Annotated in this window: 56 protein-coding genes (2 of these 56 cut by a window edge); 28 read left to right on the forward strand and 28 right to left on the reverse strand. The window is 49.2% G+C overall.

Features of this window, described 5'->3' with window-relative positions:
• Positions 1-53: the 3' end of a glycosyl transferase family protein gene (locus ACSF8X_RS22400; RefSeq protein WP_500851521.1), read on the forward strand. The gene continues 919 nt to the left of window position 1, outside the view; the window shows 53 of its 972 coding nt (coding positions 920-972); the start codon falls outside the window, past its left edge; it ends in the stop codon at positions 51-53.
• Positions 54-199: 146 nt separating this feature from the next.
• Here the strand turns inward: ACSF8X_RS22400 and ACSF8X_RS22405 are convergent, their stop codons facing one another.
• From ACSF8X_RS22405 to ACSF8X_RS22420, 4 genes are all read right to left on the reverse strand, one after another.
• Positions 200-448, reverse strand: coding sequence for a hypothetical protein (locus ACSF8X_RS22405; protein WP_500851522.1), 249 nt, complete (start codon positions 446-448; stop codon positions 200-202).
• Entirely contained in the window at positions 402-590 is a 189-nt protein-coding gene (locus ACSF8X_RS22410; RefSeq protein ID WP_500851523.1) for a hypothetical protein, read from the reverse strand. Before ACSF8X_RS22410 ends, ACSF8X_RS22405 begins: the two co-directional genes overlap by 47 nt.
• A gap of 355 nt (positions 591-945) precedes the next feature.
• Positions 946-1,647, reverse strand: coding sequence for a hypothetical protein (locus ACSF8X_RS22415; RefSeq protein ID WP_500851524.1), 702 nt, complete (start codon positions 1,645-1,647; stop codon positions 946-948).
• A 116-nt stretch (positions 1,648-1,763) separates the two neighbouring features.
• Positions 1,764-2,723 carry a toll/interleukin-1 receptor domain-containing protein gene (locus ACSF8X_RS22420; RefSeq protein ID WP_500851525.1) on the reverse strand — a complete coding sequence of 320 codons (960 nt, stop codon included), beginning with the start codon at positions 2,721-2,723 and terminating at the stop codon, positions 1,764-1,766.
• Between the two features lie 537 nt (positions 2,724-3,260).
• Between ACSF8X_RS22420 and ACSF8X_RS22425 the strand changes: the two genes are divergently transcribed.
• Positions 3,261-4,136, forward strand: a complete 876-nt coding sequence (locus ACSF8X_RS22425) for a hypothetical protein (RefSeq protein ID WP_500851526.1) — start codon at positions 3,261-3,263, stop codon at positions 4,134-4,136.
• A gap of 85 nt (positions 4,137-4,221) precedes the next feature.
• Here the strand turns inward: ACSF8X_RS22425 and ACSF8X_RS22430 are convergent, their stop codons facing one another.
• The 5 genes from ACSF8X_RS22430 to ACSF8X_RS22450 all read right to left on the reverse strand — a co-directional run bounded on the left by ACSF8X_RS22430 (position 4,222) and on the right by ACSF8X_RS22450 (position 6,567).
• Entirely contained in the window at positions 4,222-4,356 is a 135-nt protein-coding gene (locus ACSF8X_RS22430) for a hypothetical protein (RefSeq protein WP_500852150.1), read from the reverse strand.
• 45 nt (positions 4,357-4,401) lie between these two features.
• Positions 4,402-4,779, reverse strand: a complete 378-nt coding sequence (locus ACSF8X_RS22435) for a DUF5675 family protein (RefSeq protein ID WP_500851527.1) — start codon at positions 4,777-4,779, stop codon at positions 4,402-4,404.
• A gap of 117 nt (positions 4,780-4,896) precedes the next feature.
• A complete protein-coding gene (locus ACSF8X_RS22440) occupies positions 4,897-5,502 on the reverse strand; it encodes a hypothetical protein (protein WP_500851528.1) in 606 nt (201 codons plus the stop codon).
• A 114-nt stretch (positions 5,503-5,616) separates the two neighbouring features.
• Positions 5,617-6,015: a Mor transcription activator family protein gene (locus ACSF8X_RS22445; RefSeq protein ID WP_500851529.1), complete on the reverse strand. Its 399-nt coding sequence runs from the start codon at positions 6,013-6,015 to the stop codon at positions 5,617-5,619.
• A gap of 183 nt (positions 6,016-6,198) precedes the next feature.
• Positions 6,199-6,567, reverse strand: coding sequence for a hypothetical protein (locus ACSF8X_RS22450; protein WP_500851530.1), 369 nt, complete (start codon positions 6,565-6,567; stop codon positions 6,199-6,201).
• 548 nt (positions 6,568-7,115) lie between these two features.
• Between ACSF8X_RS22450 and ACSF8X_RS22455 the strand changes: the two genes are divergently transcribed.
• Positions 7,116-7,502, forward strand: a complete 387-nt coding sequence (locus ACSF8X_RS22455; protein ID WP_500851532.1) for a hypothetical protein — start codon at positions 7,116-7,118, stop codon at positions 7,500-7,502.
• A gap of 1,276 nt (positions 7,503-8,778) precedes the next feature.
• Here the strand turns inward: ACSF8X_RS22455 and ACSF8X_RS22460 are convergent.
• The gene (locus tag ACSF8X_RS22460; RefSeq protein ID WP_500851533.1) at positions 8,779-9,114 is read right to left on the reverse strand and encodes a YgiW/YdeI family stress tolerance OB fold protein; all 336 of its coding nucleotides are present in this window, start codon (positions 9,112-9,114) and stop codon (positions 8,779-8,781) included.
• Between the two features lie 16 nt (positions 9,115-9,130).
• Positions 9,131-9,778 carry an AcfA family outer membrane beta-barrel protein gene (locus ACSF8X_RS22465; protein ID WP_500851534.1) on the reverse strand — a complete coding sequence of 216 codons (648 nt, stop codon included), beginning with the start codon at positions 9,776-9,778 and terminating at the stop codon, positions 9,131-9,133.
• A gap of 991 nt (positions 9,779-10,769) precedes the next feature.
• Between ACSF8X_RS22465 and ACSF8X_RS22470 the strand changes: the two genes are divergently transcribed.
• From ACSF8X_RS22470 to def, 3 genes are all read left to right on the forward strand, one after another.
• On the forward strand, positions 10,770-11,741 hold the full coding sequence (locus tag ACSF8X_RS22470; protein ID WP_500851535.1) for a TDT family transporter: 972 nt from the start codon (positions 10,770-10,772) through the stop codon (positions 11,739-11,741).
• A gap of 143 nt (positions 11,742-11,884) precedes the next feature.
• Positions 11,885-12,271 (forward strand): DUF2799 domain-containing protein, encoded by a 387-nt coding sequence (locus tag ACSF8X_RS22475; RefSeq protein WP_500851536.1) that lies wholly within the window; start codon positions 11,885-11,887, stop codon positions 12,269-12,271.
• 602 nt (positions 12,272-12,873) lie between these two features.
• Complete coding sequence (gene def / locus ACSF8X_RS22480; RefSeq protein WP_500851537.1) at positions 12,874-13,389, forward strand: peptide deformylase; 516 nt, start codon at positions 12,874-12,876, stop codon at positions 13,387-13,389.
• A gap of 174 nt (positions 13,390-13,563) precedes the next feature.
• On the opposite strand, the gene ACSF8X_RS22485 is transcribed toward def, so the two are convergent.
• The gene (locus tag ACSF8X_RS22485; RefSeq protein ID WP_500851538.1) at positions 13,564-14,799 is read right to left on the reverse strand and encodes a tetratricopeptide repeat protein; all 1,236 of its coding nucleotides are present in this window, start codon (positions 14,797-14,799) and stop codon (positions 13,564-13,566) included.
• Between the two features lie 367 nt (positions 14,800-15,166).
• Between ACSF8X_RS22485 and ACSF8X_RS22490 the strand changes: the two genes are divergently transcribed.
• The 8 genes from ACSF8X_RS22490 (at position 15,167) to ACSF8X_RS22525 (ending at position 22,227) form a co-directional block, all read left to right on the forward strand.
• Positions 15,167-15,550: a DUF3302 domain-containing protein gene (locus tag ACSF8X_RS22490; protein ID WP_500851539.1), complete on the forward strand. Its 384-nt coding sequence runs from the start codon at positions 15,167-15,169 to the stop codon at positions 15,548-15,550.
• Positions 15,550-16,680, forward strand: coding sequence for an HlyD family secretion protein (locus tag ACSF8X_RS22495; protein WP_500851540.1), 1,131 nt, complete (start codon positions 15,550-15,552; stop codon positions 16,678-16,680). The genes ACSF8X_RS22490 and ACSF8X_RS22495 overlap by 1 nt, the downstream gene beginning before the upstream one ends.
• 202 nt (positions 16,681-16,882) lie before the next feature.
• Positions 16,883-18,253 carry an L-serine ammonia-lyase gene (locus ACSF8X_RS22500; protein WP_500851541.1) on the forward strand — a complete coding sequence of 457 codons (1,371 nt, stop codon included), beginning with the start codon at positions 16,883-16,885 and terminating at the stop codon, positions 18,251-18,253.
• A 176-nt stretch (positions 18,254-18,429) separates the two neighbouring features.
• Positions 18,430-19,479 (forward strand): HlyD family secretion protein, encoded by a 1,050-nt coding sequence (locus ACSF8X_RS22505; protein ID WP_500851542.1) that lies wholly within the window; start codon positions 18,430-18,432, stop codon positions 19,477-19,479.
• Positions 19,480-19,523: 44 nt separating this feature from the next.
• Positions 19,524-20,513, forward strand: coding sequence for a DUF2955 domain-containing protein (locus ACSF8X_RS22510; RefSeq protein WP_500851543.1), 990 nt, complete (start codon positions 19,524-19,526; stop codon positions 20,511-20,513).
• Positions 20,510-20,971: a MarR family winged helix-turn-helix transcriptional regulator gene (locus tag ACSF8X_RS22515; RefSeq protein WP_500851544.1), complete on the forward strand. Its 462-nt coding sequence runs from the start codon at positions 20,510-20,512 to the stop codon at positions 20,969-20,971. The genes ACSF8X_RS22510 and ACSF8X_RS22515 overlap by 4 nt, the downstream gene beginning before the upstream one ends.
• Before the next feature lie 121 nt (positions 20,972-21,092).
• Positions 21,093-21,401 carry a PTS fructose transporter subunit IIB gene (locus ACSF8X_RS22520; RefSeq protein WP_500851545.1) on the forward strand — a complete coding sequence of 103 codons (309 nt, stop codon included), beginning with the start codon at positions 21,093-21,095 and terminating at the stop codon, positions 21,399-21,401.
• Positions 21,394-22,227, forward strand: a complete 834-nt coding sequence (locus tag ACSF8X_RS22525; RefSeq protein ID WP_500851546.1) for a PTS sugar transporter subunit IIA — start codon at positions 21,394-21,396, stop codon at positions 22,225-22,227. Before ACSF8X_RS22520 ends, ACSF8X_RS22525 begins: the two co-directional genes overlap by 8 nt.
• Positions 22,228-22,230: 3 nt before the next feature.
• Here the strand turns inward: ACSF8X_RS22525 and ACSF8X_RS22530 are convergent, their stop codons facing one another.
• Positions 22,231-23,076 carry an AraC family transcriptional regulator gene (locus ACSF8X_RS22530; RefSeq protein WP_047876900.1) on the reverse strand — a complete coding sequence of 282 codons (846 nt, stop codon included), beginning with the start codon at positions 23,074-23,076 and terminating at the stop codon, positions 22,231-22,233.
• A gap of 413 nt (positions 23,077-23,489) precedes the next feature.
• Between ACSF8X_RS22530 and ACSF8X_RS22535 the strand changes: the two genes are divergently transcribed.
• The 4 genes from ACSF8X_RS22535 to ACSF8X_RS22550 all read left to right on the forward strand — a co-directional run bounded on the left by ACSF8X_RS22535 (position 23,490) and on the right by ACSF8X_RS22550 (position 30,313).
• On the forward strand, positions 23,490-25,391 hold the full coding sequence (locus tag ACSF8X_RS22535; RefSeq protein WP_500851547.1) for a PTS fructose transporter subunit IIABC: 1,902 nt from the start codon (positions 23,490-23,492) through the stop codon (positions 25,389-25,391).
• Between the two features lie 249 nt (positions 25,392-25,640).
• Positions 25,641-26,843: a mannose-6-phosphate isomerase, class I gene (gene manA, locus ACSF8X_RS22540; RefSeq protein WP_500851548.1), complete on the forward strand. Its 1,203-nt coding sequence runs from the start codon at positions 25,641-25,643 to the stop codon at positions 26,841-26,843.
• A 1,471-nt stretch (positions 26,844-28,314) separates the two neighbouring features.
• Positions 28,315-30,060 carry a methyl-accepting chemotaxis protein gene (locus ACSF8X_RS22545; protein WP_500851549.1) on the forward strand — a complete coding sequence of 582 codons (1,746 nt, stop codon included), beginning with the start codon at positions 28,315-28,317 and terminating at the stop codon, positions 30,058-30,060.
• A gap of 103 nt (positions 30,061-30,163) precedes the next feature.
• Positions 30,164-30,313 (forward strand): hypothetical protein, encoded by a 150-nt coding sequence (locus ACSF8X_RS22550; RefSeq protein WP_500851550.1) that lies wholly within the window; start codon positions 30,164-30,166, stop codon positions 30,311-30,313.
• A 54-nt stretch (positions 30,314-30,367) separates the two neighbouring features.
• Here ACSF8X_RS22550 and ACSF8X_RS22555 read toward each other — a convergent pair whose 3' ends face one another.
• The gene (locus tag ACSF8X_RS22555; protein ID WP_500851551.1) at positions 30,368-32,566 is read right to left on the reverse strand and encodes a DUF6035 family protein; all 2,199 of its coding nucleotides are present in this window, start codon (positions 32,564-32,566) and stop codon (positions 30,368-30,370) included.
• Positions 32,567-32,818: 252 nt separating this feature from the next.
• Here ACSF8X_RS22555 and ACSF8X_RS22560 point away from each other — a divergent pair, with 252 nt between their 5' ends.
• The 5 genes from ACSF8X_RS22560 to ACSF8X_RS22580 all read left to right on the forward strand — a co-directional run bounded on the left by ACSF8X_RS22560 (position 32,819) and on the right by ACSF8X_RS22580 (position 38,017).
• Entirely contained in the window at positions 32,819-33,580 is a 762-nt protein-coding gene (locus tag ACSF8X_RS22560; protein ID WP_500851552.1) for a uracil-DNA glycosylase family protein, read from the forward strand.
• Between the two features lie 339 nt (positions 33,581-33,919).
• Entirely contained in the window at positions 33,920-34,726 is an 807-nt protein-coding gene (locus ACSF8X_RS22565) for an AraC family transcriptional regulator (protein WP_500851553.1), read from the forward strand.
• A 67-nt stretch (positions 34,727-34,793) separates the two neighbouring features.
• Positions 34,794-35,558, forward strand: a complete 765-nt coding sequence (locus ACSF8X_RS22570; RefSeq protein WP_500851554.1) for a transglutaminase-like domain-containing protein — start codon at positions 34,794-34,796, stop codon at positions 35,556-35,558.
• A gap of 439 nt (positions 35,559-35,997) precedes the next feature.
• Positions 35,998-36,651: a potassium channel family protein gene (locus ACSF8X_RS22575; protein ID WP_047876911.1), complete on the forward strand. Its 654-nt coding sequence runs from the start codon at positions 35,998-36,000 to the stop codon at positions 36,649-36,651.
• A gap of 1 nt (position 36,652) precedes the next feature.
• The gene (locus tag ACSF8X_RS22580; protein WP_047876912.1) at positions 36,653-38,017 is read left to right on the forward strand and encodes a TrkH family potassium uptake protein; all 1,365 of its coding nucleotides are present in this window, start codon (positions 36,653-36,655) and stop codon (positions 38,015-38,017) included.
• A gap of 76 nt (positions 38,018-38,093) precedes the next feature.
• Here the strand turns inward: ACSF8X_RS22580 and ACSF8X_RS22585 are convergent, their stop codons facing one another.
• From ACSF8X_RS22585 to ACSF8X_RS22600, 4 genes are all read right to left on the reverse strand, one after another.
• On the reverse strand, positions 38,094-38,702 hold the full coding sequence (locus ACSF8X_RS22585; protein ID WP_500851555.1) for a hypothetical protein: 609 nt from the start codon (positions 38,700-38,702) through the stop codon (positions 38,094-38,096).
• Between the two features lie 217 nt (positions 38,703-38,919).
• The gene (locus ACSF8X_RS22590) at positions 38,920-40,023 is read right to left on the reverse strand and encodes a methyl-accepting chemotaxis protein (RefSeq protein ID WP_500851556.1); all 1,104 of its coding nucleotides are present in this window, start codon (positions 40,021-40,023) and stop codon (positions 38,920-38,922) included.
• 257 nt (positions 40,024-40,280) lie between these two features.
• On the reverse strand, positions 40,281-41,474 hold the full coding sequence (locus ACSF8X_RS22595) for an acetate/propionate family kinase (protein ID WP_047876915.1): 1,194 nt from the start codon (positions 41,472-41,474) through the stop codon (positions 40,281-40,283).
• 328 nt (positions 41,475-41,802) lie between these two features.
• The gene (locus ACSF8X_RS22600; RefSeq protein ID WP_500851557.1) at positions 41,803-42,687 is read right to left on the reverse strand and encodes a LysR family transcriptional regulator; all 885 of its coding nucleotides are present in this window, start codon (positions 42,685-42,687) and stop codon (positions 41,803-41,805) included.
• A gap of 100 nt (positions 42,688-42,787) precedes the next feature.
• Here ACSF8X_RS22600 and ACSF8X_RS22605 point away from each other — a divergent pair, with 100 nt between their 5' ends.
• Positions 42,788-43,711: a Rossmann-fold NAD(P)-binding domain-containing protein gene (locus ACSF8X_RS22605; RefSeq protein WP_053062338.1), complete on the forward strand. Its 924-nt coding sequence runs from the start codon at positions 42,788-42,790 to the stop codon at positions 43,709-43,711.
• Positions 43,712-43,727: 16 nt separating this feature from the next.
• Here ACSF8X_RS22605 and ACSF8X_RS22610 read toward each other — a convergent pair whose 3' ends face one another.
• From ACSF8X_RS22610 to ACSF8X_RS22645, 8 genes are all read right to left on the reverse strand, one after another.
• On the reverse strand, positions 43,728-44,519 hold the full coding sequence (locus tag ACSF8X_RS22610; protein WP_500851558.1) for a LytR/AlgR family response regulator transcription factor: 792 nt from the start codon (positions 44,517-44,519) through the stop codon (positions 43,728-43,730).
• A complete protein-coding gene (locus ACSF8X_RS22615) occupies positions 44,485-45,576 on the reverse strand; it encodes a sensor histidine kinase (RefSeq protein WP_500851559.1) in 1,092 nt (363 codons plus the stop codon). Before ACSF8X_RS22615 ends, ACSF8X_RS22610 begins: the two co-directional genes overlap by 35 nt.
• Positions 45,576-46,862, reverse strand: a complete 1,287-nt coding sequence (locus ACSF8X_RS22620; protein ID WP_500851560.1) for a hypothetical protein — start codon at positions 46,860-46,862, stop codon at positions 45,576-45,578. The genes ACSF8X_RS22615 and ACSF8X_RS22620 overlap by 1 nt, the downstream gene beginning before the upstream one ends.
• Before the next feature lies 1 nt (position 46,863).
• Entirely contained in the window at positions 46,864-47,601 is a 738-nt protein-coding gene (locus tag ACSF8X_RS22625; RefSeq protein WP_500852151.1) for an outer membrane lipoprotein-sorting protein, read from the reverse strand.
• 109 nt (positions 47,602-47,710) lie between these two features.
• Entirely contained in the window at positions 47,711-48,985 is a 1,275-nt protein-coding gene (locus ACSF8X_RS22630; RefSeq protein ID WP_500851561.1) for an ABC transporter permease, read from the reverse strand.
• The gene (locus ACSF8X_RS22635; protein WP_047876920.1) at positions 48,973-49,671 is read right to left on the reverse strand and encodes an ABC transporter ATP-binding protein; all 699 of its coding nucleotides are present in this window, start codon (positions 49,669-49,671) and stop codon (positions 48,973-48,975) included. Before ACSF8X_RS22635 ends, ACSF8X_RS22630 begins: the two co-directional genes overlap by 13 nt.
• Positions 49,672-49,681: 10 nt before the next feature.
• On the reverse strand, positions 49,682-50,332 hold the full coding sequence (locus ACSF8X_RS22640; RefSeq protein ID WP_500851562.1) for a hypothetical protein: 651 nt from the start codon (positions 50,330-50,332) through the stop codon (positions 49,682-49,684).
• A gap of 266 nt (positions 50,333-50,598) precedes the next feature.
• A complete protein-coding gene (locus ACSF8X_RS22645) occupies positions 50,599-51,261 on the reverse strand; it encodes a CatB-related O-acetyltransferase (protein WP_500851563.1) in 663 nt (220 codons plus the stop codon).
• Positions 51,262-51,338: 77 nt separating this feature from the next.
• On the opposite strand from ACSF8X_RS22645, the gene ACSF8X_RS22650 reads away from it, so the two are divergent.
• Positions 51,339-51,857, forward strand: coding sequence for a hypothetical protein (locus ACSF8X_RS22650; RefSeq protein ID WP_500851564.1), 519 nt, complete (start codon positions 51,339-51,341; stop codon positions 51,855-51,857).
• Positions 51,858-51,959: 102 nt separating this feature from the next.
• A complete protein-coding gene (yieH, locus tag ACSF8X_RS22655) occupies positions 51,960-52,625 on the forward strand; it encodes a 6-phosphogluconate phosphatase (RefSeq protein WP_047876924.1) in 666 nt (221 codons plus the stop codon).
• 29 nt (positions 52,626-52,654) lie between these two features.
• Here yieH and ACSF8X_RS22660 read toward each other — a convergent pair whose 3' ends face one another.
• Positions 52,655-53,371 (reverse strand): MOSC domain-containing protein, encoded by a 717-nt coding sequence (locus tag ACSF8X_RS22660; RefSeq protein ID WP_500851565.1) that lies wholly within the window; start codon positions 53,369-53,371, stop codon positions 52,655-52,657.
• 377 nt (positions 53,372-53,748) lie between these two features.
• On the opposite strand from ACSF8X_RS22660, the gene ACSF8X_RS22665 reads away from it, so the two are divergent.
• Together ACSF8X_RS22665 and ACSF8X_RS22670 are read left to right on the forward strand one after the other, a co-directional pair.
• Positions 53,749-54,390: a bifunctional 4-hydroxy-2-oxoglutarate aldolase/2-dehydro-3-deoxy-phosphogluconate aldolase gene (locus tag ACSF8X_RS22665; RefSeq protein ID WP_500851566.1), complete on the forward strand. Its 642-nt coding sequence runs from the start codon at positions 53,749-53,751 to the stop codon at positions 54,388-54,390.
• A 295-nt stretch (positions 54,391-54,685) separates the two neighbouring features.
• Positions 54,686-55,960, forward strand: a complete 1,275-nt coding sequence (locus ACSF8X_RS22670) for an erythromycin esterase family protein (RefSeq protein ID WP_500851567.1) — start codon at positions 54,686-54,688, stop codon at positions 55,958-55,960.
• 403 nt (positions 55,961-56,363) lie between these two features.
• On the opposite strand, the gene ACSF8X_RS22675 is transcribed toward ACSF8X_RS22670, so the two are convergent.
• Positions 56,364-57,671: the 3' portion of a patatin-like phospholipase family protein gene (locus ACSF8X_RS22675; protein ID WP_500851568.1), read on the reverse strand. Its footprint extends 966 nt past the window's final position; the window shows 1,308 of its 2,274 coding nt (coding positions 967-2,274); its start codon lies off the right edge, out of view — the gene reads right to left on this strand; its stop codon occupies positions 56,364-56,366.

Genomic DNA, 57,671 nt, shown 5'->3' on the forward strand with positions numbered 1-57,671 from the left:
AGCAAGCCGCACTCACACTTGCTCAGCAATGGTGGGAAGAGAGACAGGCTTGAGCCTTCTTTCCGTGAATGAAGATAAGTTATTCTTTACTGTACAAAAAAGCACCACAACCCATGACTTTTCCATAAAGTTACCCACCGTTTTTGTGGATAAAGTCAAAATTAACTTAAAATTCATTAATTTATAAAACGCAACAAATTCAGCAGCGATTCAGGTAATTTTCCTGACATGTAGTTGTAGACGGGCGGTTACACCCGCCAAAATCTTTGCTCAGGGTGTCGCCGCTGAGTTCAATGCCCAGCTTGGCAAGCAACTGCTTGAGTAGTTCGTCCTCGTCACGATCCTCCATTTGACCGTATAGGTTGATTTCAGTACCGACACCGGCACTGTGAGAATTGAATCTAAGGGAGAAGTCCGCCGACTTTTCGGCATACAGGGCGGCCGTCACGGGCTTTGAACTTACCCGCAGGTAGCAACTGAACCCAGCCGTTGTCGTGGTGGTTGAGGTCGGCGACCAGAACCGCGACGTTACCGGTTAGGTTGGCAGATAAGACTGCCTGGGCGATGTGAGTGAGATTTGATGTTTTCATAGCGCCAGTGTGGCGCTATGAAGGAGTTAGGTGGGGAGGAAGGGATTCGGGATTAGCAGGGGGAAACTGGGCTGAACTCAGTGTCCAGTATTGATGGAGACGATCATTATTGCTTACCGACAACTGCCCTAGTTAAAAAAGCCAGTAAAAATCCCAAACTCTAGCGCAATGACAGCTAACAGAATACTTAAAATTAAACAAAGCTTTGGTATAGACAATTCAGCCAACACCTTTACCAATCCCAATGTCATAAATCCTCTCAATATAAGTCAATTAACATGACGTAAATTTACCTAACTTGAGATAGCGATTCAGGGAAAGCTATACAGAAAAAAACTCTACTTTTTCCCTAGTATCACATCGTTTTCATGTATCCTTTTTCAAATGCAGACTTTCGATTTTTATACCAAGTAGCATTACTTACATTTTTCTTAGCGGTTTCAAAATTCCATGATGTCACTACAGCTACAACCTCAAGAAAGGCATTCCCCTCACTAAGCTTCACGGCCATGTCTTTTCCATTAGGTAAACTACCGGATATCGCAAAACACCAAGCTGTATGTAAACATTCAGTTACCCTTGCCGACGTAGCCGAGACACTGGGCTCATAGTGTTCCAACATCCCTTCTAAATCGTTATTCAATTCTGATAAGTAATCTACAGCATTAATGTCATCATAAACGAAATATCCATCATGTTCAGAATCATTAGACTCTTTGACACCAAGCTTATCCGAACTGACATTTAAGGGCCTATAGGCAATGCTGTTTAAACTCTGTATCTTTATTTTTAACTTCTCAATATCCTTGCAAATATCTTTAATTTTGTCCTTGCAATCTCTATAGTTGTTAGCACTTCTGTCTTTTAACTTAAAGTCTAAGTTTCCATAATCGTCAGTTGGTAAAACTCCTTCATCATTAAGCTGGAATTCTATATTGGTAACAAAATGTTCAAGGTTTTTTCCTTCTAATCCAGTAATTTTCGATATCTCAGCTACTTGATACTCACTCAGTTTATTTTTGAATTTAGGCTGATTGTTATCTTCTCTGCTCGTCATCTATTTATCTTCCCTAGACGCATTTACACCACACTACAATCTAGCACCATAAAACCCATCACATAAGGTAGCTCACTTTAGAGCGGTTTCGAGTAAAGTTGTCCCATCGGTATACTTCAACCATCAACAGATTGCGTTAGTTTCTTATCCAACTCTCCAATAATTGCAGTTGTCATTGCCTGAATTGAATGAATAGCAGAATTGAAAGCAAACTTGTCGGCCAAATGAAGGTTAAATTCAATTACCTCATCAACAGTAATTCGGTGCCAGATCGGAAGTATCGTTTTACCTTTATGGACTTCTTTGGCATACAGGCTTTGCAGTTCTATTTCCGGCCAGCGCTTTTTAATAAAGTTTGGAGAAAGGATCACTATGCCAAATGTACACTCACTCAATCCCTTATTGATGGAAGCGCTTAAGCTGTCACCAATAGATAATGAATATTCGTCGTACCAAACTTTAACTCCCTCGGATATCAGTGAGTCAGCTAAATCTCGCACGATTGAATCTTTATCCTCTGAAGCGTGACTGATAAATACGTCCACCCTTTCTCTTTGCATATCTTTTCTCCCTAGTTCCAGTCCAACGAGTTGCTTGAATGATTCATCCATTTTTCTTAATTCGCTAACATACGTTCTATCAGCTTTAGCCTTCTGTTCTGCCAGCTTAAATTTTTTTAAATCTCTTTGACTTACCTCTCTCTCCCTTCGGGCCTGAGCCTGAATAGCATTCCATTCTTTAAGCTTCCGATTCTGATTGCTATCTTTTAACTTTTGCTGGATAGATTTGCCTTTTTTGCCAGCCTTATTGTTTTGGGAAGACAAATCCACTAAAAAATGTTGTGCCTGATGACTTTTAACTTCTTTTAATTCAGCCTTTTTACGCTTGTATGATTGTTCTAGCTGATTAAGCGTATTAGTCAGTTCTTTGTGCTCCTGAGAACAAAATTTAGCTTCTGACATGCGCTTTAATGTGTTCTTGATTTTTTCATCCATTGCATCAAGTTTATTCTGAATACTAATTGATTTTATATATCTATCAGTCGAACACCGATAGCCAACTGGAATCTTAGTCATAACAAGTCCATTCTTTCTTTTAAAGATTGACACCCACTCTTTTAAATCCATGGAAAGAGAAGAGTATTCGTCTACCAAACACATATTGTTATATCGGAAAAAAGAGGTCAAATAACCAGCTTTAAAAATGTGGAGGGTAACTACTCTGAATGAAATGTGACAAAGGCACTTTAGCCCACCACACATCTCCCACACCTCATTTAAATCCTTCCAGCCGTGTTTAACTCCTTTTCACCTAAGCCGTTGCACCTTATTGGCCGTTATCGCCTTAGAACGGATTACAGGCCGCTCACTCTCCCATCTGGAAATCACCGAGGATGTCATAGATCTCGCTGATATCATCTTGTGAGACACCAAACCAGGGACGGGCCGGAATCGCGATATTTTGCAGGAAAAATGTCGAACCACTGCTAATTTTCCACAAAAAACCGTAGCGACTCACACTTTCGCTGGCCTAGCAGCTCTATCATTGCTGGTATGTCTACACCTTGCTAATTTGGGCGTTAACCCAATGATATAGAGGTACTTTTTAGCGCGATGATAAATACCTTGTTTACTGTCGATGATTCGATTTGCAGCACGATTAATTATGAGAAGGAACCTGAGAAGTATCGGGGACAAATCATTTGCTTAGAGTGCAAAGAGAAGGCTTGGTTTATTCGCAGTTTTACTCGTGGCGAGACCGAAAGAAGCGCCTGCTTTGCCGCCCACCACCTAGAGGGGTGTACCGCTTCAACAATTATCGTTAGCAACGAGGAAGATAGCGATAATGACGATAACGCCAGCAATTCCGATTTTGTCGTCGATCTAGACCGAGCCAAACAACACTCGATACTAACCTCGGAACAGGGCAACAAACACAATAATGAAGACGCTAACTGGATCAACAGGAAACCCGTTAACGAATACAGCCAACAAGGCCATTACGCCGTTAACAAATCACTGCGGCAGATTTTAACTTACCTGCAAAAAAATCCACATTATGCCGATGACGGCCAAACCATTGAAATCAGAACCGACTCTGACCGCGTTATTCTTGATGGCGCATTGCGCGATTTCCTCGTTTCTTTTTCTGACATAAACGATACCCATTCCGAGCAGCTTATGATCTTCTGGGGTTGTATTAACAACGTGAACACCGACAAAGACGGTGCGCTATGGCTCAACCACGGCAACAGCTATTCCGAACCCAGCATTTACTTGGACAAGGAACTCAAGCAACAGTTAAAACGTAATTTCAAACTCAACGACTTTGACGAACTGCAAGGCGCGTATGCCATTGTGGTGGGTAACGTTGCCCTATCCCCCAAGGGCAAAGCTATTATTCGATTTAGCTTCACCAAATACATATCATTCAGGAAAGCGCGTGTTCTGTTAAAGGATGAGCCACACGTTATTTCGACACCCGTTTAAATCCCTTCTACGGCGTTTAACTCGTTTTCACCAAAGCCGTTGTACCTTGTCAGGCGCTAGCAGCTTAGCGTTGATTATAAGGCGTTTATTTATCCTGCAAGAAATCTTCTAGGATGTGGTAGATATCGTTGATGTTTTCTTGCGAGAGATCCAACCATGGGCGGGCAGGAATGGCGACAAGGTGTGGGGGCATGTCTTGTTGCCCGCCGTAGTGATGGATTGCGCCGTATTCGAGCGGAGTGCCAAAGGCGAGGCCTTGTTCCTTTTAGCTCTCGCACGGCACGCACCGCACCGCTAGTGGTGCTTTTGCCAGCCGCGAAGCTGAGCAAGAACCCGGCGATGACCATATTCGGCTTGGAGGTGGTGATGACGTAATAACTGGCCGAGCTGGCTCATCAATGCGAGCTGCCTGCAGGCTTCGCGCTAGGCCCACGGATGACACCAATGATTGGCGCTTCAAGGGTAACTTCGGGCTTTGGTGTGGGAGAAGTTTGTAAGTGCCCGGTGGCACGCACGAGATATTGGGCTGGTTGTTCAGCCAAGGCCGCTCGGCGATGCAGCAGATCTGCGTGCCGTTTTGGGTATGTAAGGTGGAAAAGGTGCCGTGTTCGAAATGGCGGCGCTTGAGGGTGAGTATGTCCATGCTCCATCCCTGTAAATTGTTTGATTACAGGGATGGTATGGGGTGTGGGGCGGTTGGTGATATGGAGGTAGATCCTGAAAGATGTCGTTGGACTAAATGCCGTACAATTTTGGAGGATTATCTGCCAACTTTGCTGCGTAATTCATCATCTAGCATAACTAGCGTATGATGCGTAAAATTAGGCTTCAGCACCAACTCCTGTTCGCTTTTCTTACCTTCAAATAACACCTGAGAATCATCAATTGTAATAACAAATATGGGTTTGGATTCAAGTATAGATTTGGATAAGTTTGATGCATCACAATACGCTCTCAAACCATCAATGCTTTTTGCCCACGAACATCCCAGATTCCCCTCACATTCTCCATCTCTACCTATCCGGTATAAGGTCATGACTTGATTGTTTGGAGTATAGGTTTGTGGAAATTCAGACAAATTGAAACGAAAACAATCATAACTGCCTGAAATTGTGCTTGAGGTATATAGCTCGATAATAATTTCCTTTCTACCTTTACCCTGCATTAATTTGATAATATCGTTCTTATGAGAATGAAGAAACAATAGTAAACATTCTAAATTTTCCCCATGATCGCTAGTATAAAAATTTTGCTTTAGATCTTGCTCTGATTGCAATACATTATTGAGATACCTGAGTTCATTCGCACTCAAATATTCATCCATTAAGTGATTAATATCTATACCAATAGCATTAAAAATTGACATTAAATATTGGTTAAAATTTATATTCCTTACAAAAACCTACCAATTTTGTATTTTAATCAAATTTTTAAAATAGTGATATTGATAAATGTGAATGGAAAAAATTATCCCCAAAAATTAAAACAATTCCCGCTGCCTGCGCTTCACTTCAGCTTGGCGTTGTTCGCGGATGATTTCGGTGATTTGCCGTTCAGTTAGTTTATGGTGATTGGCCAGCTGCTCGATATTGCGACCGTTGTATTCGCGCCAGATTGAGATGTTACGCAGGGCGGATTTTAATTTGGTGCCAGTGGGGATATAGATGTCACGGCCACCGAAGTAATGGCCAAAAGCGATGGTGAGTTTATCGGCTAGGTGAAGTGATTCTATGTTAGCGCGTTTGAGTTCACTGTTTAGCACTTCGCTCAATGATTGCAGCGTCGATGGCCAACGCTGGCGCACGTTATCATCGGCAATTTCAGACACGCTGTTAATCAGCAGTTCTAGGGTTTTGAAGATCTCCTGCTGCTGTTCCATGCCCCACCTCCTGCATTTGGCCAATCCGATTATTGAACAAGGCGGGGATCGCTGAGTCAATCCAACATTTCCGCTAGGGGGAAAACAAAAACCGCCGGAGGGCGGTTTTAAGTATCATAAGCTTAGTGAGGAATAACCATTATATTTATATAGCATATACTACAAAGCCATCAATTAAAATAATCAAGATTCGACTTTATTATTTTTAGCATTATGAAAATACAGCCAAATAAAACCAATTGGAGCTATAAAAACAGCAAAAAACCAACAAACAAGCATTGTCATTAGTTTAGCCACAAGCATCAGAAAAGCATTGACAATAAATACATTTTCACCAACAAAAAAACCAACTATTGATTCATATAAAAACCTCGAATAAGGATATAGGAAACCACTAACAACAAACCAAATAATATTCAAAATTTTATCCGGATTAGAGCTACCCAACGTACCCCAAGAAAACAATACCGTTATACACAAGCCAAAAAAAAGATGCCTGAAAAAATATTGTCGATTTAAACCACCTAAGTATTTTTGAAAAAAATCACTCATCGTTGACTCTCCATATCAAACAACAACTATTATTCATAAAGGGGAAATAATTTATAACAAAACAAATGCCACATTACGTGACAATCATAAAACCAATAAACTATCTATAAAAATATCGTTATAACGCCCTTGAGCTTATGTTGCAATTTTCTCTAAAAAAATCACATGATTACATTATAAATACGTGTTTAGTCACATCTATCATCATAACAAATAGCAACAAAATCCTCCGTGATGCAATATGACTTACTAACTATCAAAGACAAAGCTTCGCTATTTATTGACCTTAACATTAACCCTTTTCAAAAAGCATTGATTGTTCACTGCGCTTAATCAGTGACAACAAAGACTATTCACAAATAGAAGTACCACGCCACAAGCCCTTTAATAGCAAGGCCTCAACCACGAGATCCTACTTAATCCCATTTATTCCCATATTTGCCATTCTTAATGGCCGGTTGCTTTAACCTCACTCACTATTAGACAATAATGATCTATAGAACAGCGTCAACAGCACGCATACACCTTGAAGAATAAGAGTTATCCCAATGCCCAATGTCGTTCAGTTTTCTCAGTTCAGTGGTAGCAAGAAAGCCAGCACTGCCGCATCTAAACCAGCATCAAACCCAAAAGCCCTAAGGGAAGAAGCAGCCTTGCGGCAGGATAATCGCTGTTATTTCTGTGGTGAACGTAAAGAGCCCAAAACCCTTAACTGGCTGGATAAGACAGGTTTTAAAACAAAAACGCACGTGGTCTGCAGTACGTGCAGTTCTGCGGCTAAGTCTCGCCCAATGGATGAGCTACGGATAATTCTGGCACTAAAGGCGATGGATTTCAGAACGATTAAGCTCCAGCAGTACCTTGAACTAAGAGAGAAAGGCGTACAGATAGATGGCGTGAGTGATTACAAGTTCTATTTTGAAACTTTTGAATAATTGAGGCAATGAAGAAAGCCAATAGGTACTCAAATGCTATGTCTGGCCGGTAAATGATGGGAATACATCCGGCCAGCCCATGCATCAACGGAAAAATCGATGTAAAACAACAACCTATAATTATTACATCAACAACGGTAAACGTGACATCGTAACAAAGGCAGCAAAAGCCAAATGAAAACCAATAAATTAACACTTTGATATACATTTGTCATACATCACAGGTCTTGCCATTTCATATTATAATGAGGAAGCAACGTAATAGTTTATAGGCTTTAAGGTTTTCCAAGGTAATGGGCTTAGAAAATAACGCCGGCAAATACTCTTACTCAATCTGTTTGAAATGATAATAAATAGTATTTATAAGAAATAACATACTGATAAATAAACTTTATTATTTAAAATAAACAGTTTAAATTTTGAAAAAGCCAAAATTTCATACTCAGTCCTACCTTTGATATTTTGGCTTTATCCCTAATTTATTCTTCCTTTTTTTTCATACCTTGAGATCTAACAATTAGATCTGTTAGATCTTTGGCTTTCATTATTCTTTTTTGGGTTTGTTCAAATCGAGGGCGGTGCTGTACTTTCTTCATATTATATTATTATGTGTCTTATGTTGGCTTTGGTTTAGTTGTTTAAATATAATTACGTGAAAAAAATGCCAGATATCCTAAGATATCTGGCGAAACACTGTGTACAACAAACACAGTCAATCTTCACGCAGGTAACATTCCTTGTCATGGAAATCATAAGCAGAATTTCAGGCTATCTCACCATCTATAGATGATGAAAAAAATGTGAACGCTGTCCTTGCGTCCACGAAAGGTAAGGCTATATACCAATGTACTTTATTTAAATTTTTAATATCGTGCAAAGTTTAACAATACACTATAGTCATGTAGTTATACGAACTTCTATTTCTTCGTAAAAAACAACACGAGAGTTTTTTACGACAAGTTTCTCAAGTATTCCATCAGACCATAATGCATAAGTTAAGTGCCCATTATGAAAAGAATAAGTTTCAATATGAAGCAATTGTCTAATCATAGTTTAACTTCAGGTGATTATTATTCTTATGTTTAACCTGAATACGAAACACCTATATTGTTAAAGTGGAATGGGTAATGATATTTAAGAACACCATCAATTAACAATACCCCACCCCACCTGATGAGCGATAACAATATATAATATCGAGTGTGAAACATGTGTGAATTTTCATTACTTCACAGTGTTTTTTTCCGATAGTCCGCTGTTATGTTCGCATTCTCAATTAGATCTTTTGGACTGAATCAACATCAATTTGTGTGGTCGTCCACTCATTGTCTACTTCACCGCGAATAATCACTTGCTCAACGGGGCTGACATCCACTCCCCGCCAGTCTTCATGGTCAATTTCCACGTTGATTTCGCCAGTGCTATCTTTGAACAAGTAGGTTTCATGACCCAATGCCTTAATAATATAGCCCGTTAATTCAACCACGGTATCGTCCTGTGCCGATTGTGCAGCAGCAACAGTATCAATAACTAGGCTGTGAGGGCCGTTAAATGCAGCAAAAACAGGGCTTGAAGCCAATAGAACAAGCGATGCCACCAATTGTTTTTTCATGATTTTATACCCTAATTTAGAAATAATACGTTGTACCGATATTAAATGATGCCGTGCTAGCAAAGCTGTCCGTCTGGTATTTTGCATTTGCGCCAATAGCCAATCGCGATAGGATTCTGTATTCGACCCCGGCCGACACCAACGCACCTACACTATCTGTTGTTGACGATGTATGTGACAAAGTTTTGCCATGCTCAATGTCATCGTTGGCAACCAGTTCGAACTCTTCATATTTACCCGCACTGGCCTTGTACTGGGTGTAAGTCAGGCCAGCTTTTAGTTTGGCCGACCACTTTTCATTCAGTTCATAGGTATATACAGGTAGCAATGAAATTTGCTTGGCATCGACGGATGAATCCCAATCCAATTCGTGGGTATAAACCTGTCCGTTCACCGTGGTCATTCCAAGGTATTTGCTATGGCTGTCACTGAGCTCAAATTGGCTATAGCCAAGCTCAAGGGCCCAAGTATCATTGAAGGCATAACCGACAAAGCCGCTGGCGATACCGTCTTCCTGCTTGGGATCAAGCTGAATATTATCGGTGTTGAAGGCTGGCTGGAAATCATGGGTTGTCGTACCCATGCCATACTCTACGCCGACGTAAGGTGCAGCGGCGGCAGAGAAAGAGCATGTCACTAACAAGGGCAGCAGTATTTTTTTCATTTTATTATTCGTGTTGATGAGCTGGTATCAATTGTGCCCCAACCCAAGTGAAGAATTCGTGAAGAAATGTCTTCATTTCAGTACACAAAAACGAATGAATGAGCTCCCCCCTCAATCAATTGTATAAAAAAGTTTACATTAAGTTGTCATTAATGGTCTTTCTCCCGCATTTATCACAAATTCTATGACGAGAGAAATCATCCATTGCCGATTCGAACGGCCCTTGATAAAAAGCCGGAAAGTCATCCCAAACTACCATTATCTCAATACCAGTAATCGCACAAGGGGCGGCGCTATTCTGTCGGCTATGCAGCATTTTCTGGTATGTTCATGCTTTATGGCGGTAATACTGCGGCCTAATACTAGGGAGGGGAGGATGAAAGTACTTTGCAGGAAAAGAAAAGCCGCACCATTGCAGTGCGGCTTGGTTTATATCTCTAAGTTTTTGCCTTCGTGTACCTACACAGCACACAGCGGCGTTGGTAATGAATATAAACATGTTGCGGCTTCGCCACTCATTACGTTGAGTATGCCGTGCCCGATACAGTCATTAATTTAAATCGGACATCATTGGTATTGGCGAAGAAGTATCAATTTTTTGTGTTGCTAACCAAATTGTATCTAGGCCACTGACCTAGTGGGTGTTGATTCACATCAACCTGCTTCCTGTACCCTTGAGCCTTGCTGAATACAGCTCATTTCTCCTTTGGCTTTGGTTGAACCAGCTCGTTTACAGGTCACAATGTAAATATGGTACTGTTTTCGGCTTTTCGCAACCCGATTTTCCCGTAATTCTGCTGAAGTGTGATCCTTCCTGCAATCTCCATTTTTCTATCCTATTTCCACTCAAAAACTACCCAGATGAGCAACTTCCGGCACGCTATTTTCATGCACGGAACAGCGATAACTTGATGCCGCCCCATGCCTCCTTCTGCAACTTGGTATAACATATTGAGGCTTAAAGATAACGATTGCGGAACCCGGTTTATCTATGACGACGTTTGCCAAAGCCTTGCTGCATGTCCCCTCGGCCCAAGCGGCACTCGCGCTCGCCACAACGGGAACCGGGCTGGCATGGTCCCTTTTTATTCCATCCGAAGCCGATTGGATCCGCGGCAGCTTTGCGACCCTCGGCGCCCTGCTGCTCATTCCTGTATTGCTCAAGTACATCGCTAACCGCCGCCAGTTTTTACAAGATTTACGTCACCCACTCCACGGCAGCCTGATGCCCCCCATCTCGATGACAATGTTGATTCTGGCCGACTATCTGACATTACTTCATGTGGAAAGCGCCCGCTTACTCTGGTATCCCGCCTTGCTACTGCATTTTTTCATGATGGGCTATTTCTTCTTCCATCAGTTCCGGCGATTTCGGCTCACCAATATCTACCCGAGTTGGTTTTTATACCCCGTCGGGGCCATCAGCGGAACACTGGCCGGCCCACAGCTCGGCCACCATGACTTTGCCTTAGTCATGACCGATATCTGTATTGCTATCTATTTCCTGATGCTGCCGGTAATGCTCTATCGCCTCTGTTTTGCCGGTCGCCTTCCCCGTCAGGCTCGCCCCACACTGGCGATCATGGCTGCACCTGTTAACCTTGCCCTTACCGCTTATCTCACTAACGTCAGCGATCCGGATCCCATCCTTACCGGCGCTCTGGCTGGCGTAGGGATCACCATGACTATTCTGGTCTACCTGTGCTATATCAACTTGCTTAAGCAACGGTTCCAACCTTCGCTAGCCGCACTCACCTTCCCATCGGTGATCAGTGCCGTCGCCCTCGACAGGCTAACCGAATGGCTGAGCAGAGACTATCCCCAATGGGCTTGGCTGGAACGATTGGGAATTGTTGAGATAGCTGTGGCAACAGCTCTTGTGGGCTGGGTGGGATGGAATTTTATCTGCTACTACTGGCATTCGTTCTCCGCTCGACACATAGTAAGTGCACACCAACCATAAAGATGAACGAAGAGAATTTGACAAGTTTGTTATGAGAAGCAAAAGGCTTAGACAGATTACTGATAAATCCCATCTTATACGGCACAACACCCACCGCGTCATATACTTATAGTGAAATTTAGTATTGATGACCGGAGGCTATCATGAAATATCTGGTGTTATCCCTCACAATACTTGGCCTCGCTGCTTGTACCGGACAAAACTACGATACCGAACTTGCCCAGGAAAACCAGTGGGAGCAACTAGGGCTCAAAGATGGCGAAACCGGACGGCTGATACGTAGCGAAAAAGACCTCGCCCGCCTGCACACTCTCAACGAAAACGCCGTGGCCGAATATAACGTAGGCTACAAAATGGGCATCGAGCAGTACTGCCTACCATTCAATACATATAAGCAAGGCAAAAAAGGGACGCAATATACCGGACAATGTCTCAATACCTCCCATGAGCGACTTGCTGTTCAAGGGTGGGAAACCGGCTATAAAGAGTATATTGCCGAGCACGATATGCTGTGGCTGAACAATGAGTAGCCACTACTCGTTGGCTCAGGAAGTTGACTCAGGAAACAGTTACCGCAAACACAGTATTCAATAACGCGTTAAGACATTGCGATGAAAAGATAATGTGCATGGAAGCAAATGTGCAGATAGAAAAACGGCCCTGAGCGTAAGCTCAGGGCCGCATTCCCGTTCCATAATTACCCTGGGTTCCAAGCAGGATAAGCTGGGTGCCCCCAGCAATGTCTAACAAGGCCGTAATCCCCGTTAGACATTCCAGCCCCCCCTTACGGGGAAACTTCATATTTGTTGATTTGTGTCTCTCAAATCTGTGTGTAGATTATCACAATATTTTAGTAATGCAAAAATTTTTTGAATGGTTACTACTTTTTTTGATTCTAATCATCATTAGTGGCGCTTTCTAAATTTTAGTTGATATATGCCTTTAAAAAATTTTAATTGTGATATAGGAAAACATAAGCCATTTTCCTAACTTAGCGCATCATATATCCTCGCGAGCACTAAAATCTTGATGTAAGTTAAGTATCAAGATTACCCCGTGAAATTTAACCGCAGTTGAATGAACGACCGTATTTATACCACTCACGGTCATTGGTATTACGAGGATAACAAGGATGGATACGTTGCAGATTGCCGAGTTAGGCCACCCAGTCCTCCGCAAGCAGGCCCGCCCCCTGCCCCGGGAGACCTTCAGCCAGTATGGTGCTTTCTTTACAGCCCTTGAGAAAAAGATGCTGTACCACAACGGTGTCGGTATTGCCGCCCCACAAGTCGGCGAATCAATCAGGGCCTTTATCGTGGCTTCTCGGCCCAACCCGCGCTACCCCAATGCACCGGTAATGGAGCCCACCCTCATGATCAACCCCGAAATTCTCTGGGCCAGTGCCGATATGGAAAAGGACTGGGAGGGTTGCCTAAGCATTCCAGGGATAAGGGCATTGGTAAGCCGCCACAAGCACATCGAGGTACGCTACTTCACACCGGAAGGAGAAGAGATCACGACTCGGCTTGACGGTTTCATCGCCCGCATTTTCCAGCACGAACTGGATCACCTCAACGGGCTCGTTTTTCTGGACCGGGCAGATAAAACCGATTACTACAGCGAAAGTGAATACCTGAAACGGGTCTAACACCCTTCGCTGCATGGCCATCACTTCCCCTTTCTCGGCATAGCTCTTTTGATGTCTTGGTATATTCGTATGTTGAAGACACCGATAACCAACCAAACAGGCCCTTTTGGCTAGATATAAAAAAACGCTGACATGAAATCATGCCAGCGTTTTTCTTCGCTCTTCAGTATATGACTACGACTTCGACGTATCTGGAGAAACCGGCTCCCATCCCGCCTGCCAATCCGTTGTTTGGAAAGAAGAAGACGCACTGCTTTCACTACCACTTGAATCAGAGGCAGATTGACTCTCAGACGACTCGCCAGAAAGGCCACTTGCCTCATCCGACGAATGAGATGATGCTTTTTGAGAACTCATCGCCTGATTGGAAAAGTCACCCAGTGCCAACGTCTCCAGCTCATCATGTGTAGGACGATAGCCCTTTCGCTCGTACAGCTTGTCTAGGAAACGAATTACCGACTGAGGTTCGAACGCCGCGCGGTTAATCATCATCTCAACGGTATTGGCAACATTCTGTACTCCCAATATCGATTCAATGCCAATATGCTGAACCACTTTATCCCGCTCAACTTTCGCCGAAGGGTGACCACTGACATGGGCCTGTGAGAGCCAAATATAAGCAATGGCATTATCATAGGCATCGCCTGCGCCATGCATCTTGGCGACGAGGATCTGTGCTTCCATATCCCTCAGCTCTGCGGCACGCTCCAGCCAATAAACCGTGCGGGAGCGGCTTTTCTCAACCGCGATACCAGCCTGATAGCAATAAGCCAGTTTCTTGAACGCCCTAACATCCTCGTGCAAGGCAGCTCGGAGACGCCACAAAAATGCCTCTTTCTGATCCTTGTCGGCAGCCTGATCGGATAAATACCAATCGCCCAAAAACAGCTGAGCAACCACCAGCTCGGCGTCCGCCGCCTGATGGATCAACGCCAAGCCACCCTCGACATCAATATCTGTTCCGTGTCCCTTGATCTTATAGCGGCCAAGCTCAAAGCACGCTTCTGGCACATTACTTTTAGCTTTTAGCCTCTGCGTCCAATATTCCGATTTTTCCTCGCCATGCGGATCATCAATATCGTGTTTGCACAATCTGGCCATCGCATTCATAGCAATTTCATGATCCTGCTCGGCAGCTTTACCATACCAATACAGTGCCTCGCGAATATTGGTAGCCTCATATTCTTTGGCAAGCGACAGCTGGCTTTGCACATGGCCCGTCTGGGCCTTGAAAATCTTCTCTTCTCTTTCCGCCATCTTGGCTTTTTCCAACACCAAGCGGTACTTTTCGTCCTTGACGCGTTGCTCCTTGGCTTTCTCGGCCTCGATATCCTGCGCTACGCTATAGCGGTAGATAATCCATCCCAGCAAACCAACAACAATCGCCAACCCGATCAAAAGACTAGTCATAGTTCCCCTGAAAAATACACATACATTATTCGACGCCCCCAGTTCAGCCAGAGCGCCAAAACATCAATACCTCCGAACAAGGCAAACCACTTTACACATCGGATCAGATAGCCTTCCCCATATCATCGGCCGCATTTGCTCTGACTGGAGGCAAAAACAAAAAAATATCCCCTCAGCGCCTTACCCACGCAATTGAGTGCTAGGTTTTAATAAGAACGGCAAAAGTATCATTGGCCTCATAACCCACCGCGGCACCCCAAAACAGCATTTTATGAGGGTGAACCACGACGTGAATCGCCGCAGGGTGCTAACCGTATGATTCTTGGCTTATATATCAATAAGTAAGGTCTCTTCGCAAGGAGCAAGGATGTTTCTCGACTATTTTGCCCTCGGTTTACTGTGCTTTGTAGCACTTGTCTTGTTTTACGGCATTATCGCCATCCACGATATTCCCTATGAGATATCCAAAACCCGCAACCATCCCCACCAGGATGCCATCCACTATGCCGGATGGGTCAGCTTGTTTACCCTGCATGCGCTCTGGCCGTTTCTGTGGATCTGGGCCACCTTGTGGCGCGAAGACCGAGGGTGGGGATTTACCAAAATCCAAAACGAACAAAACGAACTCCACCATGAAGTACTCAACCTCGCCAAACAGGTTGAGCACCTAACAGAAAAAGTCGCGGAGCTTGAAGTAAAGCAAAGCACCAACGGGCACAGCCAAAAACCATTTAGGGGAGATGAACGCTAATGGATCTACTGCTCATCCTTACCTATGCGGCGCTCTGCATCGCAATATTTAAAATTTTCAAGATCCCCCTCAACAAATGGACGGTACCGACTGCGGTACTGGGCGGAATCATCCTCATCGGCACCTTGATCTTGCTGATGAACTACAACCACCCCCACAGCAACCTCGGCGGACAGTTCTTTGTCACAACCCCTATTGTGCCGGGCGTACGCGGCAAGGTCATCGAAGTACCAGTTACGCCCAACAGCCAGATCAAAAAAGGGGATATACTCTTCAAAATCGACCCGACCCCTTATCAGGCCGAAGTCCAGCTACAACGCGCGGCACTGGCCGAAGCCAAGCAATACGTACTGGGACTGGAATCAGCCTACCACGCGGCCAGGGCGACAACCTCCCGCGCCCTTGCCGAACGCGATCGCACCCTTACTCAATACCGCCGCTATGAGAAAGGCTTCAAACGGGGTGCCTTCACAAAATCCGATGTTGATAACCGCCGCCAGTTCTACCGTAGCGCCGAAGCAGCCCTAACAGCAGCCCGCGCCGAAGAACAACGCGCCAAACTGGCCTATGAGTCTGAGATTCTTGGGGAGAACACCACAACAGCCAAGGTCAGAGCACAACTGGTTCAAGCTAAGTTTAACCTTCAGGAAACCATTGCCTACGCACCAACGGACGGCATCGTCACTCAAGTCACCCTCCGTCCGGGCATGATGGCCGTCCCGGTTCCGCTTCGCCCCGTCATGACCTTCATCCACAAAGAGGAGCAGTTCTTCATCGGCGCATTTCGGCAAAATTCTTTGCTCAGACTGAAGCCCGGATTCAAAGCCGATTTCATCTTCAGGGCCCTGCCGGGACAGACTTTTCAGGGCGAAGTAGTGGAAGTACTCCCCGCTATTGGTGAAAGCCAAGTACAGGCCGCGGGCATGCTCTACGGTAGCGACTTACTGTTAAGGCAGGGGCGACCGCTGGTCAAGCTCAAAATCACAGACGATCTCAGCCAGTATCACCTGCCGCAAGGGGCCAACGTTGAGATTGCCGTTTATTCGGATCGCTTCGAGCATGTCTCGGTAATGAGGAAAGTCTTGATCCGGATGAAAAGCTGGCAGAACTACCTGTTCCTCGATCATTGATAGATCCTTGATCATTAATAGTGCCTTGATCATCGTTCTGCGATCATCCTCATGCTTCCGGCGTATATTGGGCCCTGCCGCTCGATCTCACAGACAACGAGGGGAGAAGATCAAAACCGGATGATCCGCAACCCTCGGCAGAAATATCGTCTAGGATGATGATAAGCTTTACTGTCCGTGATCTATCCGTCAGGAGCTGGCTATGCTGTCGATTTTTGATATTTACAAAGTGGGTGTCGGCCCTTCCAGCTCGCATACCAACGGGCCGATGCTTGCCGGTTATGCGTTCTGCCAGAAAATACTCCCCGAGCTACCTCGGATTGAGCGAGTAAGGGTTGACCTGTACGGCTCGCTATCACTCACGGGCAAAGGCCACCACACCGACAGGGCCACCCTGCTCGGTCTGATGAACAACCAACCCGATACCATCGACATTACGATTGCGAACCAGGCCTTGGCCGAAGGTTCTGCCGGTAACACCCTGCACCTTGCCGGAAAGAAAACCATCGGCTTTAATGCCGACAAGGATATGCTATTTCACAACACCAACCTGCCCCTGCACGAAAACGGTATGATCCTCACCGCCTTCGACAAAGACGGCAAGCCCGTGCTCGCCGACACCTATTACTCCATCGGCGGCGGGTTTATCGCCACAGCCGACGAGCTACAGCACGGCAAGCCCAGCCAGAGTATTGAGGTTCCCTACCCCTTCCATTCCGCCGATGAGATCCTCGCCACCTCTGAGCGCGAGGGGATCAGCCTTGGCACCTTGATCCTGCGCAACGAGCTGGCCTTTCGCAGCCAACACGAGATCGACCGCAAAACCGACCTGATCTGGTCAGTCATGTCCCAATGCATGCAGCGCGGTTTTGCCACCGAAGGGATACTGGAAGGAGGGCTCCATGTGGTTCGCCGCGCCCCCGCCTTGCTAAAGGCACTGGAATCAAACAGGGCTCTTGATAACGATCCGATGGCGGTTCTTGACTGGGTCAACTTGTTTGCCTTTGCCGTCAGCGAGGAAAATGCCGCCGGCGGGCAGGTGGTCACCTCACCGACCAACGGCGCGGCTGGCGTGATCCCGGCCGTATTGATGTACTACCATAAATTTGTGTGCGAACTGGATAGCAAGCCGCTCAAAGACTTCCTTGCTGTTTCGGCCGCCATCGGCATGCTCTATAAAATGAACGCGTCCATCTCTGGTGCCGAAGTCGGCTGTCAGGGAGAAATCGGCGTATCGTCATCAATGGCAGCAGCTGGCCTGACGGCGATCCGCGGCGGCAGCAACGAGCAAATCTGCATGGCGGCCGAAATCGCCATGGAACACTCGCTGGGCATGACCTGCGATCCCATCGCCGGGCTGGTTCAAATCCCCTGCATAGAGCGCAACGCCATGGGGGCGATAAAGGCCATTAATGCTTCGCGCATGGCCCTGAAACGCAATAGCAAATCGCGTATCTCTCTCGACAAGGTCATCGAGACCATGTACCAGACCGGCAAGGACATGAACAAGAAATACCGCGAAACCTCCCTTGGCGGTCTGGCCATGATCCACTTGGCGCCACCATGCGAATAAGCGCCCAGCAGCACCGCGCGTCAACGTTCCATCGATGCACCGCTATCATCTTACCGCTCATCCCCACACCACAAAAAAATTAGCATTCCTTGAGTGAATAACTATTTTTGTTGCCAATACAACAAAAATAGTTATACTGCGCTTCATTGATATTATTGTTGTATGGGTAACAATAAATGACTAAGAAAATTTACCAATATACGCTTTATGCCGTGCTCGCTATCACGCTAGGCTTTTCCGCCTTTTTGATCAGCGCCGATAACCTGTCGCCATTTACCACCCAGGCCACCATGCACAAAACCGTTGCCAATATCGCCCCGGAAGTGTCGGGGGTTGTCGCTACGGTAGATGTCACCAACGGCGAGTTTGTCCACGCCGGTGATACCTTGTTTACCTTGGATAACCACCGCTATGCGCTGGCCGTCAAACAGGCCGAGGCAGAGCTGCATCAGGCCGAGCAGTCACATTCGGCCAAATGGCAACAGCTTCATGCGGCCGAGCAGGCACTCGCCCAACGGATGGTCGAAGCCAACAATGCCCACAACCAGCTGCTCCGCCAGCAAGCACTGCAAGCCAAGGGGCTGATCACCGTTCAGGCTTTCGACGATGCAAAAACAGCCGCTGACGTTGCAACCAGTGCCGTAAAAGCCGCCAAGGCCGACATCGCCCGCCTTAATGCCGAACTGGCCACCGGTAACAAAAATGCGGCAATTGAGCTGGCCGAGGCCAAGCTGGCCAGTGCCAAACTTGATTTGGCCCGATCCCACGTTGTTGCCAAAACTGATGGCACCGTCAGCAACCTCCAGTTACAGGCCGGCACCTATGTCAACCAAGGCGCCGTGGTGATGTTTGTCGTGAACGAAACCAACACATGGCTAAGTGCCGACTTCAATGAAAAAGGCGTTGCCCATCTGCAGGCCGGTACGCCTGTTTGGATCAGCTTCGATGCCCTACCGGGCAAGGTCTACCAAGGCACTATTGCCAATCAGGACCGCGCGGTGTTCGACGCAAATAATCCGGCCAACCAGCTTTCTACGGTTGGCAACGATAGCCGCTGGATCCGCGAGCAGCAGAAAATCCGAACCCGAATTACGGTTGATGAGGCCAACCCAGCATTAATCGCGGGCTCCCGAGCCAGCGTCATGGTCGAAAATGGCAACAGCCTGATCGACGGCATCGGTTATTGCTGGATCTCACTGGTCTCCTGGTTCCGCTATATCTACTGATCGCCTTTTCTGACTGATAACGCTTTAACGAGGTGATGCGAATCATGACCCCACAACGCCAAGATGCACTGCGCATCACCCTGACCATCACAATCTGCATGCTGGCCGGTAAGCTGCTGCACCTTGACTCTCCGGTCTACCTTGCCCTGTACCCAACCATCCTGATGACCAAAGGGAAGGACTACTCTTGGGCTGGCATGCTGCGGACCTTCCTTCCGACGTTCGCCGCAGCCTCGCTGGCATTGCTGATCTGTGAAATCTTAGCCAACCATCCGTTTGTGATCTGGACGCTCAGCCTGCTGTTCTTCGATACCCTGCGCCGCCGGGCCGATACCCCGGCCAAAGCGGGGGCGATGCTGATGCCGACCTTCAACTGGATCCTGATCATTGTCTTCTCGCAGCACACCAGCATGGATATGCCGATGCGGATCCATGAAATTGGCCTTTCCATGCTAATCACCGCCTGCGTGGCCAAAGCAATGCTGCTCATCCTGCCGCAAGCCAAAGGCGGCAAACCACCGGCTTTTTCACCCAAGCCGGTCAGTTTCCAGCAGCGGGTGGTCTCACTGGGCCTGATCGGCGGCGGACTGGCATGCCTGATGATTGTTGATATTGTCTCGGCTACCTTCTGCATGGTCCCGGTTGTCGCCGCCGCGACCCAACCCGGCAGAGACAAATTCCTAGAAGTCGTCGAGCGCCGATTTATAACCCAAGTTGGAGGGTGTGCCATTGCCGTCATCTTCACGCTGCTGATGGCGGGCCACCAATCCATCCTCAGCTACTATGCGCTGGGGCTCGGCACGCTTATATTCCTGATCACCAACTGGATGACCCATACCGACGGGCCAGCGCGAGATCTCCATGCCGACGCACTGCTGGCAACACTGCTCCCGATCCAGCTTTACATGGGTAACCAAACCCTCGGCTTGGAAAGTACTTACCTGCGGGCATGGGAACTGACGGTAACATTGGGTATATTGTTCACCCTGCACCAATTAACCCGTCGATCCGACAATACGAGACAAGCACGATGAGCATAACCATCAACGACATTCCGGAACTCGAAAACAATATGTCTTTCATGATGGGACTGGCCTACAAGCAATTTAGAACCCTCGCCAATCAGGTACTGGCCGCCGAATGGGACATCACCCTCGAAATGCTCGGCGCACTGCGGGTACTGGCGCACCGGGGCGAGATCCCGCAACAGGCGCTGGCCGAAGCGCTGCACCGAGAACGCTCGGTCACCAAGCGGCTGGTCGACAACTGCATCAAACGCGGACTGGTCGTGGCCAGAAAAAGCGATACAAACAAGAAAGCACGCTATCTCGCCCTCACCGAACAGGGGCAGGAAACCAAAACCCAAGCCCACCAGCGCCTGCAAGCGATTGTTGCCGATTACTACGCCCCGCTCTCGGCCGACGAACAGCGATTGCTGCTGAGCCTGTGCAAAAAACTGATCAAAGATGACGTGATCATCGGGGCTGATTAACACCCCGGGAAAAATGCCACATTCTTAACGCAACTCAATGTGCGGATGTACATTCCGTGCTACATCTACGGCATTCGCTCCCGCGCAGTCGCGTTGGGATGATGACTATTCAGGAAAGAAAATGAAGATTGTTGCTGTTACAGCCTGCCCGACAGGCATTGCCCATACCTACATGGCTGCGGTAGAGCTTAAAAAAACGGCCCAGCAGCTCGGGATCCAAATCATGGTTGAGACCCAAGGCGCGATGGGGATCGAGAACCTGCTGAGCATTCAAGATATCGGCAAGGCCGATATCGTTCTCATCGCATCGGATATTGAAATAGAGCACAGGGCACGATTCACCGGCAGCAAAATCCATTGTGTCACGATCGAAGAAGTTCTGACCGATCCAATAAGCGTACTGAACCGCTGCAAGGCCCTGTGTGCCTAAGGCCTTGAACATAGAACGCCGTATTACCTTCTTCCTTGGCGAGGAAGGTATTCCCGCCTGGATGCTCAACCGGCTGAAAACGCTTGCCCACTATTTCAAAGCCGTGGTGGTAATGCGCAATATCTCGCGGCTCAATATTGCCAATGCCGAACAACCGATGCAGATGATGAGCCTTGGCTCGCGGCCGGGAGATCTTTGCCAACTGCTGATCGAAGGTACAGACGCCGAGCTGGCGTGCATGACCCTGACCAATTTTATTGCCGAACACTGCCGCCTGATCAACAGCAGCTACCGCCAGCAGCCACACCGACCAACGCCCACAACACCGCTGCCGTTCCCGTTCAGCCTCCACCACCTCGCACCATGCACAGACAAAAACGCCCAGCTGCAGGCCATTAGCCGCCTTGTCATCATCGCTGAAAAAGAGCAGCAAGACGCACCTCCCCATCCTGACGACATCGCCACCGCAACCCGCCAGCTATTCGAACAGTTCACGGCCCGCGAGTCGGTCTCCTCGACGGCGATGGGCAACGGTATCGCCCTGCCCCATGTGCTTAGCCCGCTTGTCAGCCAGCCCCATATCAGTGTCACGGCCCTCGATACCCCATTGGACTGGGGATCACAACGCGGACCGGTCCACCGCATCGTCGGGCTGGTGCTACCCGCACCGCCACAGCGACCGCATCTCGAGGCTTTTTCGTCTTTTTCGCAACAGCTGCTTGTGACCAAATATTGCCAAGCGCTCGGCGACAACACCCACCCGGATGTACTCGATGCGATCATCGTCCATGCCCTTGCCGCCCCCTTTGACCGGCGCGCCCCGTAGCGGCTACGAACTGGCCCGGTAGTCTGAGGGGGTCATCCCCGTTTTCTGCTTGAACACCCGGTAGAAATAGTTCACATCCTGAAAACCGCATCGGGTAGCAACCTCGCTCAGGCGGAAGGTGTATTTCTTGAGCATGAACTTGGCCCGCTCGATACGTACCCAGGTGATGTAATCAGCCATGCGCATATGCCCTTGTTGCCGAAAGAGGCGAGAGAGATGGTTGGGGGTAATATTGAACCGCTTGGCGATAGAATCCCTGCCGATAGGCCGATGGAAATTCTCCTGAATATAGATACAGATCCCCTGATAGAGATCCTCGCTGCGTTTTTTGCTGCCTCTAGCCGGTGAGAGTAACATCTGCTGGCTGTAACTAAGCAGGGCCTGCAGCAGGTACTCGTCCATAGGTTTCTTGTGCGGCTCTTTTGCCAAGGCATTGAGGGCTGCCAGAATATGGTCTATCGCATAGCCTGTACGGGTCTGGATACTGTATTTCTGCACATCGTAGAACCCCGACTGCTCCTTGGCCTTACTCACCAGACTAAACCCCAATTGGCGACGGCCGAACAACAGGCTCAGTACCGAGCAGTCAGTATCCCACATCGGCTTGTTCCAACTATTAGGCGGAATGTACAGTGCGTCGCCCGCCATAATACTGACTTCGGTGATCCCGTGATCGGGATCTTCAAGCATATTGATGTACTCACCGTGGATCACCATCTCAAGCCGGGGGAAATTGACCTGGTAACTAAACTGGGGCGGGGTATGGAGATCGCCGCCAAACCAAATTTGGTTGAAATGCTCCCGCTCGCAAAGCAGGTTCTCAAGCAGGTGTTGGAATACTTGGCCCATCACAATCATTCATGGCAATAACAAGGCTGGCATTATTACCCGCCACCAGAACCTCAGCCAGTTTTATACTGTTGCAGGGCGAATTTGCGTGAACCCGATCACCAAAACATCCCCTTACACCTAGCCATTTGTTGTTACTTAACTCTAGTTTTCATTATGACACCAGATAAAAACATACTGTAAGCAGCACCCAAATAAACCAAGCAAACAATTGATTTATAACGCATTAATATTGTAAGCAGATAACAAAACCATCAATATGTCATATGAGAATTAGATCACACTATGCTACCAAGGTTACAAATATCCAGTAATTGCCCCTCTGGTACACTATAAACGAACCTGCAATATCGCCGAAAATATCCCCAACGGCACAACAAGCCGAATAATAATTCTCATAAGGGGGAACGCTCATGATCACCAATTTGATTAATGAGAAGCTAATTTGCCTGAACCTGAAGGCAACCAGCAAAGAAGAGGTCTTTGTCGAAATGATCGACCTGCTGCACCAGCAGGGACGTGTCAGCGACAAACAACAATTCCTGGCCGACATCCACGCCCGCGAAGAGCTGGGCAATACCGGTTTTGAGGACGGCGTCGCCCTTCCCCACGCCAAGAGCGCCGCAGTTGCCGAACCGGCCGTTGCCATCGGTGTGAGCCGTAGCGGCATTGAATACGGAGCCGAAGACGGCTTGCCATCCAAACTCTTTTTCATGATTGCCTCGCCAGACGGCGGAGCCAACCACCATATCGAAGTACTGGCAGAACTTTCGTCCAAGCTGATCGAAGACGGCTTCATCGATGCCTTCCTCAAAGCGGAGAGCGAATCAGAAGCACTTGGCCTGCTACTGCAAAAAACCGAAACCGCCGATACCCCAGTTGCCAACAAAGGCCTACTGATCGGTGTGACCGGCTGTCCTGCCGGTGTTGCCCACACCTACCTTGCCGCTGAGGCACTAGAGAAAGGGGCAGCCGAACTGGGCTATGAAATCAAAGTCGAAACCAACGGTTCCATCGGGGTGAAAAACAGCCCGACAGCCGAGGAGATCGCCCGCGCCGAAGCCATCATTGTAAGCTGCGACAAGCAGGTAGACATGGCTCGCTTTGCCGGCAAGCGCCTGATCAAAACAGGCGTTAAAGCCCCAATTAAAGATGCCAAAGGGCTCATTGGCCAAGCACTGGGAGCGCCCGCCTACCAAGTATCCGGCGACGAAAAACCGGCAGAAACCACAAGCAAAGCCTCGCAGGCTCGTTCTGATCTGTACCGCTACCTGATGAACGGCGTATCGCATATGATCCCGTTCGTGGTAACCGGCGGTTTGCTCATTGCATTGGCACTGGCAATCGGTGGCGAACCATCCGCTGGCGGTATGCAAATCCCTGACGGCAGCATGTGGAACCAAGTGCTGAACGTGGGTGTGGTTGCCTTTACCCTGATGATCCCAATTCTGGCCGGTTACATTGCCTATGCGATTGCTGACCGCCCTGCACTGGCTCCGGGCCTGATTGGCGGCTGGATTGCCAACAACGGTTCTTTCTACGGCGCCGAAGCGGGTACCGGTTTCATCGGTGCGATTGTCGCAGGCCTGCTGGTAGGTTACTTCGTTAAGTTCATCGTGAACATCAACTACCACAAGTTCATCCAGCCGCTGGTGCCTATCATGATTGCACCTATCACCGGCTCTCTGTTCATCGCGGGTATGTTCATCTTCGTTATCGGTGCGCCAATCGCCAGCCTGATGGACGGCCTAACCGCCATGCTGACCAACATGAGCTCGGGTAACGTGATCCTACTGGGTATTGTACTGGGTGGCATGGCTGGCTTCGATATGGGTGGTCCATTCAACAAGGTCGCCTTCCTGTTCTCTGTCGGCATGATTGCAAGCGGTCAAACACAGTTCATGGGTGCGATGGCATGTGCTATCCCTGTTGCCCCTCTGGGAATGGCTCTGGCGACGGTTATCGGTCGCAAGTTCAACATCTTTGAACAGTCTGAAATCGAAGCAGGTAAAGCATCGGGCGCAATGGGCTTGGTGGGTATCTCTGAAGGTGCGATTCCATTCGCCGCGCAAGATCCAATGTCTGTGATTCCAGCCAACGTACTTGGCTCAATGGTTGCTGCGGTAATGGCGTTCTCATTCGGCATCACCAACAGCGTTGCCCACGGCGGTCCGGTTGTTGCCCTGCTAGGAGCCATGAACAAGCCGGTACTAGCCCTTGCCTGTATGGCTGCGGGTGCTGTTGTTACCGCGCTGGTTGCAGTCTCTCTGAAGAAAATGCGTCAGGCCAAAGCACAGCAAGAAGCTATGGCATAAATCCCCCTCTGCCGGTGTCCACGGATCCGGCAGGTCTATGGGCATACCGAGTGATATGCCCCGCCAAGCTCCCTCCCGTCGAGGGAGCTTTTTTACCCGCTCTTCCCGCGAATCGTTAAAAATTTCAGGCCAACTTTGATAAGATGCGTTGAGTGATATAAACACCCATACAATACCCACTTCCTTAGTCTCCATCACCGCACCGAAGTGACGGGCATTAACGAAATCGGTATTACACTAAGGAACGCCATGACAACCGCAACTTCTTCCCCGCGTTTTTTCCGCATGCACAACATCATTCAGGACTACGCATGGGGTAGCACCACCTCTATTACCGAGCTTTTCGGCTTTGCCAACCCAGAGCAAAAGCCACAGGCGGAGATCTGGATGGGTGCGCACCCGAACGGCTGCTCTACCATCGAGGTCAATGCCACGCCGACCCTGCTCTCTGATTTTATCAGCAATGACATGGCAGCCCTTATCGGCCCACAAACTGCCGAGCAGTTCGGCGAACTGCCATACCTGTTCAAAGTCCTTGCCGCAGAGAAAGCACTGTCTATTCAGGTGCACCCAAGCAAGGCGCAGGCCGAGGCAGGCTTTGCCAAAGAAGAAGAACTAGGCGTTGCACGTACCGCAGGCAACCGCAACTACAAAGATCCCAACCACAAACCCGAGCTGGTATATGCCCTGACGCCTTATCAGGCGATGAACGGTTTCCGCCCTTATAGTGAGATTGTCAGCCTCTTCAATGCCCTGTCTATCAGCGAGCTAGCCGAGTTGGTTGCCGCGCTGGAGGGCAACCAGAACGAACAAGGTCTGGAGCGTTTCTTCGAGGCCATGCTGTCACTGACAGGCGACACCAAAGACAGCGCGGTTGCCAAGCTGCTAGTGCATGCCGAAAACCATCAGGACGATGAGCTCTTCGCCCTTATCCTTGAGCTGGCAAGCCAGTACCCGGGCGATATCGGCCTGTTCGGCCCGCTGATGCTAAATACCCTGACCCTGCAGCCGGGCGAGGCGATGTTCCTCAACGCCTGCACCCCGCACGCCTACATTAAAGGCACCGGCCTTGAAATCATGGCCAACTCCGACAACGTTCTGCGCGCGGGCCTCACGCCGAAATATATGGACGTTCCGGAGCTGGTAGCCTGCACCCGCTGCGTGCCAATGCCTGCCGAAACCCTGCTGCTGGCGCCTACGCGCGAACAAGGTGCCGAGCACTACCCGATCCCAGTGCCAGACTTCAAGTTCAGCGTCTACCAAGGCGAGCAGGCATTTGTGCTAACCACCCACAGCGCGGAAATCCTGCTGGCCATTGATGCGCCGCTGACCGTCTCTCACCAAAGCGGTGACACGCTCACCGTGGAAAAGGGCGAGTCTATCTTCATTCCGGCAAACACCGGCCGTTTTGAAGCAAGCTCAACAGGCCGCTTCGCCCGCGCCTACAACTAATTGTCGCCGCCCCTCGTTGCTGGCAATAATGACAAGATAAAACGCAAAAGGCCTGAGCAATTCAGGCCTTTTTATTGGTTACTCTATCTACCCAATTCGCATTGGGCTTTGTTGCGTTCTTCTCTTGCCGTCACAATCCCCCCCACACATTCATCTCATACCACACACTATTTGGTCATGCGCAGCCATGTATAAGCGCTTCCCTGCGCGCATGGCTCCCTTTTCTTTCTACACGTCACGGTCTTATTAACCGCAAAAAAATCCCGCCGAGTCCGTCTTAACCAAGCGGGAAAATGTACAGGTTTTTATGGTTACTTCTCTTTATTATCCATTTTAAAAAGGGCCTTCATCGTCCAGCCTCTTATATTTTTAACGTAGCAACACTCTCTCAGGCTGTCAGACAGCTTGCCAAAAATATTGATCGTTTTGAAATCAACATTCACCGCGCTCAATGCCGTTAAAATATTTTTATCTGGTGACTATTTTCCTTCCAACACCGGAATAGACAATACCAATCTATCCTGATATAAAACTCAAGGATAAACTTTCTGCCCTATTGCGTTGACAGTGAAATAAGCCATATTTGAAAATTGATATTTATAGCCACCAATTAAATAAGCACTTATCTACCTCTGAATATAAAATGAATATTGTAATAATAAATTAAATCCCAACTCTATGGATAACAACAATTTTCCCTTTGTACTCATTTTTCACCACGATTAGTAAACATGCTGAATGTCCGGCAGATTATACGCAAATAGAATGATATGAATGAGACGAAGATCATGCTTTCTTGCGTCAATTTCCCACTCAATTTTTAGATATGAGTCAAAAAATCAACACTTTTTGACTAGTTATCTTTGCTATTGCTGCTTATTTTTCATCATAACAACATTCACAACCGCTTAGATATTTGGTTAATTATTCGGCAAAAAGTTAGCTCATCAACCACCAGTGAACATTAAACAGCTGAAAAAAAGTAAAAAAAAGAAAATAGCAAAATAACCATCCTGAGAAATGGCAATCTATCGCCTTTTCATGAAAAAAATTTCACATCATCATTAATTTCAATTATTCAAGCGAATAAAAAAACAACCGAATAACTCAACTCATTATTAAAAATATCAAAATTGAAGCAACGTGACTAACTTCAAGTAATCACATCTCATCATTAATTTAATTTGACTTACATTGATAATAATAAAATCATATTTCACGTTAGTCATATTTGTAACCTGTTACTAACTCATAATAACTTATCCATTAAGGTATAAGTTATCTTCCAATCCACGATAACATATGTTGATTTCGTGATAAGCCGTACCTTATTCGTGAGTAACATAAGATGAAACTAAGTACAAAAATAACGATATCCTTCACTTCATTTTTTATCATTTCATTTGCATTAATTACCAGTATCAATCTGTCAAACTTTAGTGGGTCATCCATTGCTAATTATGACAGCAAGATGCAGTCTCAATCACATATGCTTTCGTCGGTCATAACACAATACACAGAACGTTATTTTGATATCTTAAGCACTGCCAGTATCAACGTTGACACAGCTGACAACAGCAGCATCCAGTCGGTGATGAAACAACTCTCTGATATCCAGAACAACTCATCCATATCCAATGTCTATATTGCGATGAAAAATGGTGGTGTGATAACCAAGAATGGGGTTGATATAAATAAAAACGCAGCAGGAAAAGCATGGTTCGATGATGTCATCAATGGCGTGACTAAACGTTCATTTACCGAAGCATACCAAGATGAATTCACCAAAAAATGGATTATCACATTCAGTATCCCGCTCTACGACGCGCAGAACCACATCTATGCCGTGGCTGCGGCCGATCTTCGCTTGGACGAGTTCAACTCCTTTGTACTCTCCAACGTGGACAGCGACCAAATTGATGTCTACCTGACCCAAAGCGGCAGTGTTATCGCCAGCGGTGACAGCAGCATGCTTCACACTAATATCTACACCGATTACCCTGAATACCAAAATCAATCAGGGAGGATCAGTTACTCGGGCAAGCAAGGCGAAATCATCGCCTATATCAGCAACGCCAGCCATTTAGGCTTCAGCGTCGCCAACTATGAATATCTGGCCACCATCGAAAAAGAAAGCAACGACAACTTCACCATGGGGATCGGCATCCTGTGCGGGGCGAGCATTATCGCCATGTTCTTATGCCAGATATTTGTCAGAAAATATATTTATGCCCCGATTGGCGGCGAGCCCAATGAAATTAACCATCTCGTCAAGAACATTTCAAACGGGATCCTGACGGATATTCCACCGCTGCGCACCGAGGACATTGGCGTATACCGCTCAACCTTGATCATGGCGAACAACATCAAGGAAATCATCAGCAGCATCAACAACTGTTCAACAGAGTTATATGGCTCATCAAAACAGATTGCTGATTCGTCGACGGAGGCCGATCGATCCTCCCACCACCAACTTGCAGAGTTGGAACATGTCGTGACGGCGATCAACGAGATGCTGGCCACTATCACCGAGGTGTCGCAACATGCCAACCTCACATCGAAATCGTCCAACGAAGCACACCTTAGCGCGACAGATGGACTCAACCTGGTGGGGGAGATGAATGACAGTATTCAATTGCTCGTCAACAATCTCAACGACATACAAGCCGCAATCAATATCGTGCAGCAGGAAACCGAGAATGTGGGCGGGATCCTCGATGTGATCCGAGGGATAGCCGACCAAACCAACTTGCTGGCCCTCAATGCCGCCATCGAAGCAGCTAGAGCCGGCGAGCACGGCCGCGGGTTTGCCGTGGTGGCAGACGAAGTACGATCACTCGCCACCAAAACCCAGCAGAGTACCGACGAAATACAAACGATGATCCTAAGACTTCAAGAACAAGTCCAACATTCCGTTCACCTGATGGAAAATAACACCCGAGGGGCCCAAGGGACATTATCCAAATCCGATGAAGCCGCCCAAACCCTTACGCTAATCGAACAAGAGATCCGCCAAATCCAAGACATGAACATTCAGATAGCCACCGCAACGGAGGAGCAATCTCATGTGACTCAGGAAATCAACAAGAATGTCTATAATATCAATGATATATCCCAAGAGGCTGCGGCGGCTATCACCCAAAATAGAGTCCAGGCCGAACACCTAGAATCACTGGCCATTGAATTGGGTAACTCCATTCTTAAATTCAAGATGTGAAGCAGCCCTGACGAGCCCGCCATAACCATGCTCGGTCATGGCGGGCTCGCCGGGAATAACGGCACAATTGGCAACCACACGAGATAGACCATGAACATAAAGCATGATTGAGTTTGATGACTTTTATGCCATGGTCGCCAGTGAGGTGATTGAAATCGTGGAGGCGAGTGTGCGCTTCAACGGCGACATTATTCTTGGCTGGATGAAAGCAAACCAAGCCACCAGCACATATGGGATTGTGGAGGTTGATTAATCCCATAACCATGGCGCAGGATGTCTTACAAATGTAAAACATGAACTCTAAGAGTTAATCTTGAGGTTCAACAAGTTGGTAGAGCTTGTCAAACAAAGGCTCATAATACGCATTCATTAAATCAGTCTTTTGGGATTGCACCGCCTGATCTGAAAAAGATGACGTATAAAGATAGCAGTCAGTAAAGAGCTTCTCGGCTAACGGGACGATAGCAGCCAAGACTTTTGTATTAGATGCCCGCTCTGCCTTGGAAATCAAGCTAGAGAGTGCCTGACCTATCCCGACAAAAAAAGACGCCACCGACTCCGACGCCTGTTCAACATACTTATCTCTGATTTCTGGTAGACGGGAGAGACTGTTGGCATGACATCCCAGCATTGTTGCCAATGCCGACTCATCCTCCTCGGCGACCTGAATCGCCAGCGGTAGGAGCGTTCGATAATCTAGTGCTTTATCCCATTGATGAAGCGCGGCAAAATCATCCACAGCTTGTCTGGCATAACGCCGTATCACGGCAAGGTTAAAATCCGTCCTTTGCTGGTTAAATTCATATTCCGACAGTAAATCATACATATCCAGCACATCATCAAGATACCCTGACGGCAGCATAGGATGAACGATCATCGCAGCCAGTTCGCAATATTGAAGATAGATAGTGTGGTTATCAACGATATGATGCAACTTGTTTAACTGAACGAGCAGCTGACGCTCATCAAATTGCTGGCAATATTCCTGCAATGAGAACAACAACGGCCTGTTTTTTTCCACGTACTGACGATGCTTTACCTTTCCTACACTTTCATTCATTTGATAAATAAACAACTCGATATAACGACGGTGGCAAGCCCGAGATGCGGCCGTTATGCGCCGTGAAAAACTGAAATTGCCTATCTCTTCAAGCTGTTTGCTGAGTTGCTCCGCCTGCCGACTGACTTCTCCATCAGGATGTAGTGGTTGCCCACTGAATTGGTTAATAAACCCATGCCCTTCGTAGCAAAGTGTACTAATCTGCTCCTCACGCGCCGTTCTTTCTTTTAGGTAACGCTCAATAGACAACTGGGCCTTGCAATCTGCACCGATAATCAGTTTTTCGATTCGAATCGCCCTCATCCCGCCAATCTCTGGTAACCTCGCACGACACTCGGACAATCGTTCTCTGATTTGCACCATGCTGCTTTCGTCGATACCAACCCGTCGTATTTTCCGTATTTCGCCAAGCGACCGACGGATTAACGTCAGATCTTTCACTTCGGACTTATACCGCCGATTGAATTCAGCTTGAAGCAATTCATTACGCACCTCTGCCAGATACGCCTTCGCTTGTTGCAGTTGGCACGCCGTCTCTACGCCATACGGAAGCCGCTGACAAGGATCCAAGATGAGATCATGCATACTCATCAGCCTGTTATGATAACTCGTCATGAGCGTACCTAGGTTATCGTCAACAACAAAGCTCGGATAGATAACGTCGAGATATAACTCACCCTCACTGTCACTTTTTTCCAGCGCAGATTCGGACAACTCAAAAGCATTGAACTGTGCCCCTTCACAAGTGATGGATTCCAGCGTCATCTCGTCATGATAATTAGCACCATAGAGTAAAAGATGAAATGTCGAACGATTCTCCTCTCTGCATTCCGGGCTAAACAGCCATACGAGGTTATAACCGAGCTTACGGTAGAATTTTTGCCGCTCAACGGCCGTCTCCGGATGTAACCACCAACGGGTAAGTTCAAAAACCCAATGATTACCATCCCGATCTCGGCAATATATATCAGGCTGTCGACGAATATTGAGCGTATGCTCGGTACTAAAAATATAGCGTTCCGTCGCGACTGAATCCGGCTCGATTCTTGGGTCGTGGGCCAATATATTTGCAACCCGCTCTTTGTTCTGCATGTGCCATTCTCCCTCAGCACGAAAGATGCGGTTGTATAATCGGCATTGCTCACGGTTAGGATTGCAGAAAAAACATCCCTCGGCCTTCTGTTTGTTCTCTGGAGATTTAGTGTTGTGCCTAAAATGCAAACACTGCCTTCTCCCCTGTCCTCCGACAAGATATACCGCCCCCCGACACTGTGCACACCGGTAATGCTGGCTATTTTCGGCGATCTGACTGCGAATGATCCCATTCGCCATATCCGAACCTCGATAAATATTTGCAATCAGGCGTTTAGCCGCAATAGGCCTCGCGTAATCACTGACCAGAATTTCCCAGCCCTCATCAAAATCATTTATTCCCACAGCCACCACTCCGTGCTCGATACCAACAAAAATTTGGTGCCACATATCCTATGCAGCTTCATACTCATTATGCAACATAAGGTGTATTGTTTCGATTTATGTGGCCAGTCGTGATCTATTTTCCATCGATGAAAAAGCAGGGCACACGAACAACAACACATATCGCTTTTCCGATACTCATTGCTGTAGAGTGTTACGACAACAGGCTGAAATCCGTACGTAATCACCGTATTTTCAAAATAACAAAGAGAAGAATATCAAGTGTTATCTCAACTTATTAAACCAATAACAGCATTGCAGTTCCCATTAAAGGAAATGCCTAGTTCATTGTTACTAAATAAAGACAAATCAATTGAGATGTATTACGCACCATTTGATCATGTGAATACAGCAGCAAAAATTGTCATTTGTGGAATAACGCCAGGACTACAACAAGCGGAAATCGCACTACAGGAAGCACAGCGACAATTAAGTACCAACAAGCCTTTGCCTATTGTTAGCCAATCAGCCAAAGAAACCGCCAGTTTCGCCGGCCCCATGCGTAAAAATCTTATACGAATGCTAAATCATATCGGGTTGCAACATCGGTTAGGCGTAAATGACTGCGAAGAACTATTCACGATCAGGAAGGACTTAGTACATTACACCTCAGCTCTACGTTATCCCGTGTTTGTGAATGGTAAAAATTACAGTGGGCGCACGCCGAAGATGTTAGGAACGCCATTGCTTCGAGAAGCAATAGAGCAATACCTTGGGGAAGAGCTACGTCAATTGTCTTCAGAGACATTATACGTCCCCTTAGGCGATTCAGTAGCAGACGTGCTTTTCTCCATGGCTGAGAGCGGATATATCAAGCGCGAGCAAATCTTAGCTGGTATGCCTCACCCATCGGGGGCTAATGCTGAACGAATAGCATTCTTTTTAGGTGAAAAATCCAGAGAGAACCTATCAGATAAAACAAACCCTGAAATTATCTTAAGTAAAAAACAACAACTGCTATCAGTATTAGGTTACGCAGTTTGATGATGAATGAAATACAAGCAGGAGATATCCCTGCTTGTATTCATTATTTACTATAAGAACTTTCTATACCTGTTCAATAAAGATATGAATACACCTAAGCAACACCAACGCAGTCATAACCCTCAATAGATACAGTGATAGTAAAATTTCCTATCGTAGCTCCCAAAAACAATCCGAACCAAAACTGACAACCTATCCCTAAAACATATCGCCGGAAATTAAAGTACTTCCGCTTTCAGACATATCCATTATGTATATTGAGCTCGCTTGGGGATATCGCTACTATGGATTGAACAATTTTCAACCAGCGATAGCTGAACAACAAGTAGGTAGACAAGGATGCAGTCAGACGCCTCGGCCACAGCCGCGATAGTGGCTTCCCCCGCGACATGGAACAGCGCGGAAACGAAAAACGAAATCCCCTCACATCCCCAACCAAAGTGCGAACCTTTCAGCCATATTTCACCTGGGCTGGTGATTGCCTTTGGCAAGAGCATCGATGCCAAACCCCATCGCCATACACTATGGCAGCTCTGCCTGCCGACTCTATCTGCCAAGCTCAACGGCCAGCCTTTCGATAAGGCTAAGGTTATCCCCCCTGATCAGAGCCATCAACTCCAAATGGAACAGGGCTGGATCATTCTGGCGGAGCCAGAGAGCCGGGTCGGTACAGCGATCAGCCAACTGCCGACAGAATTTGCCAGCCAACCGAATCGTACCCTCGGTGGGCTCTACCATGCCCTCGCGGCACAGCCCGAACTGGTCAACGCACTCAAACAACAGGGCTATACCATCAGCGATTCGAGGATCAGAAAATTGCAGGCCCAGCTTGACAGTTGCCTATCTGGCCACTGTCTAAAACCGGATAAATGGCGGGCCAAGGAAATCGCCGACTGGCTGGCCTTGTCAGAAAGCCGCTTTCTCCATCTCGCCCGCGAGCAACTGGGCATAGCCTGGCGCCCTTATCTACTCTGGCGACGTCTGCTCTGTGCCGTTAGGGCAATAAAAAACGGGGCGAATACCACTCAGGCGGCCCACCTTGCCGGCTTCAGTGATGCGGCGCACCTAAGCAGAACCCTCAAGCGTACCTTTGGCATGACCAGCAGCGAGCTGCTCGCCAGTTTCACCCTGAATAAGAACAAATAGCCAGTTTGTTCAATACCGCCCCCCTTTCCTGTTGATACCGTAAGCGTACCAACAGGGAGGATACACCATGAGCATACCAACAGCCCCCAGAACAGCGGATTCCAACATACCCGCGCCAGCCAAGCACCCACGGCTACTCCTGCCGACCCCTATGATCGACTACAACCATCCGGCCATATCACAACTTATCGAGAATAAGGGGTGGCGTGCACTCGACACGGCAACAGCTCTTCGCGAAGCCTATAATTTCGTCCGCGACGATATCTTATTTGGCTATAACAGTGACGATACCCTACCTGCCAGCCAAGTTCTCAAAGACGGCTACGGGCAATGCAACACCAAAGGTACCCTCCTTATGGCTTTGTTGCGCAGCCTCGCCATACCATGCCGCTTCCATGGCTTTACCATCTACAATGCACTCCAGCGCGGGGCAATCCCTGACTACATTATGCCGCTTGCCCCCAAAAAGATTTTGCATAGCTGGATAGAGGTCGAACTGGAGGGGCGATGGCTTAATCTTGAGGGATTTATCATCGATACGCCATTTCTCGAACAGGTTCAGCGAGCCCACCCCGGTACGCGTATATTCAGTGGCTATGGTATCAGCGTTGCATGCCTGCAAAACCCGCCGAATATCTTTACCGGCAGTGATACCTATATCCAAGCACAAGGCATTGCTGATGATCTCGGGGTATTCAATGACCCTGACAGCTTTTTCTCGCGCTACGGCAGCAACACCCGCGGACTCAAACATATCGCCTACCGCTGGCTGATCCGCCATTTAATCAACCGCCATGTAGATAAAGTGCGCCGCACAGGGGTCAATAATTAACCACCACAGTCATCTCCAGCCTGCCGCAACATCACGGCAGGCGATCCAATTCACACTGTAAATCGCTATCAACGCTGCATATTTCCATCTTGGAATAAAAAATAAAAATCAATAAAAACAAAATTTTAATTATTTACCCTCTTTCATTTATGCATATTACTCGCCCAAATCCGCCTTCAATATGGCAATCCTAAATTGCAAATTTAAAGCGCGTTCTGCACGTTGGCCTCTGCTAGAGTGAGACCGTGATGTAGCGCACAATTTTAGGGGCGAATCCCGCCGCGCTCTCAAACAACGAGAAAACAACCTATCAGTTGCAGGAATACACCGTGACTACCTAGCCCTCCCGGCACACCACATAACGACATGACACCACGGTATTGCCAGTGGTGGTTTACTGTCACTATCTATCAAACCAAACTATTCAAGGTACTTATCCATGGCGCATTTTACCGTCATTGGCTTGGGGCGTTTTGGTGTCGCCGCCAGCCTAGAGTTGATCCACCTCGGCCATACTGTTACCGGCGTCGACTGCGACCCGAAAATTGCCGAAAAATATACTGAAGACTTTACCGAAATGGTGATCTGCGATGCCACCGACGAGTGTGCACTGCGTGAAATGGATCTGGGCAACAGCGAAGCCGTCCTGATCGCTATTGGCGAAGACATGCAGGCAAGCCTGCTTACCACCCTTGCCCTGAAGAACAGTGGCGTAAACAATATCTGGGTAAAAGCCAGCACCAAGGCCCACCATACCATCGTCTCTAAACTAGGGGTTTCGCGTATCATCCACCCGGAGGAGGAAATGGGGATCCGGGTCGCCCAATCGCTCAACTACCCGATGGTCAACAATTACCTGTCGATTGGCCACGGCCTGCACGTCGTCGAGATTCCCATCCAAGCCTGCCTCAACGAGGTGACGCTGAACCAACTGCTGGGGGATATCAGCGACAATATCGAGCCGCTGCTGGTCAAACGCGATCAGGAAACCTTCACCCAGCTAAGTGGTGATTTTGTACTGCAAACCAATGATATCCTGTTATTGTGCGGCACCCGGGCCGAATTGAAATACCTCGCCCCAAGGTTGGTGTAACATGGTTTTGTGGCATCCCTCTGTCTCGCCGCTTGAGCGCAAGACCAATGCCGCCAAGAAGATCACAGGGGCGCCGCCCCTGATTCTGGCGGGCAGCTTCCTTGCCCTGATCTTGCTTGGCACCTGCTTGCTTAAGCTTCCTTTTGCCACAGCGGCACCACTAAGTTGGTCACAAAGCCTGTTTACTGCAACTTCCGCCGTCACCGTTACCGGACTGTCGGTAGTTGATACCGGTACCGTGTTCACCACGTTCGGCCAAACCGTCATCGCCCTGCTGATCCAGTGCGGCGGGTTGGGGCTGATGACCTTTGCCATCGTGACCCTGATCTCGCTGGGCGGCAAAATCGGCTTCCTCGAGCGCACTGTGGCCAAAGAGGCATTCAACCAAACCGACACATCCACCCTTGCCTCTACCGCCAAGAACGTGCTGGCCTATGCCCTGTTCGTCGAAAGCATCGGAATGGTTATTCTGGCGGCCTACTGGAGTCCCGAGCTCGGGTGGAAGACCAGCTTGTTCCACGGGTTCTTCTATACCATCAGCGCCTTCAATAATGCCGGCTTCGCCCTCAGCGCCGACAACCTGATGCCCTATGTGGAAGATCCGGTGGTCAACCTGACGATTACGGGGTTGTTCATCGTTGGCGGGCTGGGCTTCTCGGTATGGATCGACCTGCACCGCAACCGACGCTGGTCAAAACTGACGCCCTACAGCAAAATGATGATAACCGGCACCGTCTTGCTCAACCTGTTCGCCGTCATCGCCATTTACATGATTGAGTACAACAACCCACATACCCTGGCGCATCTCTCCGAGCACGGGAAATGGCTGGCGGCCTGGTTTCAGGCAGTAAGCCCCCGCACGGCGGGTTTTAATACCCTGCCGATAGACCAACTCGAAGATGCCACGACAACCCTCATCATGACCCTGATGTTTATCGGCGGCGGATCGCTAAGCACCGCCAGTGGGATCAAGGTGGTGACTTTCATGGTGATGATTCTGGCAACTTACGGGTACCTACGCCGGGACGAAGCGATCTTCGTGTTCAAACGCGAAATCCCGCGCGAAACCGTCAGCAAGGCACTGGCCCTTACCATGATTTCGGTCGTGGTGAGCTGGCTGGCCATTTTCGGCCTGCTCCTGTCCGAAAAGGCCCCGATGCTCGATATCATGTTCGAAGCCCTGTCAGCGTTAGGAACCGTCGGCCTGTCACGCGGACTAACCCCGAACCTGACCCCTGCCGGCGAGACCATCATCATCATACTGATGTTTATCGGCCGGGTCGGCCCGCTGACCCTCGCCTATTTCCTCGCCAGCCCCCGGGCACGCAAGCTACGCTATCCGGAGACCAAACTGGCCATTGGCTAGATGCGACCTGTTGATCAGAGACAAAAAAACCGCCTTTTGGCGGTTTTTTTATGGATATACAATCACAGTAGCAACGTCACAGCTTCTCCATCGAAAAACGATCGGCCCCTTTCATTGACGCCCGGCAGACATTCTCCCCACTGCTGTTCTGGATATAGGTATAGACTCTACCGCCGCCCTGACGCAAGACATCGATAACTTCATCAATCTCACGATAAATATAATAAGAATATTCTTTGCGGTCATACCTTTTACGCAGTATCACCAGATTAGCCAGTGCGAATGCATCCTCGCATGACTTCACATCAGACAATGAGGCATCAGGCAAACGCACTGTGTTGATGATAAACAGCGGCTCAATCTTGGACTCGAGCCCCATTGAATCATAAATATCAGAAACTTGCCCAAGGGACAGCCATGCCTCTTCTTGTTCATACTCCGAGATATAGAAATAATCCCCGATGTAAATTCCCACCAACAACATAGCCACAACATAACGCTGTATTTTCTTTTTCTTCTCTGGCTGCTTGAAGCCAACCGCTGCTATCACGATAGCTACAAGAATCATCCAATAATCTTCAATAAAATAACCCACGGTTGCCAACCTATAGTTCAAATTATCGACCAAGAAAGCACTCAATATAGCGATGAGCAAAACACCCAAAACAACGTATCTTTTTTTCATAAAGAACCATGTGGATAAATAATAAAAACGGCAATGCCAATAAAAAAGCAAGATAATACAGCAGGAAAAGTACCATAGTTATCACCGACGTCTTTGACCGACATTAACGTTCCTTGCAATATTCGCCCCCTATCCCAAACAGATCATGCCGTCATCACATAAAAAAACCGCCCTGAACATAGGGCTCAGGGCGGTTTTTTCTGCATTCTAAAAGTAGTTAACGCTTAAGCTGTTTAACCTGCGCGATTTCCCCTTCCAGATCATTAAGCAGGTCTATCACGCTATCTGCCGCCTCTTCCATCTGGGCAAGACAGTGCATCCCCTCTGCTTGATTCCCCTCGGCAAATGCCTGCAATGCTTTACGGCCATAGGTATGTACATCGGCATGCGGACGCTCTAGCTGCTGATACGAACGGCATCCCGAGAATAGCTGCTTGCCACGGCCCTGATAATACCAGTTGCCCAAGCGACAACGGTGGTGATCGACCACCTCTTGGCTATTGAAGCTCTGCAGACTAAGGCGCTGGTAAATGCTGACTTTCCATACCACATGATCAATTTGAACCAGACGGAGAAATATCGAGGTATAGCTCATATCAACCAATCGATACAGCTCTTCGGATTTAAGGATCAGCGAACTGACAATCATGATCAGCTCTTCGATACTGTCGTGCAATTGAGTACACTGAGTCTCGATGAACTTTGAGCTCTGGTAACAAGTTTGAGTGTTACCGCTAATCTCACCCACCACATTCTGGATCTGGCTGGCCGCATCGCTAGCATTCTGGGCCAACTTGCGTACCTCATCGGCAACAACGGCAAATCCCCGCCCATGATCACCTGCACGTGCAGCCTCAATGGCCGCATTGAGCGCCAGAAGGTTAGTCTGCTCTGATACGTTATTAATCGTGACAATAAACTTGCCGATATCGTCAGAGTTCAGCTTCAATACTTCGAGTGAGTCCCCACTCGATTGGATCTGCCCAATAAGCTGATTGAGGGTATCGCGGAACATATTCAAGATGGCAATACCATCTTTGTTGTCCGACACATGCTGATCAAGATTAAGCGCAAGGTTCTCAGCCGCGCTGACAATGTTGCTTCGGATATATTCGAGCGGCGAAACGGATTTAAGCAGCTTGTTCATAAACTCATCTTTGATTGCAACGGATAACTCCAATTGCTCAACGTGCTGCTGCGTTTCGCTAATCGTCGTGATTAATCGCTCGTTCTCTTTCCGTTGTTCATCTAACTGAGCACTTAATGTATCTATTGCGGCATTGTTACCGTCTTTATTCTTATTGAAGGCGAAACTGAACATATTCGACAACCATTTTACCTATCGGACAGTGGCGATCATTATCAGGGTAACTTCGCCAAACAACTTAAAAACATTAATAAACAATACAATATGCAGCGTATATACCCTGCGCAAAACAGCGCGTATTGTATTGACAAACATACCTAAAAGCTATTTTTTGTATTCACAAATGAGATAATTCTGAGGGATTAAGCACAAAAAAACCGCCGGTATGATACCGGCGGTTACGTATGGGGTTAATGGATTTCTTGCCGCTATTAAGCGTGCAGCAGCTCCATTGATTCCTTGGCGATTACCCACTCTTCGTTGGTTGGGATAACCATCGCCACAGGCGTGTTAGGCTTGGTAATAATACCGCGGTTGCCAAAACGTGCCGCTGCGTTAGCGTCTTCATCTTCGCGGTAACCGAAGATCTTCAGATTCTCTAGGATCTTGCTACGGATTGGCTGTGAGTTCTCACCGATACCCGCAGTGAAGATAATCGCGTCAAGCTCATCCAGTGCAACCATGTAAGAGCCGATGTACTTGGCAACACGGTAGCAGAACAGTTCGAATGCCAGTGTCGCGCCTTCGTGGCCGTTTTCCATCGCTTCGATGATGCCGCGGCAGTCGCTTGTCAGGCCAGATACGCCCAACAGGCCAGATTTCTTGTTCAGCTCATCAAACACAGCTTCCTGAGACCAACCTTTCTTCAGCAGGAACTCAATGATACTTGGGTCAAGGTCACCACAACGTGTACCCATCATCAGGCCAGCCAGCGGGGTGAAGCCCATGCTGGTATCGACACTCTTGCCGTTCTTGATTGCACACACTGACGCGCCGTTACCAAGGTGGACAGAGATGAAGTTGCTTTCGTCAATTGGCTTGTTAACCATTTTCGCAGCTTCACGGCTTACGTAGTAGTGGCTAGTACCGTGGAAACCGTAACGACGGATACCGTAATCTTTGTACAGCTTCTGTGAGATAGCGCCAGTGTACGCTTTCGCCGGCATAGTCTGGTGGAAAGCCGTATCGAATACTGCGTACTGAGACAGGTTAGGGAACGCCTTGATTGACGCACGCATACCGATAACGTGAGCTGGGTTGTGCAGCGGAGCAAGATCGCTCAGCTTTTCAATTTCTTCCAGTACTGTATCGTCGATTTTCACTGTCTTGGTGAACTTCTCGCCGCCATGTACAACTCGGTGACCGATAGCAACGATATCCTGCTTCATGCCCAGCTCGTCAAGCAGCATTACGATGCGATCAACAGCCTGCTGGTGATGGTTGCCTTCAGCTTCAAGATGATATTCGTGCTTCTCGCCATCAATCTTCCAGCTCACTACCGCTTCTGGTAGACCGAAACATTCACCCAAACCGCTCAGGGTTGCTTCACCGCTTACGGTATCGATTAGGGCAAACTTCAGGGAAGAACTGCCGGAGTTGATTACAAGTACTAGAGAATTGCTCATGGTTATCTCATCAGAATATTTGTTGGCTTTGAAACAGCGTGCTGTTCCGTGAACACGTCTATTTGGTCCAGTGACCTTAGCCAGAAGAAGATGTGTGGAGCAGCATTTTCTTCTGATTTATATTTTATGGTTACATTATTCAATTTTTTTTGAATAACTCAACTTTTGTTTCGAGAAAAAAACAAAAAATTGAAATTTCACTGGTTGAGATCAAGATAAGCGCAACGAAAACGTTTAAATGCGTTTATTTATTCACCAAAGTACAAAATTCAGCCCATAATTTTTGATGTATTAAAAAAATTGCATAAGCTCCTAAATTTCCATGAGATTAACGGCGATGAAACCACGCCCTCAAAAAGGTCATTAAACACTGAATACGTCGATTTACCCGAACGTCATGATGACTCACCAGCCACCAGATTGTTTTGGGCAGCGGGGTACCCGGCAACACCGGCACAAGCTCCGGGTAGCGCCTTGCAACACAGTCAAACATCACTGCAATCCCCGCTTTGGCGCGCGCCAATTCAACCTGCATCTTGTAGCTGTCAGTACGAAAACAGAAGTTCGACTTGGTCACCTTGCCACCGATCTCCGAAGCCGCCCGAGTATAGAAATCAAATTGATCATAGCCTATCAAGTGGTAGCCTTCATGGTGCATGGCATCCATGTCTGCCGGAGTCCCCATCTCAGCCAGATAATCGCGATGAGCATAAAACCCAAGCGCTTCTTCATGCAGATAACTCACCACCAAATCAGGCTGGGTAGGCTTTTCGCGCGAAATCAACAAATCAGCCTCGCGCTTATTCAGATTGACGGCCTTGTTCTCTACCAACAATTCCACATCAATTTCAGGATGCGCCTCACGGAATGCCGTCAGCGCATCGGGCAAAAAATAAAATGCGGCAATTTCCCCAACAGCCAGACGAACATGCCCTTCATGACTGTTCTTGCAGGCCACCACTTGCTGCTTGAACCCCTCGACTCCCTTTGCGGCCTGCCGGGCTGTTTCAAGTAAAATCTCACCGTTGTCTGTCAGCTTCAGCCCGTGTGACGAACGGTCAAACAGGTTAAAGCCCACTTTCTGTTCTAAGGCGACGATCTGGCGGCTGACGGTCGGCTGCGACATCCCCAAAGCCAAGGCTGCGGCCGACATGCTCCCTTCTTCAGCAACGGCTAAAAATACCCGAATACTATCCCATTCCATGTTATGCATTATCAAATACCTGCTATGCCGTTTTGTCTATTTACTATAAACGTAAAAAGCACTTAACTTATTGATATTGAGTTTGATATGAATCGCAAGGTTGAAGGTAATGATGAGAAGAGCCCTTGTTCTTGGTGCCGAATATGAAATGGGCAACCTGATCAGTAAGGCTTTATCACAATACAACTGGTATGTGGTGGCGGCAATCGATGACCCACAACATACGGTCGCCTTGCATTCCGACATGACCCTCGCCGAACTGGGTGAGAAAGATGTCGAACTCTTAGAACAACTAATACAAGATGTCGATACAGTCTTCCTGCACTTGCCCGATCCGTCACTGGGCGGGCAAGTGATTTTTTCACTCGACACGGTATTGGCCCTGATCATCAAACATGGCCGTCACCTGATGCTGACGACCAATCATTACGAGCACCAATATTCACGCCTGTCCAAGCTACTTTTTTGGAAAGCAACGTCACCTATCACAACCGCTCTCCCCCATAAGCTGACCCGCCAGCTCAACGCGGCCGCCGACGCTGGTGCCAGCATAAGCGTGATGTGTTGCGGGCACAGCCTTAGCTGTGCCCGCCCACAAAGTTACCTAGGTATGTTCATAAAGGAAAACGACAATAGTCTGACCCTGCAATCTCCCGGCCCGTTTGGCCAACGTCATTATTGGACATACTTACCTGACTTTGCGGAGAATATCGTCCATCAACTCTCCACCCAAAAAACGCATCATACCCAATTAGAAGTCAGCTATTACCCGGGCCACCTGGTCAGCATCCAAGATATCGCCCGCAGCCTCGCGCTTTCCTGCGGCAAGCCGGTTAATGTCACCCAGCTCAGCTGGGGACTTATTGAGGCCATATCTCTATTTTCTCCGGTATTTCGCGGCTTGGCCCATATGCGTAGCGTCTGGCAATGTGGACAGACCATTCCATCCTCAAATCTGCTGCCACAGCAATATCTGTTCGTCCATACACCACTGGAAATTGCGGTACAGCAAAGTTGGCGGCAAGATCAGTAATCAACCCTAGCCTGAATTACATACCTTTGAACAGTGACTGTGCACGGCGGCTTACGGGTAATTTCGTACCATTAACCCGAACACTCATCCGGCCGGTAAAATCCTTGCTGACTTTCTCGATAGCCTCGACATTGACCAATGTCGAACGGTGAATTTGCCAAAATTGCTGGGGATCTATTTGCTCCAGCAGCTCCTTGAGCGGGGTACGGATCACATACTCTTCCACGGGCCCACCGGCCTTTCCCACAAATACCGAAACATACTTGTCCTCGGCTTTAAAGTAACGAATATCGCCCACCGCCAGCAGGTGGATATCCTCCCCCTTCGCCGCCTTCACCCATTTGAGGTATTGGCACGGGTTTGGCGCAGACAGCCTACTTAGCTCGTCCAGCAGGGTATTCACGCCTGCTGGAACATCGGCAGAACGCCGCATCCTAAGCTGACTGCGCAGCTTGTCGCACGTTTTCTCAAGCCGTGCCTCCGATACCGGTTTGAGGACATAGTCCACAACGTCATGCTCAAAAGCCCCTACCGCATAATCACTGTAAGCAGTCGTAAAGACGACCAACGGCGGGGATCCGAGCTGCAGCACTTTTCTGGCTACGCCCATGCCATCGAGCTCAGGCATCCGAATGTCAAGGAACATCACATCGGGTTGATATTGGCAAGCGGCCTCCCAGGCCTGTTGGCCATTGCGAGCCTGGCACACAATCTCAAGCTCGGGCCATACCTCGGCCAATGCCTTGTTCAGGTGGTGCAGCAACAATGGTTCATCATCGGCAATGACTGCCGTTGCGCGCTCGTTCATCCCTGTTCTCCTTTTCCACCAATGCATCCAGTGCGCCGCGCTCAATCCAAATCTCAGCCACCACGCCAGCCGGGGTATTGCCTCTGATTTGCAACCCGGCACCGCAGCCAAACAAGACCTCAAGGCGGTGACGGATATTCTCCAATCCCACCCCGTGTCCAATATGCTGTGACTGACCGCCCAAACCAATGCCATTGTCGCTAATACGCATCACTAACCGACGGTCTTGCTCACAGATATCTACCGTTATCTGCCCACCGTCGGCAAGCGGTTCTATCCCGTGCAAGACGGCATTCTCAACCAAGGGCTGCAATAACAGGGGGGGGCTCAACCAGCTATCACCAACCCCACTATTGCTGACAGTATAAGCTAACCGGCTGCCCAGCCGTATTTGCTGGATCGCAAGATAGGCACTGGCCAATGCAATTTCATGCTCAACGGTGACCAACCTCGCACGGTTGGCACTGAGCGTTGCCCGCAGCAACTCCGTCAGCTTGGTCAGCATGATCTTGGCAGTCTCGCGGTCATAGTCGATCAGGGCGCTGATATTGGCCAAGGTATTAAACAGGAAATGAGGTTCTATCTGACTCTGGAGCATTTTCAGCTCACTTAACACCAACGTTTTTTCCTGCTCGCTCTGCTGACGGCGAGCTTGCTCCAACGCCCTTTCCGCCACAAATTTCTGCTCTCTGACATAAAAAAAATAAAAGCAAAAGACGGTAAACAGAAAACCCAACAACATGACTGACTTCATGGCTTCCCACTCTTGAACGCCAGTCCCCGTCCAGAGCATGGCCAGAAGGCTTCCGAGAATCATCGCACTCAACAGCACAAGTACCAGCAACTGCCGGTACTGCAAGCCGGAAAATATACGTTGAAAAACCCAGGCACTGCCCAAGGCACTGTAGCCATAGCCCAGACTGATCGCCAAATGCTCGACATAACTCGATGGCCAGATCAGCCACGTCACAACGGCTATCACCACACAAATCACTGATGTTTGGATCAGCGAGTGACGCCAACTGTAATGCGCCAGTTCCTCTGCCCTATCACTCATCACAACCTCCCTTTGATATTCAAAAACAGCTGCTGTCGTTCGGGCAGCATCCGGTACACACTGTCTGCCGGGCCACCAAACCAACGCACAGCCAGTTCCACGCCAAGTCGCATCGACCCGGTATCTTTCACGGTATAATCAAGCCAACCGGTCACCACATGCCCGCTATCTTCCGGGGTGTAGAGAAGATCAATCTTCGGCGTCAAGGATTCCGGCCAAATCCCACCATATCCGCCGTTAGGGTCAAGCTGCCAGTGGAGCAGCAAATTATGTTGCCGTAAATTTACCGCTTCGAAACCATGGGCAAAGCTCATCCGGATATCCCCTTTTCCACGTCCCATATTGGCCAAAGCCGCCCCGGCTCGCGCCCATTCGCTATGACTCCAAGCCCGGCCGTCATACCAATACTCCGCAATCACCTGATGCCCGTTACTGGCAGTCCATGTTGCCCCAATCAAGGACTGTAGCGCATCACGGCCTTCACCCAATGTTACCCCGCCCCCAGCCATTACCGGCTGCTGGTAGCGCTGGTAATGGCGCTGGTAAAGAGCCGAACCGTGGAAAGACCAAGCCATACCGGATACAGTGGTAAACCCGAGACCAAGCAAGCCATGCCGGACATCGTCATAATAGGCAATGAATTGGTACTCACTATCACCTTCTAGCCGGTAATGACGGCCACCAACTCCCCGCTGCTCTGACGCTTCCTCCAAGGGGCTACCCGACTGGCTGTTCCACGAGGAATCGCTATACAACCAACTCCATTCCCCCAGCCCGTCAAAATAGGACACCGCCGCGACACCGGCCCCTTCTTCGACCGCGATCCCGACAGGGTTACGACGATATGGCTTGATCACATCAAGCGGACGGTAACCGTACCCTACTCCCCAGTCGAGGCGCACCTTGCCAAGCGTGAGATCCAGAGGCAGATCAAAAACAGAAACCGACTCTTGCCAAAACAGCTCCCGGATCACCCACTCAGCCTCAGCATCCCCACCTTGATCATCGTTCCATGCCACCAGCCGATTTCCCTTGAGGGCAAATAACCCCAACCAGCGGCGGTATTGCCATTGCAGATCCAGCAGCGCGTCAACCTGTGCACTCTCATCCTCCAGATCGGAATACTGGTTGGCACCGGAGATATGGTGATAGCCAGCACTTACCATCCAGTCCCATTCGAGCTGCCAGTCATCAGGCTGCCCCTTTGCCGGCTGAGGCAGCAGCAAAAACAACGCCAACAACAGGCACAACGAGGCTCGCAGCCTTACCGCTGCCATATCAATCATGCTAAAGCTCCGAGACGCCATTTCGTGAAAGATAGGCGGGATTGAAATACTTATCGGCCAATGCAGACGGCGCAAACGCCACATATTCAATCACCGTTTTCCGCTCTGGCTGGATCTGGTCGAGCAAGGTCATCGCAACCACAGCCGGTGAGCCATCCCGGATCCCGCGGTGATAATAGGCAACCTTGGCCATTTTCCCCGAGCGAAGATACAAATTGGCCTTGAGCGGAAAATCACTCCCCGCCTCAAGCCAGAGCTCGATCCGGTGATAGCTCGCCCCACCCAGTGTCGCCTCAAGCACTAATTTGTTGGCCAGCACCGGCTTACCATCAATAGCCTCGATCGTTTCGCTGCCTCGCCACTGGCCGGCGTAGTTCTGGCTCCAGGTCAAGGTCGAGATATCCCCCACCGACGCCTCGCCGAGCAATTTCTGCATCGGGGTGATCCTGATCGGGCGTCGGCTCTTGGGCATCAACAGCCAATAGTTATCACCAAGCATCAACATTTTCTGCCCGGCCTCCACGTCCGATTTGAACACAACCAGTGACTCACGCTCCGCCCGGGTATAAACATGGTAACGGCGGCGCTTATCGAGTGAGCCCCCCTCATACAGGCTGACTTCCGACACCACCTTGATATCACCACCATCGCTGCGGTAGTGATCGGCTCTGGCCAGCATCTGTCCGGCATCCTGCGTTTCCGTGCTGGCAGTCGTTGCTTTCCCGACCATATCGGCCATCTCCGTTGGCGTCCCCCACACCGCTGAACATAATGCCCCCCACAAAACGAACCCCGTGCCAATCGCCTGCAATAATTTCCTGCCGCCCCTTACCTGTTCAATCCATTGCCTATACATATGCCAATGCCTCCGTGATCGGTCTGCCAACCCCTTTTCGTGCCGAAAACCATGCCGCCAATAGGCAAATGGCCACACACCCTATTGTTGCCGCCAGTACCAACGGCCATGAGAAATACACCTGCAGCGGATAACCTTCGCTGTGTCCGGGAGGAGGCGGCATCCAAATATCCGCGACCATGAAAAACACCGAGGCAGAAGCCGCCAGCAGTGCCCCGGCAAGGCTTCCCAGCACCGCCAGCAAACCTGCCTCGCGCAAGAACCCCCGCACCAATTCCGAAGGAGGGGATCCCAGTGCCATCAAGGTCCCGGTCTCCCGCGTTCTTTCGGCTACCGACATCGTCATGGTATTGAACAGAGCCACAAAGACCACCAGCCCCAAAATGCTACCCAGCAGGCCGAATATCCGATCGTAAAGTGCCCTGACGCTGGTATAGAAGAATGCCCGCTCATGCCACGGTGTCATCGCCAGCTCACCCTCCACGAACTGCTCTGCCCAGCCACCGATCAGACCGGAAACTCGCTCGGTATCCGGCGTATCGAACAAAAACACCGACAGGGTACTGATCCGGTTTGAGTCCAACAGTGACTGCGCCGTATCGAGATGAATATACAGTTGGCGCTTATCAAGCTCGGGAACACCGGTAGAGAAAATCCCCCGAACCTTGAAGTCAATCGCATTCAATGCCCCGTGGCGGGTTGTTGCCAACAAGGTTGCCCAGTCACCCACCCCAAGCTGCAGATTGGCCGCCAGCGCCTCACCAAGCATAATTTGCGGCTCGGCGGGGTTGTAGCGAGGTGAATTCACCGATGACAGGGTTTTCCCCTCGATCATGGTCAGAAATGGCCCTTTCATCGCAAACTCCCTCGCCGTCACCCCCGTCCCGGTAAAAATCGTCGACTTATTGCCGTTTGAGACCAGCCCCGACAGGTAAATCCTTGGCTGGAGCGACCGAACCATAGGCGATGACACTATCGCCTGCTCCAACGCCGAGTTGCGCTCGAGACCATTGCTGAGCGGCATCTCCTCATCTTTTTCGAAAAATCCGGGCTGGCTCAAAATCAAATGGCCGCTATCTCGCGCTGCCGCCTCTTGCAGCGAGTGGTAGGTATAGAGCCCGAATCCCCCCGCCACCGACAGCGCAAATACCGCAATGGCAATGATCGTCACCGAGAGCAAACTACGGCGGCGATTACGCCAGATATTGCGCCACGCCAAACGGTAGCTCTCGCTATGTGATATAACACGCAGTGTTAACTTGCCCATGACATCCCCTCCTCGCTGATCTGGCCATCGCATAACGTCATCACCCGATCGCATTGCCTAGCCATCCGGGGATCATGGGTTGCGATGACAAAGGTCGTCCCTTGCCGGTGCCCCAGAGCCTTCATCAAGGCGATAATCTTGCCGGCGCTCTGGCTATCAAGACTCGCCGTCGGCTCGTCGGCGATAACCAGTGAGGGGCTGTGGACCAGCGCCCGGGCAACGGCAACCCGCTGCTGCTGGCCACCGGAAAGATGATCAGGGCGGTGATGGATGAACTCGGCAAGGCCAACCGCTTCCAACATCTCAGTCGCCAAACGGATCTGAGTATGGCGGTCCATACCGTTTAGCATCAGGGGAAAACAGACATTCTCCAATGCGGTCATCACGGGGATCAGGTTAAAACGCTGGAAAATAAATCCCATCTTGCTCCGGCGTAACGTAGCTGCCTGCCTTTGTTGTACCAGCCTCCCGGCCTTTGGCATCACCTCGCCATCCAGCACCACGCTGCCGTCGTATGCCATATCGAGCAACCCCAAGATATTCAGCAGGGTGCTCTTCCCCGAGCCGGATGGCCCACAAAGGGCAACCATTTCCCCCCGCTCAATTTGGCCGCTCACCCCGCATAACGCATTGACCCGCTGCCCCCCGAGGCGGTATTGGCGCTGAAGATTCTCAAATGTCAGCATTGTCTCCTCCTTACAGGCCACGATCCGAGAACACCAACGTCCTTGCCTGCAGGGTTTGAGGATGATCCTCGTGTCTCTCCCCCATCTCGGCCAGCCATGCCTCGGCTTGAACCCTGTCACCGCTACGCAGCGCCGCCTCGATGGCACCGCCGTAAATCCATGCCGTCGCCTCAAAGTTCGCCGACCTAAACGCAGGCTCGGCCAATAACCCAAGGTACAGGTCGTATCCGTGGTCGAGTTGGTTGAACAAATCCGGCAACTGGCTCAGAGAAATCGCCGCCACCGCACGGGCCAGCATATTTTCCGGCAGCCCCTGCACGATATCCGGCATAGCCTGCGCCTTGTCCTGAGCCATCGCGTCAATAAGTCCAAGCCCTTTCTCAATGCTGGCAACGCCCTGCTCGACGTACTTCATCTTGTTCCACGGCAAAAAGGCATCACGCCCCTGCAGCATTTGAGTGCTTCCCAAATAGACCAACGTTAAAGGTGTCGCGCCTTGCTGTTCAATCAACCCATTGAGTTGGTGGTACACCTCTTCGACCCGATCCTCGTTCCCCATCGCCGCCTCGTTATAAGCGTTGATCAACGCACTGTCCGGTGCGGCATATGCCATATGCATCCCCACAACCCATAACGAAGCCCACAACCCTATTTTTTTCATTTCGCAATCCTCGCAATCCCTATCAGGTAAACCGAATACCCGTCTTGTTGTATTTGAGAGTACGGCCAATACCGCACCATTGCCGCGCGATGCGACAAACGGTCAATAATGGGAGTGGATGGTAGGAACGCGGTAATGCGTAGGGAAAAAGAATATAAATAGGAAGACGACAAGAGCATCAATGAGGGAGGGGGAATTAAAACACAGCAGGCCAGCATAATGCTGGCCTGCTTGGCATACCGAGAAGCGAACGGTGTGGCCGCCTGCTATTTCTGCTGGTGGCAGTAACGCTGATAGAGTGCATCAATATCATTGCTGCACATCAAATCCATATTGGCCTGCAATTGGTCAAGTGGCCAGTCCCACCACTTCATTTCGATCAGCTTGGCAACCGAGTCCTCGTCGAAACGTTTTTTGATCACCTGGCCGGGATTCCCCACCACGACAGCATAGGGCGGCACATCTTTGGTCACCACTGCACGGGCCCCAATCACCGCCCCGTCACCAATAGTCACCCCCGGCATAATGACGCACTCGGAGCCAATCCAAACATCATTGCCGATCACCGTATCTCCAGCCCGCTCGAAACCGGATTTCACCTTGTCGCCAAACTTGCTGACATCAAACGGGAATGACGACACCCAGTCATGGCGATGCCCCTGGTTGCCAGCCAGCATAAAGGTCGCCCCCGAGGCAATCGAACAGTACTTGCCGATGATAAGCTGATCAACCTCGCCAAATATCCCCGATTCCCATACGGCCCGGCTGGAATGATCCCCGAGCAAATAGCGAACACAGTGATCCTCAAAATGCTTATCGTGATAATACCCCGAATAATAGGTATGCTCTCCTACCCTGATATTAGGATTATTAACATGCTCCCTGACTTCATACCCGCCAAGCCATGACGGAAAAATAGATGAAGACATAGCTACCCCTTATAATATTTGGCCATCCACCCAGACGTGTAAGCCGAAAACAGGCCATCATCGACAAGGAGCCCTCCATGCCGTTACAACAACTTTATTCAGCCTACCTCGGCGAGCTTTATGGCATTGCCTTTTTCACTGCTTTTGCCCAGAAGTATAGTAATGATAGCCACATCAATAAATGGCAACATCTGATACAAGTAGAACAAATTACTGCCAACAGGCTCAAAAATGGCTTAGAAGCGGCCAATTATCCTTGCCCGAGTCAAGATGACGAGATGGAAAGCAAAGGGCTCGAAGACGCCGAAAAATGGCTGGGGCTGGATTGGCCGACCCTGATCGACACCATGATCCCGTGGGTCGAACCTTACGCCCTACGCTACCGCGAACAAGCCGCAGCAGCCACCGAACACCAGGAGCTATTCGAGCTGGTCCAGGCTCACGAAGATGCGATTTATGAGTTCCTGCTGGCAGAGCAACACGAAAATGATAGTGGATTAGCGATACTAGCAGATTTCATTGCCGCCTACGCGCCAACAAGCCCCTCATCGGCCCAATGCACGCCACACAGCACAAAAACGCAGCCAGAGAAATAAAATGAAGAGAGCCAGCTAACACTTTGCCGATATCGCCATTGTCGCCAAACCCGGCCTGGATTATCAATCAAGCAAGGACAATTCTTGCCGGGGGGAAGAGTGATGGAAAAAAAGCATCCGACACGCTGTGTAATTTTCGATTGTGACGGTACCTTGGTGGACAGCGAAATTCTGTGCAATCAGGCCCTAGTGAATATATTCACCCGTCAAGGAGGACAACTGTCACTGGCAGAGTGCATCGCAAATTTCCAAGGTGGGAAAATTGTCGACATCCTTGCCGAGACTAAAGCCCGTACAGGCGTAACTACCTCCATCGACGAGCTAGAGCCCATGTACCGCGAAGAGTGCCGCCAGCTGTTCGAACAATACCTCAAGCCCATAGACGGTATCCCCGAACTGCTCGCCACGCTGGAAGCCAAGGGGATCGACATGTGTATTGCCTCCAATGGCCCTGTGTTCAAAATGAAGCACGCCCTCGGACTAACACAGCTCATGCCCTATTTTGAAGGCAAGCTATTTAGCGGCTTCGACGCCAGCAGCTGGAAACCCGATCCGGATCTGCTCCATTATGCTGCTATGCACATGGGGTACCGTTTGCAAGACTGCGTGTTCGTCGATGATACCGTCAAGGGAATACAGGCCGGGATCAATGCCGATGTCCCGACCTTTCACTACAATGCGCATTCCTCTGTAGGATCATACCTCCCACCGCAGGTCACTACGCTCAGCAGCATGCTCGCGCTGCTCGACCATATCGAGCCGGCCTAGGTTTACACCCCATATAGCGAAGCCTGCGTTCAGCGGCTCGCTGTATTATCATCAGTCGGCTTTCGGCTTGAGCCGTATAACCGCCCCTGCCAATTTTCCACCTGCCCGCTATCAACCCGTTTGGCAAAGACCCGGGCAATCTCATTCCCCAGCGCCGGCAAAACACTCAGCTCAGCAGCAACGGCAAAGTTATCAGGTTCGATGTAAAGGTAATGCATGACTCTAGCAATCGACCATTGCGGGTTTGGACGTTTGATCACCACAATCTCATCGCCAACGGCAATACGTCCCCCGTCCAGAATCCGATAAAACCAACCGGTTACCGCATGTTGCTGAACATAATGAGCCATATCAGCAACACCAAAACGGTCATTGAGCTTGAAGCAAGGCGCACGCGGCAGGCTGATTTGTGCCCTGACATCACCGATCATCACAACATCACCGATACACAGCGTTTCCTCGTTCATACCGGCCGCAACGATATTCTCGCCAAAGCCCCCCAGCACAAGGTATCCCGAGGCATCGGGAAACTCGCGACGCAAACTATCATAGTGACCACAATCATATTGCAGCAATGCCCTTTCACTACCACCATGAAACGACTCAGCCTGCTCATCACCGACAATACCCAATTCGTTCACCACCACAGATTCAACCAACTGCTTATCGATAGCACTGTCGCGGCCACCAGCGGCCATTGCCTGAACCTTTCCGAGACGCAGTTCCAAGACTTGTGATTTGACCACGTTCCCCACTCCTTTGTTGTGATTGTTGTGATTATAGCCAGCTGCCTCAAGTCGCTCATTTAAGCGCACTATGGACATTTGAGGTAACTAGGAGATATAGGGTAACAGAACGCCCTACGACCTGTTAGCGCCAGTAATAGCCATAGTAGTAAATAATGAATCCGCTATTTATGCCCCATTGCTTACTGCGAACAAGATCCATATCAATGCGGATCAATGATCATGGCTAGATCCCGTAATGGGATCACCGTCATTCAGCTTGATCATCGTTCTGGAGCCAGAGCTGAATCCCATTAATCCTACTAAAATTTTCAATGTGATAGAGCGAAGACGGTGCGATAATACACAGTGCGAACACTTTCGATTAAGGAACAATCATGACCAACTGGAAAATCGCCCCACAGACTGTTTTTGCCGCCTCGCCGGTTGTCCCTGTGATGGTTATCGAGCGCCTAGAAAATGCCCTCCCTATGGCAAAGGCATTATTGGCAGGTGGGATATCTGTATTCGAGATCACTTTACGAACCGACTGTGCCCTTGACGCTATCCGTACCATTGCCGAAGCCATGCCGGAAGCAATGGTAGGAGCAGGAACGGTTCTGACGGCCAAGCAATACGACGACGCCGTGGCAGCGGGAGCCAAGTTCGCAATCTCACCGGGTATGACCCCAGCCCTGCTCAACCATGCCAAAAACGGCAACGCGCCACTGATCCCCGGGGTGGCGACGCCATCCGAAATCATGCAGGCTATGGAGCTTGGCTACACGGATCTGAAATTCTTCCCGGCCGAAACCAACGGCGGAGCCAAGGCACTGGCAGCCATCGCAGCAGCGCTGCCGCAAATCAGCTTTTGCCCTACGGGCGGTATCAACCCGGCCAATGTCGAGCAATACACAGCCTTGAAATGCGTGGCAACCGTGGGCGGCTCATGGATGCTCCCCAAAACGCTCATCGATAACGGTGACTGGACCGAAATAACCCGCCTCTCACAAGAAGCTGTGGCCTTGGTTAGTCGCTAAGCCATCCTGTAATTATCTGTTATTCCCCTCCCCCGCTATTGCCAGCTCAATAAGATATCAATAACGGGGGGATACCAACCAACTCACTTTAACGGTAATTCATTGATAAAAATAAACATTTAATCAGTCACCCATCGCAAAAATCATGCATTGCCATTTTCATAACAACCACCGCAATGAAACTATTCACTCTCGGCATCAAGGTATCCATTACGGCAATAATATGATTGACTGAATTCATTCTGAATCCGACACCTTGAGGTCACTTGAACCCCACTCCACAAGGAAATGGATAATGAAAAAAGTAGGCATTTTAATTGCGTCACTATTGATGGGCTGTAACTCATCCGACACCGACCCTGTCAAGCTTTCCCACCAACCACTCACCAGCAGCAGCATCGACGCTGAGCATTCCGACTTATCAACATTTATTACAGCCACCCGCGGCTATGATCTCATCGGATTGGGCGAGAGCTCGCATCAAGGCTCGAAGACCTTCAGCTACCGCGGCAGAATGGTAAAAGCCCTGCATCAAAATAGCGACTTGGATTTGGTCGCCTTCGAAGCTGGCCTATATGATGGCCTGGCGGCCTGGCAGAACTACCTGACGGGTAAACAAACCCTGTTAGAGGCGGTGACAGGGCCGGATGCCAACTATATGTTCATGCACCGCCTAAGCAAGGAAATGTCCGGGTTATTCAATTACATCAACGATGTCGATCAATTCAACAACCCCTTGATATTGGCGGGGTACGAAGCGAGGATCACCAGCGATCCAGGATGTTCCGTGATGTTCGACGAGCTAGAGCGCTATCTGGATGCCAACAGCCTCATTACTGATAATTACTCACAGGTAAAACAACTGGCACCGCGCATGATGTGCCCCTGGTATTTTGACGATGCCTTTACCCAACCTGACCATGACACTCTGGTTAATGCACTATCCGAACTAGAGGCTTTGCTGTCTGAACAAAAAGGGCGGGAAAACATACCGGCTTACAACCCAGCCACACCACGCAACTTCCGGGATTACGCCTCATTCTGGCTCCAAATCGCCAAAAGCTTGAAGGCATTCTCATCAACCCGGATCAACAATGAAGACTACTCATATGCCGATTACCAATCCGCTGAAAACGTACGCTGGCTGCAAGAGGAATGGTTCAACAACCAAGGACAAACCCTGATCTGGGGCCACAATATCCATGCAACCCCACTGGCAGGCTCGGTGGTTGACGCAACCCGCCAGCGCTACCCCGATGTCTCGGTATATAGCGTCATGCAACTAATGCACAAGGGAGAATTAGCCGCCTACACACCGGATACCTCAAAGTGGCATAGCGATGCCTCACCAGTCAATACCGTTCAAGGCTCCCTCAACCACAAACTCTATCAGGCCAACTTGCCCGATACCTTTATTGACCTAGGATCGCAAACTACCGAGCAGGGGATGCTCTTCCATAGCCCACAACATATCCAACTAGCCTTTGGCGAACCGATCCTTGATTTACCCAGCGCGTTAATGGACGGCATCCTCTTCATTCCAGAAGAGCAGCCAGCCACACCACGCTGACAGGCATCAATAATACCAGTCGTCGTAAATATAACGGTTGATATACACCGCTACCCAACCAGCCCCTTCGGGGGCTTTGGTGCCCGGCAGCTTGAATTTTGGGTAAAAAAAAGCGAGCCGGTCGATGGCTCGCAAAAATAACTCATATATTGCATTTCGAGAGGGTGACAAAGTCTGCGCCGCCATCCATGACGGGCAACCACTTATCTCATCGAAAGGGACAAAGGTTATATCCGGGCACTATATTGACCTAAAAATACAACTCGATGTCAGAAAATTGTCAAAATGCGTCAAATAATAGTTTTTTTTTAGCTATGCGTTCCATTTGTCACGCAACGATCATGGTCAAAAACCACAAACTACAAAGTTTATCGCATAAATCGCCCTATCCTGCGCCCCTTCCTTAGTCAAAAACAGTACCCACAGAGAGATATATTGAATGCTCGCCGCCCTCCGCCTGGCCATAGGCGAAATAGATCGGTCCCAACGGTGAGTCCAACCCGACAAACACACTACCGGCATTGAGGGTTTCCCCCCAACTGATATTCTCGCCCTGATCCCACACATTGCCTTTTTCGATAGAGGCGCCGATATACACAGGGATCGACAGCGCACCGAAATTGTTCTCCATCAACTGGTAGCTGTAAATCAAGCCAGTAAACAGGCGGTAGCGCCCATTGAGCTCATAGCGATGGTAGCCCGACATATTGAACAGGCCGCCCAGATCCTGGACGTAAATAGGCAGTAAATCGTCGCCCTCACTACCGGAGAACTTACCGATAGCCAGCAAACTGTGTTTGTCATAACTGATCGGCTTGAACAACTTGACGTCGTAGTAGACGTTGTCATCTTCGAATTCATCCAACGCATTGACTTGGCTGGTACTCGTCCCCATCCCCAGCTCAGCTTCCAATAGCCAGCCCGTCCGAGGGAAGAACATATTATCCAGATCGTCATAGACAAAGGCCATATAAGGCCCGTGGACATCATAATCCTGTCGGTTGATCTGGTTCGTTTCCACCACCTTGCCGCGCTGCCCACGGTAACCCAGCGTCAGGGAGCTCCATGGCCGCAGATTCCATCCCAGCTCGGCAAATCCGTGGAAGACCTCATACTCGGTCTCGACCACGCTTCCCGGCTCACGGCCTATGAAATCCGCCTGCTCCTCGGACAAGCGGAACTGGCGCAGTTCTCGGTTCCACCCCGCCCCAAAATTAGTAAACAGCGTCTTCTGGTAGTCCAGAGGGAAATAGAAACTGGTATGGATCTGTTTCCAGCTACCGAGCAGCCATTCAAACTGCCATTCACCGCCCTTGTCGGTCAAATCGGTATAGATATACTGTGCGCCGAAGGAGAAATCCGAACGATTGGCAAAATCGTCCTCAAACGCAAACTTGAAATTGAGATAGCCCGGCCCCCAGCTTTTCTCGTTGATATCCATCACCAGCACGTTGACCCCCTCCTGATGATCAATCTGGTAGGTGATCCGCTCGAAAATATCTTCGCTGTTTAGTCGTTTGACAGCCCGATCCAGCTCGCTGGCACTGATCACCCGACCGGGCTCTAGATTGAGCAATGCCCTTAATGCGGCATCGGAACGACGAGTTCCATTGATGATGTCAATTCGGTCGATGTAATAGGCAGAGCTCGCCGTCAAACGGCTACGTCGATCGAGCTTGCTCGCCCGGTAGGCTTGATATTCATCAGATGA

It is taken from the genome of Photobacterium panuliri, assembly GCF_059920555.1.

Bases quoted from the DNA above. Each gene is read 5' to 3' on its own strand.
- ACSF8X_RS22470 (WP_500851535.1), top strand. From the start codon at position 10,770: ATGACGACGTTTGCCAAAGCCTTGCTGCATGTCCCCTCGGCCCAAGCG.
- yieH (WP_047876924.1), top strand. From the start codon at position 51,960: ATGGAAAAAAAGCATCCGACACGCTGTGTAATTTTCGATTGTGACGGT.
- ACSF8X_RS22460 (WP_500851533.1), bottom strand. From the start codon at position 9,114: ATGAAAAAACAATTGGTGGCATCGCTTGTTCTATTGGCTTCAAGCCCT.
- ACSF8X_RS22440 (WP_500851528.1), bottom strand. From the start codon at position 5,502: ATGTCAATTTTTAATGCTATTGGTATAGATATTAATCACTTAATGGAT.
- ACSF8X_RS22435 (WP_500851527.1), bottom strand. From the start codon at position 4,779: ATGGACATACTCACCCTCAAGCGCCGCCATTTCGAACACGGCACCTTT.
- ACSF8X_RS22455 (WP_500851532.1), top strand. From the start codon at position 7,116: ATGCCCAATGTCGTTCAGTTTTCTCAGTTCAGTGGTAGCAAGAAAGCC.
- ACSF8X_RS22505 (WP_500851542.1), top strand. From the start codon at position 18,430: ATGACTAAGAAAATTTACCAATATACGCTTTATGCCGTGCTCGCTATC.
- ACSF8X_RS22630 (WP_500851561.1), bottom strand. From the start codon at position 48,985: ATGGGCAAGTTAACACTGCGTGTTATATCACATAGCGAGAGCTACCGT.
- ACSF8X_RS22565 (WP_500851553.1), top strand. From the start codon at position 33,920: ATGCAGTCAGACGCCTCGGCCACAGCCGCGATAGTGGCTTCCCCCGCG.
- ACSF8X_RS22580 (WP_047876912.1), top strand. From the start codon at position 36,653: ATGGTTTTGTGGCATCCCTCTGTCTCGCCGCTTGAGCGCAAGACCAAT.
- ACSF8X_RS22625 (WP_500852151.1), bottom strand. From the start codon at position 47,601: ATGGCCGATATGGTCGGGAAAGCAACGACTGCCAGCACGGAAACGCAG.
- ACSF8X_RS22640 (WP_500851562.1), bottom strand. From the start codon at position 50,332: ATGAAAAAAATAGGGTTGTGGGCTTCGTTATGGGTTGTGGGGATGCAT.
- ACSF8X_RS22520 (WP_500851545.1), top strand. From the start codon at position 21,093: ATGAAGATTGTTGCTGTTACAGCCTGCCCGACAGGCATTGCCCATACC.
- ACSF8X_RS22510 (WP_500851543.1), top strand. From the start codon at position 19,524: ATGACCCCACAACGCCAAGATGCACTGCGCATCACCCTGACCATCACA.
- ACSF8X_RS22415 (WP_500851524.1), bottom strand. From the start codon at position 1,647: ATGACGAGCAGAGAAGATAACAATCAGCCTAAATTCAAAAATAAACTG.
- ACSF8X_RS22530 (WP_047876900.1), bottom strand. From the start codon at position 23,076: ATGGGCCAAGTATTCCAACACCTGCTTGAGAACCTGCTTTGCGAGCGG.
- ACSF8X_RS22420 (WP_500851525.1), bottom strand. From the start codon at position 2,723: ATGACTAAGATTCCAGTTGGCTATCGGTGTTCGACTGATAGATATATA.
- ACSF8X_RS22670 (WP_500851567.1), top strand. From the start codon at position 54,686: ATGAAAAAAGTAGGCATTTTAATTGCGTCACTATTGATGGGCTGTAAC.
- ACSF8X_RS22500 (WP_500851541.1), top strand. From the start codon at position 16,883: ATGCTGTCGATTTTTGATATTTACAAAGTGGGTGTCGGCCCTTCCAGC.
- ACSF8X_RS22410 (WP_500851523.1), bottom strand. From the start codon at position 590: ATGAAAACATCAAATCTCACTCACATCGCCCAGGCAGTCTTATCTGCC.
- ACSF8X_RS22545 (WP_500851549.1), top strand. From the start codon at position 28,315: ATGCAGTCTCAATCACATATGCTTTCGTCGGTCATAACACAATACACA.
- ACSF8X_RS22515 (WP_500851544.1), top strand. From the start codon at position 20,510: ATGAGCATAACCATCAACGACATTCCGGAACTCGAAAACAATATGTCT.
- ACSF8X_RS22650 (WP_500851564.1), top strand. From the start codon at position 51,339: ATGCCGTTACAACAACTTTATTCAGCCTACCTCGGCGAGCTTTATGGC.
- ACSF8X_RS22425 (WP_500851526.1), top strand. From the start codon at position 3,261: ATGATAAATACCTTGTTTACTGTCGATGATTCGATTTGCAGCACGATT.
- ACSF8X_RS22475 (WP_500851536.1), top strand. From the start codon at position 11,885: ATGAAATATCTGGTGTTATCCCTCACAATACTTGGCCTCGCTGCTTGT.
- ACSF8X_RS22610 (WP_500851558.1), bottom strand. From the start codon at position 44,519: ATGAACGAGCGCGCAACGGCAGTCATTGCCGATGATGAACCATTGTTG.
- ACSF8X_RS22465 (WP_500851534.1), bottom strand. From the start codon at position 9,778: ATGAAAAAAATACTGCTGCCCTTGTTAGTGACATGCTCTTTCTCTGCC.
- ACSF8X_RS22485 (WP_500851538.1), bottom strand. From the start codon at position 14,799: ATGACTAGTCTTTTGATCGGGTTGGCGATTGTTGTTGGTTTGCTGGGA.
- ACSF8X_RS22570 (WP_500851554.1), top strand. From the start codon at position 34,794: ATGAGCATACCAACAGCCCCCAGAACAGCGGATTCCAACATACCCGCG.
- ACSF8X_RS22595 (WP_047876915.1), bottom strand. From the start codon at position 41,474: ATGAGCAATTCTCTAGTACTTGTAATCAACTCCGGCAGTTCTTCCCTG.
- ACSF8X_RS22550 (WP_500851550.1), top strand. From the start codon at position 30,164: ATGATTGAGTTTGATGACTTTTATGCCATGGTCGCCAGTGAGGTGATT.
- def (WP_500851537.1), top strand. From the start codon at position 12,874: ATGGATACGTTGCAGATTGCCGAGTTAGGCCACCCAGTCCTCCGCAAG.
- ACSF8X_RS22615 (WP_500851559.1), bottom strand. From the start codon at position 45,576: ATGAGTGATAGGGCAGAGGAACTGGCGCATTACAGTTGGCGTCACTCG.
- ACSF8X_RS22590 (WP_500851556.1), bottom strand. From the start codon at position 40,023: ATGTTCAGTTTCGCCTTCAATAAGAATAAAGACGGTAACAATGCCGCA.
- ACSF8X_RS22535 (WP_500851547.1), top strand. From the start codon at position 23,490: ATGATCACCAATTTGATTAATGAGAAGCTAATTTGCCTGAACCTGAAG.
- ACSF8X_RS22445 (WP_500851529.1), bottom strand. From the start codon at position 6,015: ATGGAACAGCAGCAGGAGATCTTCAAAACCCTAGAACTGCTGATTAAC.
- ACSF8X_RS22620 (WP_500851560.1), bottom strand. From the start codon at position 46,862: ATGATTGATATGGCAGCGGTAAGGCTGCGAGCCTCGTTGTGCCTGTTG.
- manA (WP_500851548.1), top strand. From the start codon at position 25,641: ATGACAACCGCAACTTCTTCCCCGCGTTTTTTCCGCATGCACAACATC.
- ACSF8X_RS22585 (WP_500851555.1), bottom strand. From the start codon at position 38,702: ATGAAAAAAAGATACGTTGTTTTGGGTGTTTTGCTCATCGCTATATTG.
- ACSF8X_RS22645 (WP_500851563.1), bottom strand. From the start codon at position 51,261: ATGTCTTCATCTATTTTTCCGTCATGGCTTGGCGGGTATGAAGTCAGG.
- ACSF8X_RS22575 (WP_047876911.1), top strand. From the start codon at position 35,998: ATGGCGCATTTTACCGTCATTGGCTTGGGGCGTTTTGGTGTCGCCGCC.
- ACSF8X_RS22495 (WP_500851540.1), top strand. From the start codon at position 15,550: ATGGATCTACTGCTCATCCTTACCTATGCGGCGCTCTGCATCGCAATA.
- ACSF8X_RS22450 (WP_500851530.1), bottom strand. From the start codon at position 6,567: ATGAGTGATTTTTTTCAAAAATACTTAGGTGGTTTAAATCGACAATAT.
- ACSF8X_RS22605 (WP_053062338.1), top strand. From the start codon at position 42,788: ATGATGAGAAGAGCCCTTGTTCTTGGTGCCGAATATGAAATGGGCAAC.
- ACSF8X_RS22665 (WP_500851566.1), top strand. From the start codon at position 53,749: ATGACCAACTGGAAAATCGCCCCACAGACTGTTTTTGCCGCCTCGCCG.
- ACSF8X_RS22600 (WP_500851557.1), bottom strand. From the start codon at position 42,687: ATGCATAACATGGAATGGGATAGTATTCGGGTATTTTTAGCCGTTGCT.
- ACSF8X_RS22490 (WP_500851539.1), top strand. From the start codon at position 15,167: ATGTTTCTCGACTATTTTGCCCTCGGTTTACTGTGCTTTGTAGCACTT.
- ACSF8X_RS22635 (WP_047876920.1), bottom strand. From the start codon at position 49,671: ATGCTGACATTTGAGAATCTTCAGCGCCAATACCGCCTCGGGGGGCAG.